42 protein-coding genes, 22 tRNA genes, 1 riboswitch and 1 other annotated feature are annotated in these 50,782 nt (G+C 40.1%); of the genes, 9 read left to right on the top strand and 55 right to left on the bottom strand.

The annotated features are described in order from the left end of the window. Nucleotides 1–145: 145 nt before the first annotated feature. The 15 genes from rplT to EKM61_RS02850 form a co-directional block, all read right to left on the bottom strand. Nucleotides 146–502, bottom strand: a complete 357-nt coding sequence (gene rplT, locus EKM61_RS02920) for a 50S ribosomal protein L20 (protein ID WP_068223655.1) — start codon at nt 500–502, stop codon at nt 146–148. Between the two features lie 85 nt (nt 503–587). Next, the gene (gene rpmI, locus EKM61_RS02915) at nt 588–788 is read right to left on the bottom strand and encodes a 50S ribosomal protein L35 (RefSeq protein ID WP_068223651.1); all 201 of its coding nucleotides are present in this window, start codon (nt 786–788) and stop codon (nt 588–590) included. Between the two features lie 41 nt (nt 789–829). Next, on the bottom strand, nt 830–1,330 hold the full coding sequence (gene infC, locus EKM61_RS02910) for a translation initiation factor IF-3 (protein ID WP_068226196.1): 501 nt from the start codon (nt 1,328–1,330) through the stop codon (nt 830–832). Nucleotides 1,331–1,533: 203 nt separating this feature from the next. Next, nucleotides 1,534–3,519 carry a threonine--tRNA ligase gene (gene thrS / locus EKM61_RS02905; protein ID WP_068223648.1) on the bottom strand — a complete coding sequence of 662 codons (1,986 nt, stop codon included), beginning with the start codon at nt 3,517–3,519 and terminating at the stop codon, nt 1,534–1,536. 312 nt (nt 3,520–3,831) lie between these two features. Beyond that, on the bottom strand, nt 3,832–4,767 hold the full coding sequence (gene dnaI, locus EKM61_RS02900) for a primosomal protein DnaI (protein WP_068376993.1): 936 nt from the start codon (nt 4,765–4,767) through the stop codon (nt 3,832–3,834). Nucleotides 4,768–4,769: 2 nt separating this feature from the next. After that, nucleotides 4,770–6,143, bottom strand: a complete 1,374-nt coding sequence (locus EKM61_RS02895) for a replication initiation and membrane attachment family protein (protein ID WP_068223643.1) — start codon at nt 6,141–6,143, stop codon at nt 4,770–4,772. Between the two features lie 10 nt (nt 6,144–6,153). Further along, nucleotides 6,154–6,654 carry a transcriptional regulator NrdR gene (nrdR, locus tag EKM61_RS02890; RefSeq protein WP_068223640.1) on the bottom strand — a complete coding sequence of 167 codons (501 nt, stop codon included), beginning with the start codon at nt 6,652–6,654 and terminating at the stop codon, nt 6,154–6,156. Nucleotides 6,655–7,004: 350 nt separating this feature from the next. Continuing rightward, on the bottom strand, nt 7,005–7,604 hold the full coding sequence (coaE, locus tag EKM61_RS02885) for a dephospho-CoA kinase (protein ID WP_068223637.1): 600 nt from the start codon (nt 7,602–7,604) through the stop codon (nt 7,005–7,007). Then, nucleotides 7,601–8,440, bottom strand: coding sequence for a DNA-formamidopyrimidine glycosylase (gene mutM / locus EKM61_RS02880; protein ID WP_068223634.1), 840 nt, complete (start codon nt 8,438–8,440; stop codon nt 7,601–7,603). The genes coaE and mutM overlap by 4 nt, the downstream gene beginning before the upstream one ends. A gap of 9 nt (nt 8,441–8,449) precedes the next feature. Then, nucleotides 8,450–11,122, bottom strand: coding sequence for a DNA polymerase I (gene polA, locus EKM61_RS02875; protein WP_068223631.1), 2,673 nt, complete (start codon nt 11,120–11,122; stop codon nt 8,450–8,452). A gap of 199 nt (nt 11,123–11,321) precedes the next feature. After that, nucleotides 11,322–12,029: a Bax inhibitor-1/YccA family protein gene (locus tag EKM61_RS02870; protein WP_068223628.1), complete on the bottom strand. Its 708-nt coding sequence runs from the start codon at nt 12,027–12,029 to the stop codon at nt 11,322–11,324. 227 nt (nt 12,030–12,256) lie between these two features. Beyond that, complete coding sequence (gene murC, locus EKM61_RS02865) at nt 12,257–13,588, bottom strand: UDP-N-acetylmuramate--L-alanine ligase (protein ID WP_068223626.1); 1,332 nt, start codon at nt 13,586–13,588, stop codon at nt 12,257–12,259. A gap of 109 nt (nt 13,589–13,697) precedes the next feature. After that, nucleotides 13,698–15,980, bottom strand: coding sequence for a DNA translocase FtsK (locus EKM61_RS02860; RefSeq protein WP_075168904.1), 2,283 nt, complete (start codon nt 15,978–15,980; stop codon nt 13,698–13,700). A 161-nt stretch (nt 15,981–16,141) separates the two neighbouring features. After that, complete coding sequence (ytpR, locus tag EKM61_RS02855) at nt 16,142–16,789, bottom strand: YtpR family tRNA-binding protein (protein WP_068223623.1); 648 nt, start codon at nt 16,787–16,789, stop codon at nt 16,142–16,144. 22 nt (nt 16,790–16,811) lie between these two features. Continuing rightward, nucleotides 16,812–17,267: a universal stress protein gene (locus tag EKM61_RS02850; RefSeq protein WP_068223619.1), complete on the bottom strand. Its 456-nt coding sequence runs from the start codon at nt 17,265–17,267 to the stop codon at nt 16,812–16,814. Nucleotides 17,268–17,550: 283 nt separating this feature from the next. On the opposite strand from EKM61_RS02850, the gene EKM61_RS02845 reads away from it, so the two are divergent. Beyond that, the gene (locus EKM61_RS02845) at nt 17,551–17,868 is read left to right on the top strand and encodes a hypothetical protein (protein ID WP_068223616.1); all 318 of its coding nucleotides are present in this window, start codon (nt 17,551–17,553) and stop codon (nt 17,866–17,868) included. Nucleotides 17,869–17,885: 17 nt separating this feature from the next. On the opposite strand, the gene trmB is transcribed toward EKM61_RS02845, so the two are convergent. The 4 genes from trmB to EKM61_RS02825 all read right to left on the bottom strand — a co-directional run bounded on the left by trmB (nt 17,886) and on the right by EKM61_RS02825 (nt 21,528). Next, entirely contained in the window at nt 17,886–18,536 is a 651-nt protein-coding gene (gene trmB / locus EKM61_RS02840) for a tRNA (guanosine(46)-N7)-methyltransferase TrmB (protein WP_068223612.1), read from the bottom strand. A gap of 194 nt (nt 18,537–18,730) precedes the next feature. After that, nucleotides 18,731–19,516, bottom strand: a complete 786-nt coding sequence (locus tag EKM61_RS02835; protein ID WP_068223608.1) for a phosphotransferase family protein — start codon at nt 19,514–19,516, stop codon at nt 18,731–18,733. A 69-nt stretch (nt 19,517–19,585) separates the two neighbouring features. Next, nucleotides 19,586–20,797, bottom strand: a complete 1,212-nt coding sequence (locus tag EKM61_RS02830) for an ABC transporter permease (RefSeq protein WP_082918490.1) — start codon at nt 20,795–20,797, stop codon at nt 19,586–19,588. Next, nucleotides 20,794–21,528 carry an ABC transporter ATP-binding protein gene (locus EKM61_RS02825; RefSeq protein WP_068223605.1) on the bottom strand — a complete coding sequence of 245 codons (735 nt, stop codon included), beginning with the start codon at nt 21,526–21,528 and terminating at the stop codon, nt 20,794–20,796. The genes EKM61_RS02830 and EKM61_RS02825 overlap by 4 nt, the downstream gene beginning before the upstream one ends. Nucleotides 21,529–21,639: 111 nt before the next feature. On the opposite strand from EKM61_RS02825, the gene EKM61_RS02820 reads away from it, so the two are divergent. From EKM61_RS02820 to EKM61_RS02800, 5 genes are all read left to right on the top strand, one after another. After that, nucleotides 21,640–22,077, top strand: a complete 438-nt coding sequence (locus EKM61_RS02820) for an HIT family protein (RefSeq protein ID WP_068223603.1) — start codon at nt 21,640–21,642, stop codon at nt 22,075–22,077. A 3-nt stretch (nt 22,078–22,080) separates the two neighbouring features. Then, on the top strand, nt 22,081–22,452 hold the full coding sequence (locus EKM61_RS02815; RefSeq protein ID WP_068223600.1) for a YtxH domain-containing protein: 372 nt from the start codon (nt 22,081–22,083) through the stop codon (nt 22,450–22,452). Between the two features lie 233 nt (nt 22,453–22,685). Continuing rightward, nucleotides 22,686–23,594, top strand: coding sequence for a peptidylprolyl isomerase PrsA (locus EKM61_RS02810; protein WP_068223597.1), 909 nt, complete (start codon nt 22,686–22,688; stop codon nt 23,592–23,594). A 212-nt stretch (nt 23,595–23,806) separates the two neighbouring features. Further along, the gene (locus tag EKM61_RS02805) at nt 23,807–24,505 is read left to right on the top strand and encodes an AzlC family ABC transporter permease (RefSeq protein WP_068223594.1); all 699 of its coding nucleotides are present in this window, start codon (nt 23,807–23,809) and stop codon (nt 24,503–24,505) included. After that, a complete protein-coding gene (locus EKM61_RS02800) occupies nt 24,502–24,828 on the top strand; it encodes an AzlD domain-containing protein (protein ID WP_068223590.1) in 327 nt (108 codons plus the stop codon). The genes EKM61_RS02805 and EKM61_RS02800 overlap by 4 nt, the downstream gene beginning before the upstream one ends. A gap of 426 nt (nt 24,829–25,254) precedes the next feature. Here the strand turns inward: EKM61_RS02800 and EKM61_RS02795 are convergent, their stop codons facing one another. The 5 genes from EKM61_RS02795 to EKM61_RS02775 all read right to left on the bottom strand — a co-directional run bounded on the left by EKM61_RS02795 (nt 25,255) and on the right by EKM61_RS02775 (nt 33,000). Then, on the bottom strand, nt 25,255–26,226 hold the full coding sequence (locus tag EKM61_RS02795; protein ID WP_068226194.1) for a 3'-5' exoribonuclease YhaM family protein: 972 nt from the start codon (nt 26,224–26,226) through the stop codon (nt 25,255–25,257). Between the two features lie 5 nt (nt 26,227–26,231). Next, the gene (locus tag EKM61_RS02790) at nt 26,232–28,910 is read right to left on the bottom strand and encodes an ATP-binding protein (RefSeq protein WP_068223586.1); all 2,679 of its coding nucleotides are present in this window, start codon (nt 28,908–28,910) and stop codon (nt 26,232–26,234) included. After that, the gene (locus EKM61_RS02785; protein WP_068223583.1) at nt 28,900–30,123 is read right to left on the bottom strand and encodes a metallophosphoesterase family protein; all 1,224 of its coding nucleotides are present in this window, start codon (nt 30,121–30,123) and stop codon (nt 28,900–28,902) included. The genes EKM61_RS02790 and EKM61_RS02785 overlap by 11 nt, the downstream gene beginning before the upstream one ends. Before the next feature lie 315 nt (nt 30,124–30,438). Further along, nucleotides 30,439–30,783, bottom strand: coding sequence for a YlbF family regulator (locus tag EKM61_RS02780; RefSeq protein WP_068223581.1), 345 nt, complete (start codon nt 30,781–30,783; stop codon nt 30,439–30,441). Between the two features lie 69 nt (nt 30,784–30,852). Further along, on the bottom strand, nt 30,853–33,000 hold the full coding sequence (locus EKM61_RS02775; protein ID WP_068223578.1) for a PBP1A family penicillin-binding protein: 2,148 nt from the start codon (nt 32,998–33,000) through the stop codon (nt 30,853–30,855). A 161-nt stretch (nt 33,001–33,161) separates the two neighbouring features. Between EKM61_RS02775 and EKM61_RS02770 the strand changes: the two genes are divergently transcribed. After that, nucleotides 33,162–34,076 (top strand): RluA family pseudouridine synthase, encoded by a 915-nt coding sequence (locus tag EKM61_RS02770; RefSeq protein ID WP_068223575.1) that lies wholly within the window; start codon nt 33,162–33,164, stop codon nt 34,074–34,076. 26 nt (nt 34,077–34,102) lie between these two features. On the opposite strand, the gene argR is transcribed toward EKM61_RS02770, so the two are convergent. From argR to EKM61_RS02740, 6 genes are all read right to left on the bottom strand, one after another. Then, the gene (argR, locus tag EKM61_RS02765) at nt 34,103–34,564 is read right to left on the bottom strand and encodes an arginine repressor (RefSeq protein ID WP_068223572.1); all 462 of its coding nucleotides are present in this window, start codon (nt 34,562–34,564) and stop codon (nt 34,103–34,105) included. 425 nt (nt 34,565–34,989) lie between these two features. Then, complete coding sequence (gene argS / locus EKM61_RS02760; RefSeq protein WP_068280851.1) at nt 34,990–36,684, bottom strand: arginine--tRNA ligase; 1,695 nt, start codon at nt 36,682–36,684, stop codon at nt 34,990–34,992. A gap of 256 nt (nt 36,685–36,940) precedes the next feature. After that, nucleotides 36,941–37,011, bottom strand: a tRNA-Gly gene (locus EKM61_RS02755). A gap of 105 nt (nt 37,012–37,116) precedes the next feature. Continuing rightward, entirely contained in the window at nt 37,117–38,052 is a 936-nt protein-coding gene (locus EKM61_RS02750) for an alpha/beta hydrolase (protein ID WP_318529167.1), read from the bottom strand. 150 nt (nt 38,053–38,202) lie between these two features. Beyond that, nucleotides 38,203–38,679 (bottom strand): TspO/MBR family protein, encoded by a 477-nt coding sequence (locus EKM61_RS02745; RefSeq protein ID WP_068223566.1) that lies wholly within the window; start codon nt 38,677–38,679, stop codon nt 38,203–38,205. Between the two features lie 291 nt (nt 38,680–38,970). Then, nucleotides 38,971–39,054 (bottom strand) — tRNA-Leu (locus tag EKM61_RS02740). 110 nt (nt 39,055–39,164) lie between these two features. On the opposite strand from EKM61_RS02740, the gene EKM61_RS02735 reads away from it, so the two are divergent. Then, a complete protein-coding gene (locus EKM61_RS02735; RefSeq protein ID WP_068223563.1) occupies nt 39,165–40,007 on the top strand; it encodes an NAD(P)H-hydrate dehydratase in 843 nt (280 codons plus the stop codon). Nucleotides 40,008–40,035: 28 nt separating this feature from the next. Here EKM61_RS02735 and EKM61_RS02730 read toward each other — a convergent pair whose 3' ends face one another. The 3 genes from EKM61_RS02730 to leuS all read right to left on the bottom strand — a co-directional run bounded on the left by EKM61_RS02730 (nt 40,036) and on the right by leuS (nt 45,023). Continuing rightward, nucleotides 40,036–40,767, bottom strand: coding sequence for a pseudouridine synthase (locus EKM61_RS02730; RefSeq protein ID WP_068223560.1), 732 nt, complete (start codon nt 40,765–40,767; stop codon nt 40,036–40,038). Beyond that, complete coding sequence (locus EKM61_RS02725; protein ID WP_068280854.1) at nt 40,767–42,446, bottom strand: putative polysaccharide biosynthesis protein; 1,680 nt, start codon at nt 42,444–42,446, stop codon at nt 40,767–40,769. Before EKM61_RS02725 ends, EKM61_RS02730 begins: the two co-directional genes overlap by 1 nt. Before the next feature lie 156 nt (nt 42,447–42,602). Continuing rightward, on the bottom strand, nt 42,603–45,023 hold the full coding sequence (gene leuS / locus EKM61_RS02720; protein WP_068223557.1) for a leucine--tRNA ligase: 2,421 nt from the start codon (nt 45,021–45,023) through the stop codon (nt 42,603–42,605). Between the two features lie 71 nt (nt 45,024–45,094). Further along, nucleotides 45,095–45,297, bottom strand: a binding site (T-box leader). A 112-nt stretch (nt 45,298–45,409) separates the two neighbouring features. Here leuS and EKM61_RS02715 point away from each other — a divergent pair. Continuing rightward, entirely contained in the window at nt 45,410–46,057 is a 648-nt protein-coding gene (locus tag EKM61_RS02715; protein WP_068280857.1) for a phosphatase PAP2 family protein, read from the top strand. A 1-nt stretch (nt 46,058) separates the two neighbouring features. Here the strand turns inward: EKM61_RS02715 and EKM61_RS02710 are convergent, their stop codons facing one another. The 22 genes from EKM61_RS02710 to EKM61_RS02605 all read right to left on the bottom strand — a co-directional run bounded on the left by EKM61_RS02710 (nt 46,059) and on the right by EKM61_RS02605 (nt 50,781). Then, on the bottom strand, nt 46,059–47,528 hold the full coding sequence (locus tag EKM61_RS02710; RefSeq protein WP_068223551.1) for an MDR family MFS transporter: 1,470 nt from the start codon (nt 47,526–47,528) through the stop codon (nt 46,059–46,061). 87 nt (nt 47,529–47,615) lie between these two features. Further along, the gene (metK, locus tag EKM61_RS02705; RefSeq protein ID WP_068223548.1) at nt 47,616–48,803 is read right to left on the bottom strand and encodes a methionine adenosyltransferase; all 1,188 of its coding nucleotides are present in this window, start codon (nt 48,801–48,803) and stop codon (nt 47,616–47,618) included. Beyond that, nucleotides 48,801–48,910, bottom strand: a riboswitch (SMK box riboswitch). It overlaps the preceding gene by 3 nt. Before the next feature lie 94 nt (nt 48,911–49,004). Beyond that, a tRNA-Asp gene (locus tag EKM61_RS02700) sits at nt 49,005–49,078 on the bottom strand. A 2-nt stretch (nt 49,079–49,080) separates the two neighbouring features. Beyond that, nucleotides 49,081–49,154, bottom strand: a tRNA-Met gene (locus EKM61_RS02695). 9 nt (nt 49,155–49,163) lie between these two features. After that, nucleotides 49,164–49,251, bottom strand: a tRNA-Ser gene (locus EKM61_RS02690). Between the two features lie 30 nt (nt 49,252–49,281). After that, nucleotides 49,282–49,353, bottom strand: a tRNA-Glu gene (locus EKM61_RS02685). Nucleotides 49,354–49,362: 9 nt separating this feature from the next. Beyond that, nucleotides 49,363–49,450 (bottom strand) — tRNA-Ser (locus EKM61_RS02680). 4 nt (nt 49,451–49,454) lie between these two features. Continuing rightward, a tRNA-Ile gene (locus EKM61_RS02675) sits at nt 49,455–49,528 on the bottom strand. Between the two features lie 28 nt (nt 49,529–49,556). After that, nucleotides 49,557–49,627: transfer RNA gene (locus EKM61_RS02670), tRNA-Gly, on the bottom strand. A 19-nt stretch (nt 49,628–49,646) separates the two neighbouring features. Continuing rightward, nucleotides 49,647–49,719, bottom strand: a tRNA-Phe gene (locus EKM61_RS02665). A gap of 4 nt (nt 49,720–49,723) precedes the next feature. Further along, nucleotides 49,724–49,797: transfer RNA gene (locus tag EKM61_RS02660), tRNA-Asp, on the bottom strand. A 2-nt stretch (nt 49,798–49,799) separates the two neighbouring features. After that, nucleotides 49,800–49,873, bottom strand: a tRNA-Met gene (locus EKM61_RS02655). A 35-nt stretch (nt 49,874–49,908) separates the two neighbouring features. Continuing rightward, a tRNA-Ile gene (locus EKM61_RS02650) sits at nt 49,909–49,982 on the bottom strand. 15 nt (nt 49,983–49,997) lie between these two features. Then, nucleotides 49,998–50,071, bottom strand: a tRNA-Met gene (locus tag EKM61_RS02645). Between the two features lie 12 nt (nt 50,072–50,083). Continuing rightward, nucleotides 50,084–50,157: transfer RNA gene (locus EKM61_RS02640), tRNA-Pro, on the bottom strand. 5 nt (nt 50,158–50,162) lie between these two features. Next, nucleotides 50,163–50,236: transfer RNA gene (locus EKM61_RS02635), tRNA-Arg, on the bottom strand. A 14-nt stretch (nt 50,237–50,250) separates the two neighbouring features. Then, nucleotides 50,251–50,336, bottom strand: a tRNA-Leu gene (locus tag EKM61_RS02630). 22 nt (nt 50,337–50,358) lie between these two features. Continuing rightward, nucleotides 50,359–50,430 (bottom strand) — tRNA-Gly (locus EKM61_RS02625). Nucleotides 50,431–50,444: 14 nt separating this feature from the next. Further along, nucleotides 50,445–50,517 (bottom strand) — tRNA-Thr (locus tag EKM61_RS02620). A gap of 21 nt (nt 50,518–50,538) precedes the next feature. Beyond that, a tRNA-Leu gene (locus EKM61_RS02615) sits at nt 50,539–50,620 on the bottom strand. Nucleotides 50,621–50,632: 12 nt separating this feature from the next. Beyond that, nucleotides 50,633–50,705: transfer RNA gene (locus EKM61_RS02610), tRNA-Lys, on the bottom strand. Nucleotides 50,706–50,708: 3 nt separating this feature from the next. Further along, nucleotides 50,709–50,781 (bottom strand) — tRNA-Val (locus EKM61_RS02605). Nucleotide 50,782: the final 1 nt, after the last annotated feature.

Here is a 50,782-nt window from a genome sequence, read left to right as displayed (position 1 = left end):
GAGTAAACAAAAAGCACATTCACCGAAGTGAATGTGCCGTTCAAAATCTCCACCAATACGATTTGACAGAGACCCAATAAACTTTTGTTCCGAACCTTTTATAGATTATAAACTTTTATAGATTATAAATGGATGATGATATTAATTATGCTAAAGCCTTTTTAGCTTGGTCAGTTAAAGCAGTAAATGCTTTAGCATCACTAATAGCAAGGTCAGCTAACATTTTACGATTGATATCAATTCCAGCAAGTTTCAAACCATGCATTAATTTGCTGTAACTAATTTCGTTGATCCGTGCTGCAGCGTTGATCCGTGCAATCCATAATTTACGGAAATCACGTTTAACCTGACGACGATCACGAAATGCATAATGATATGAATTCATTACTTGGTCATTAGCAGATTTGAATAATAGATGCTTGGCACCGCGATAACCTTTGGCTAATTTTAAAACTTTTTTACGACGTTTACGCGTCACTGTTCCACCTTTAACACGTGGCATAGAAAATTCCTCCTTGATTACACCTCAGACTGAACTCAATTCAGGTTCCAAGGTCGCATAAAATTAAGATTTAAACGATAAAATGCTATTTCATTTGTGAAAGCATTTGTCGAATTCGCTTCATATCGCTAGCTGAAACCATTGATGGCTTTGCTAAGAAACGACGTTGCTTTTTGGTTTTACCATGGAAACGGTGACTCGTGTATGCGTGATGACGTAAAAGACCACCGTTACCGGTCTTCTTAAAACGTTTTGCTGATGCACGATGTGTTTTTTGTTTTGGCATAATTAAAATCTTCCCTTTCTATAAAGCTAATTTTAGTAGCTTTACTTTTCTGCATTTGGTTGGAGCATCATCGACATACTCCGACCGTCCATTTTAGGATGTGCAATAACAGTTGAGATATCTGCCGTTTCCTTCGCTAAACGCGATAGAACATCACGACCGATTTCTTTATGTGTAATCGCACGACCACGAAAACGAATTGACGCTTTAACCTTATCGCCTTTAGATAAGAATTTCCGCGCGTTCTTCAACTTAGTGTCGAAATCGTTTTGGTCGATTGTTGGACTCAATCTAACTTCTTTGACGCTGACGATTTTCTGTTTCTTACGGGCGTCGCGTTGCTTTTTCTGCAACTCAAAACGGTATTTCCCGTAATCCATAATCCGCGCAACTGGTGGCTTTGCGTTAGCAGCAACAACGACAACATCAAGATTTGCTTGTTCAGCAATTTTTAATGCGTCTTGTTTACTTTTAACTCCTAATTGATCACCATTTTCCGCAATTAAGCGGACTTCGCGAGCACGAATCCCATCATTGACCATCATGTCTTTTGCTATGGTTATTCACCTCCGTAAGAATTCGAGAAAAATGCAGAAAAAAACGAGCTTTGCTAAAAATAGCAAAACCCGCCACAAGTTATTCAAACTTGATCCGTACGTTATTCTGCCCAGAGACTGTACTGTCAACTTAGGCGAGAAGCGGGTTGCTTCTGCTTTTAATTCTCAACTTTTAAAGTTTAGCGTGTTTAATTCTTTTTGTCAAGTTGTTTAGTACTATCATTCTGATAAGACTTTCCAGTCCGACTATAGTTACCCACTTCGGCAACCATTGCGTCGATAAACATATTAGTATCTTGGGCAACGGTCTTTTCTTCACCGTAATGGCGAACAGAAACAGTTGCATCCTCAATCTCTTGATCACCAATAACTAATGAATAAGGAATCTTTTGAGTTTGGGCTTCACGAATCTTGTAGCCCATCTTCTCGTTACGTTCGTCAACCTCAACACGTAGGCCGGCCTTAATCATCCGATCACGTACTTGATAAGCATATCCGGCGTGTAAATCATTCTTAACTGGAATAATAACCGCCTGAACTGGTGCCAACCAAGTTGGAAAGGCACCCTTATACATCTCCGTTAGGTAAGCAACGAAACGTTCCATCGTTGAAACGAGGCCACGATGAATCATAACTGGACGGTGTTCTTCACCATCATTGCCAACGTAAGATAAATCAAAACGTTCTGGCAACATAAAGTCTAATTGAATCGTTGACAATGTTTCCTCATTACCAAGAGCAGTCTTAGTTTGAACATCTAGCTTAGGACCATAAAATGCCGCTTCACCTTCAGCTTCAACGTAGTTCAAACCAAGTTCGTCCATAGCACCTTTCAACATCTTTTGAGCACGATTCCACATGGCATCGTCATCAAAATACTTTGCAGTGTTCTTAGGATCACGGTAACTTAGACGGAATGAGTAGTCATGGATATCGAAATCATCGTACACTTCAATCATTAAATTCAAAATCTTTTTAAATTCATCCTGAATTTGATCTAACGCAACAAATGTATGACCATCATTTAAAGTCATTTCACGAACTCGCTGTAAGCCGGATAAAGCGCCGGATTTTTCGTAACGATGCATCATGCCAAGTTCAGCAATCCGAATTGGCAATTCCCGGTAAGATCGAATATGATGCTTATAAATTTGGATATGACTTGGACAGTTCATCGGGCGTAACTCAAGCTGTTCACCATCACCCATGTCCATTGGTGGGAACATATCTTCACGATAATGATCCCAGTGACCTGATGTCTTGTAGGCATCTAAATTCATTAAAACGGGTGTGTAAACGTGCTGGTAACCGTGGGAGATTTCTTTGTCAATAATGTAACGCTCAATGGTCCGACGAATAGTAGCACCTTTAGGCATCCAGTATGGCAAGCCTGCACCAACTTTCGGGTCAACAAAGAACAAATCTAACTTATTACCAATAACACGGTGATCACGATCATGGGCCTCTTGGCGACGTTGATCATCAGCTTCCATTTCTTTCTCACTGAAGAAGGCCGTTCCGTAGACACGCTGTAACATATTGTTACTGGACTTACCTTGCCAATAAGCACCGGCGACAGACAAAAGCTTCGATACCTTCAAAACCTTCGTATCTGGTAAAACACCTTGTTCACCAAAATCAACGAAATCATCTAAATGATACAAAACAACTTCGTCACTATCCAAGTTGTTAAGTAAAGTCGTTTTATACTGATCATCCTTGAACTGTGCTAAAGCAGCAGCCTTAGTAACTGTTTTACGCGTAATTTTACCATCCTGTTCAACCAATTTGCGCATTTCTTGATTGATTGCCTCAAGATCATCCTCTGATACCGGTTTTTTATTATTATCTGTATCATAATAGAAGCCGTGCTCCGTTACGGCGTGTTCACCGAATCGCATTTCTGGATACAAATGCTTTAAAGCAGCACCTAACGTTAAACTAGCAGTATTCCAAAGAACTTGTAGTGCAGCGGGATCATTTTTGGTAATAATCTCAATTGCCCCATCATGCTTTAAAGGTGCAGTCAAATCAACTAGTGCACCATCCAATTTACCCGCAATTGCCTTTTTACCAAGACTAACGCTGATCGACTTAGCCACATCGGCCACACTAGCCGTCTCTTCAAATGCCTTTTTAGCACCATCAGGGAACGTTAACGTAATTTCTGCCATATCTAAATTCCTCCTTAAAATAAATAAAAAAAGTCCCTGAAGCAATAGTTGCTTCAGGGACGTATAAACGTGGTTCCACCCAAAATTTAAAACTTCAAAATGAAGTTTCCTTATTAGCGCTATTAACGGTTGCGTACCGGCTCAACTTTGCATTGAGCATCTCAAAAAGCGGTCAATAACGCTTTTACTTATGCACTTCTCAGCACCAGTGCACTCTCTTTAAGTAAATTCTCGTTAAAGTTGTCTTTCTTCGTTGATACTTTTATTGAACCACACTCGATTTGTTAATTCAAGTCTACCTTGAAAATTAATCTAATTATTTTTCGGCTTCAAGCGACGATTCTGGCCTAACAATTCAACTTCCTGACTCAAGAAACGAACACGTTCCATAATTCGTTTTGCCTTCAGGGGCTCATTTTCACCCCGTTGACTAACTGTTAGATGTTCTTTTTCTAACGCCTGCATTGAAAAATTAGAGGAGAAAAAAGTCGTTAACTCTTCTTGCATTCGAAATTGAAGAATAACACCTAAAACGTCATCCCGAATCCAACTAGACATTGAATCGGCGCCGATATCATCTAACATCAAAATTGGTGCTTTTTTAATGACATCAATTTTTTCCATTAAATTATTCTGCCCAATTGCGTTCTTCATTTCTACTGCAAACGTTGGGAAATGTAGTAGCGTTGTCTGAAAACCATTGACCGCCAATTCATGGGCAATTGCTCCCAGTAAATACGTTTTACCTACACCAAAACTACCATACAGGTAAAGTCCTTGGTGAAATTTTTTTGGTTCTTTGATGTAATCAGTAACAAAGGTAACGCCATCCTGAAGTGCCCCAGTACGATTTTCTGGATAGAACTGATCCAAACGTGCCGCCTGAATATTCTTAGGCATATTAATTGAGTGTACCCGTGAACGTAAGGCGTTATCCTTTTGTTCTGCAACCAATTCTGCCGTTGGAACATAAGTAACGTCAATGAAGTGGTGATTTAAGAAAAGTTTTGGCTCGTAGCCAGGGGCCAAAGAAGCTTTATCAGACAAAAATTTATGCTTCTCAGTTACAAACTCATAGAGCTTGGCCGCCGAACGATCAATTGTTGCCTGATCGATGGCCTTCTGATTAGCCGTAATGAATTGCTGAACGTCAGTATCCTTCATAACTCGTGTCATTAGTTCATCATAATGCTGATTAAGGTTTCGACGATTCATTAAAATGCGCAAATTTTTTCCCATATCTTCCATTACTACTCACCACCCTTTCGTAACGTTTTCAGTGCCTTTAGACTCTTTTGCAGGGCCAGTTCTTGTTCATTAGAGACAGCTTCCTTAGGCGCCTTAAAGCCTTCCTGGGCCCACTCAGGTAGTGTCTCTTGGCGAGTTGTCCCCCGCGTTCTTTTCTTAGTTACTTTCTTAGGCTTGTAGAATTCTTTAACCTCACTCATTGCGGCCTCAGGCGTTGTTACATGGTGCTGCAGCCAGCCATTGGCAACGCTATCCAAATAACTTTGATTTAACGTCGGCATTTTACGGACATTGATCATATAATGAATCAAAATATTAATGACCGAGTTAGGAAACACTTGCCGCTTAACTAAACGCTCCAGCACCCGTTCCTCACTACTGGCAACATAACCACCCTGTTGCTGTTTTAGTTGTTGTAGAAATTCGACTGGCGAATACTGACGACTAACCGCAATTAATTTTTGATCAGAGGCACTAAAACCGGCCTTCTTTAATTCTTGGCTGGATAAATTTTTCCGTGTCACGGCCGTTTTTTCGGTTGTCAAATTTGATTGTCCCCGAAACTGGCGGGCAATCAATTGCCGGAACGCCTTAACATCCAATTGATTGGTTGCCACATTGACACTTTCACCAATATATTGTGCCATTTCTAATTCACTAATTCCGTAGAGCTGGTGCATCGTTAAAATTAATTGGTGATTTTCGTCTACTTGTTTATCGTCAACAAAACTTGATTTTAGCTGTTGCTTAAAAAATGACCAATCAAAACTTTGCTCAGCTTCTGAAGTAACGCTGGGACGGTTAGCCACCTTTACTTGAAATTCAGATTTGGTTTCTGCAATTGTGGCCGGTGGACTATCCAATAAGGCGGAGTTCACGTGAAAAACTTCGAGGAAATTTTTTGTTATTTCCGTTAAATCCTTTTTGCTGACCACACGTAACCGAAACTTATCTTTTAGAACGTTAAATCGTTCTTCACCAACTGCTTCATAAAGCAATAAGCTCAATAAATCGTCTTTAAAAAAAGCATTTGGTGCCTGAGGGGCGTAAAGTTCATAAACGAAATAACGCCCTTCTGGGACTGTTCGCGTATAAGTTTTTAGTAGACCCAATGCCTCCAAACGTAGGCGGCTATCATAAAAATCCGGTAAATCAATATTTAACAGTGCCAATAAAGTTGTATGTGGTTTTTGATCAGATAACAGCGGGTTCGGTACAATTTCCGTCCAAAGCGTTAAAAATAAACTAAACGCAGTAACTCCCATTAATGGCTGGTATAAATAAGTCAGAATTTGCCGATCAAAGTCCGATAAATAATTTGCCTTAGTCACTAGAAAGCCGTCTCTAGGACTTAAATTAGAAAAGGCATTTTGCAACCATCACACCTCACTTTTTGGGTTGATCCGTTGATTTCTTATCATTAGTTTGTTTTTTATCTTTTTCTACCATATCGTTTAATTCTTTTAGAAAAACATTCATATCCTTAAATTGCCGGTAGACACTAGCAAAACGAATATAAGCAATTTCGTCAACATCTGCTAGTAAGCCCATGACGTATTCACCAATTGCCTGTGAGGCGACTTCATTTTCACCCAATGAACGCACCTTATTTTCAACTTCATCAACAATCTGCGTCATTTGTTCCATGGTCACAGGCCGTTTTTCAGCAGAACGAATTAACCCACGCAAAATCTTCTCACGATTAAACTCTTCCCGCGTACCATTCTTTTTAATAACCAATAACGGTGTTTGTTCTACGCGTTCAAACGTTGTAAAACGGAAACCACAATTTTCACATTCCCGGCGGCGGCGAATAACCCGGCCTTCATCTGTTGGCCGTGAATCAACAACTCGCGAACCATTGTGATGGCAACGAGGACATTGCATAATTAACACCTCTCATCTTTAGTGTTCTTTACCTGAAATAGTATACCATTAATCCATTGGTGCAAGTCCAACAATCAAATAAGGTCAGGAAAAATTCCTCACCTTATTGATTGAAAAGCCAGTTAGATTCTACACCATAATTGAAAAGCATTATTGGCCAGATTGATTAGGCAAGGATATAACCCGAGCGACAGTACTTGTGCCAATATTTTTAGGCCAAATTAGCTAGCTAAATACTAGAAAAGGTTTTAAATCACGCAATAGCCGACCATTTTCATCATACTTTCAGCCAAGTAACTTTATTAAAAGATATTGTCGCTTAAGCGAAACCTCGCTAATTTGGTAACACATTAAACAAAATGATTCTGTTTTAAAAAATCTAACATTTGCTGTTTTGTTTGTGCAACCGTACCACTATTGTCAATCACGACGTCCGCTAAGGCACGCTTTTTTGCCAATGGCCACTGCGTATTAATTCGCGCCAATGCGGCAGTATAGGTTAACTGATCACGCCTCATTAGCCGTTGCAATTGCAATTCTTTCGGAATCTCAACTAATAAAGTCACATCGGTCAACTTATCATAACCAGTTTCAAACATTAACGGAACATCTAAAACAATTAATGACGCTTTCTTTTCTTTTAATAATTGTAAACGTTTAGTGATGGTTTCCCGAATCAAGGGCGCCGTAATCTTCGTTAGTTTTGCTAATTCCTTCGATTGGCCAAAAACTATCCGCCCAAGATATTGCCGGTTTAAATGACCGTCCGCCTTTAACACAGCTTCAGAAAAAGTGGCAATAATTTGTTGCAGCCCAATCGTACCTGGTTCAACAACTTCCCGCGCAATGATATCGGCATCAACTACTGGAAAACCAAATTCATTTAAATAACGACTCACAGTCGATTTGCCACTGGCAATTCCGCCAGTAAGGCCCAAAATCACGGTCATTTTGTTGGTACGTTTAACACTTGACAGTGAGGACAGAAATGCGTTCCGCGTTGGGCCAATCGCGTCTTTTCAATCGTGCCACCACAACGTTCGCAGGCCTCACCTTCGCGTCCGTAAACGTGTAATGATAACTGAAAACCACCAGTGGCTCCGTAGGCATCCGTATAACTACGAATTGTTGTTCCCTTAGCCTTAATTGCCTGTTTCATTTCAGCAATAATATTATCGTGTAATAACTTCACCTGTTGATCTGTCAACGTATTGGCCGGCTGTAGCGGATTAATACCGCTTAACCAAAGTACCTCATCGGCGTAAATATTACCTAGGCCAGCAACTACTTGTTGATCTAGTAGCGTTGGTTTAATCGCTTTTTTATGTCGTTTAAGCCCTTTAGTAAAGTCCGCAATTTTAAACGTCTGTGCAGTTGGCTCGGCTCCTAGCTTATTCAAACCTGGTAAAGTCATTTCCTGCCCCGTTTTAATGAGGGTCATTCGCCCAAACTTGCGGACGTCTAAATAGCGGAGCGCAGTCCCATCAGTAAAATTAAAAATAACGTGCGTATGTTTCGTGACCGGATCATCCTGCTTATTTAACCGGTACTTACCTTCCATCCGCAAATGAGAAACCATCGTCATCTGCTCACTCAAGCGAAATAATAAATACTTGCCCCGACGATCAATTTCGATAAAAGTTAATCCCTGTAGGGTTTGTCTAAACTGTTCAGTATCGCCGTTAACAATCTTCGGCCATAAAACCTGAACCTGATCAATTGTCTTATTCAAAATTAGTTCGCGCAACCCTTGCCGAACTGTCTCAACTTCTGGTAATTCTGGCATTTTGTCACCTTAATCCTTTACGTTATACCAAGTTGGCCCGCTACCAAAACCAACCTTCATGGGAACCTCTAAATCGACTGCAGAGTCCATCACTTGTGGAACTAATTTTCTTAGAACTGGAATTTCATCATCCGGTGCTTCAAAAATTAATTCATCGTGTACTTGCAATAACATCGTTGCCTTTAATTTGTGCTCCTCAAGTGCCTTATGCATATTCAACATGGCAACTTTGATAATATCGGCCGCACTACCTTGGATTGGCGTATTCATCGCGGTCCGTTCGGCAAAAGAACGCAAATTAAAGTTTTTGGCGTTAATGTCGGGTAAATAACGGCGCCGATGAAAGAGGGTTTCAACGTAACCATGGTCTTTAGCCGACTGAACAATGTCAGTCATATATTTCTGAACATTAGGGTATTCACGGAAATAATTATCAATGTAGTTCTTTGCCTGGAGACGTGTAATCCCAATGTTTTGCGATAATCCGTAATCACTAATACCATAGACAATACCAAAATTAACGGCCTTCGCTTCACGCCGCATATTTGGCGTCACATCGGCAGGTGAATCCAAATTAAAAATTCGCATGGCCGTACTAGCATGAATATCCATTCCTTCTTTAAAGGCCGCCTGCAGATTTTTATCGTGGGAAATATGGGCCAAAACACGTAACTCAATTTGCGAATAGTCAGCCGCAAAAATTTGCCACCCTTTTTCCCGTGGGACAAAAGCCTGGCGAATTTGCCGGCCATCTTCATCACGCACTGGAATATTCTGTAAATTAGGGTCAATCGACGACAAACGCCCTGTTTGCGTTAACGTTTGTAAATAAGTCGTGTGAATTTTACCATCCTCGGGATGAATGACCTTCAGTAAGCCGGTAATGTAGGTTGACTGAATTTTAGTCAAACCACGATAATCTAAAACATCACTGGCAATTGGTGCAATACCCTTTAATTTTTCAAGGACGCCAACTGCAGTTGAGTAACCAGTTTTAGTCTTTTTTATTACTGGTAAATTCATTTTTTCAAACAAGATGGCCCCTAATTGTTTGGAAGAATTAATGTTAAACTCTTCTTCTGCTTCCGCATAAATCTTTTCCTGAATTTGTTGAATGCGTTCCTTAAAGGACCCCCGCATATCGTTTAAACGATCCTTATCGATTTTAATTCCAGCAATTTCCATTTGTGCCAATACTAGCGCTAATGGTATTTCTAATTCATTAAATAAACCGATCTGATCATTAGCTTCTAATTCATGGCTTAATTTAGGCTGTAATTGTTCAATTGCCCGCGCCTTACGCGCCAGATGTTCCGCAAATTCAGTTTCATTTTCTGGTAAAGCCTTCTTAGATCCCTTGCCATAAACTTCTTCATCCGTAGCAACATCACTGTATTGATGTAACTGGGCAATTTTACCTAGGTCATTACTGTTATCATTCGTATTTAACAAATATGAAGCCAATAGTAAATCAAAAGTTGTCCCGTTTAGCCGAATTCCAAGCCGATTTAGGCCAACAAATGTCCGTTTCAAATCAAAAACTAATTTTGCTTGTTGATTATCGGCAAAAAAAGCAACGAAATCAGGTTGCTGTAATAATTTGATATCTCGTCCAAAATACCAATGATCCTCTTGGCCAATTACAAATCCCGCAAAATCAGAAGTGTGGTAATTACTGGCTAACATTTCTAAATAGAACACAACCGGCCCGGAAAATTTAGCCAAAACCTGCTTGATATTTTCATTCGTTAATTGTTCAAATTTTATCGTCGTTTTAGCGGCTACTTCAGTTGGTGCCACGGCCGAATCAAGCTTACTTAAAAACGAATTAAAGTCCATTTCTTTGTAAAATTCAATCAATTTATCAAGGTCACGTTCTTGTCGCTTGAGTTCGGTGACTGAAACCTTAATTGGCGCGGCAGTATTAATTGTTGCCAGTTTTTTACTTAAAAAGGCATTAGAACGATCTTCTTGTAAATGCTCCTTCATTTTACTGGCCTTCAGATCATCAAGGTGCTCATAAACACCCTCGACACTGTCGTATTCCTTTAATAATTTAATCGCCGTTTTTTCACCGACCTTGCGGACACCAGGATAGTTATCTGAAGTATCACCGGCAAGACCCTTCATATCGATAATTTGCTTAGGCTGTAAACCATATTTTTCCATAACATGTTCCGGCGTGTAGGCCTCCGTCTGATTAACGCCTTTAACTGTAACGTTAACCGTCACCTCTGCGGTTGCTAATTGTGTCAAATCCCGATCGCCAGTGACTATATCAACCTGAAATCCAGCTTGACTTGCCTCTTTAGCTAACGTACCAATAATATCGTCGGCTTCATAATTCGCTAACTCATATGATTTAATACCATATGCGGTTAATAGCTGGCGTAAATACGGTAGTTGTTCAGATAATTCTGAGGGTGTCTTGGCACGCTGGCTCTTATATTCAGCAAACTCCTTAGTTCTAAAAGTTGTTTTACCTGCATCAAAGGCCACTAAAACGTGAGTGGGTTTAAATTCTTTTAAAACGACGTCTAGCATCGTATTAAAAGCGTAGATTGCGTTGGTATGTAAGCCGTCATGATTAATAAACGTATTAACCTGAGAATGGAGCGCGAAAAAGGCCCGAAAAGCGACACTATTTCCGTCTATCAATAATAAATGCTTGTCAGTCGCCATTATCATTCTCCTTTTTTAAATAACACACCTAATTTTACCAAATGTTCAGTTAAAAAACGCTTTGAACATAAAAAAGCGGAATAAAGGTTGTTCGTTTCAGAATTTAGTTCAAACAACTAATTACTTTCTAAATTAATTAGTCGTTTGCTAACCTCCTGAACCGATCTTTTATCCCGCATTAATCTTTTTAAACTTTATTTTAACGATTGCTTGATCCGCCAAAACCAAAAATTCGAAGGAAGAACAAGAATAGATTAATAAAGTCCATGTAAAGCTGTAAAGCACCCATGACCGCTAAGCCATTAGTATTAATCTCGGTGCCGTGCTGCTGGTAGATAAGCTTTAAACGTTGGCTATCCCACGCCGTTAAACCAATAAAGATAATAACGCCAATGAAGGAAAAAACGTAGTCGATCATTGGATTGCGTAGGAACATATTAACGACCATTGCAACAATCAAACCAATTAATGCAGCAAAACTCATTTGACCAATGCCATTTAAATTACGTTTAGTTAATGAACCATACAAGCTCATACCGGCAAAGGTTCCCGCAGCAGCAACAAAAGCAGTCGTAATGTTACCAGTAGTGTACATTGACAAAATTAAAGCCAAGGTTAACCCATTAATCACAGCGTATAGCATGAATAGCATAAATGACATTAAGCCACCACGACTCACTCTAAAACTTGTCCCCATAACTAAACCAACTTCAGCAATCATTAAAATCCACCAAATAGCAGGGTGTGCACTCACAAAACCAAAAAATTGGGTCCGGTAAGTAGTTAAAGTCAAAAATGAAACTAAAGCAGAAACAATAACACCTAGTGTCATATAGCCGTAGACCTTAGTTAAGAATCGACCCAGACCAGTATCGTTAACTAAAATTCTTCTTGGTTCTTCTTGCATTAATTCAACACTCCATTTCTTCTTGGAATTCCTTATATTAGGTAGTGTTCCCAGCAGCACAGATAGAAACTTTAAGCACTCATTTTTAAAGCCGCATCATTACAATTCCTATATTTGATCAACTAATAGTTGGTTTTTTGGTAACACCGTTAACCCATTCTACCAAATTTAGCAAAGAACACAACTGAATTGTAACCGCTAAAAAGTAAAACACAATAATCACTACGCTAATTATTTTTTAAGCTACTGTTACTAAGGAGTTCTTCGTAAACTTTTTCATATTTTTGAACGTCGCCGGCACCCATAAAGACAACCACGGCATCATGATAATCAAGTAACGGTGACATATTGTCTTGCTTCAAGACAGTACCACCCTTAGAAATCTTAGCACCTAAATCAGCACTAGAAATTTTACCTGCTTTTTCACGGGCCGATCCAAAAATATCGGTTAAATAAACAACATCTGCTAGATTTAAACTCTTAGCAAAATCATCTAAATAAGCAATTGTACGTGAAAAAGTATGTGGCTGAAAAACAGCAATAATTTCCTTGTCGGGATATTTTTGCCGCGCCGCATCAAGGGTTGCCTTAATTTCAGAAGGATGATGAGCATAATCGTCAATAATTGTCATATCGGCCATTTTACGTTCGGAAAAACGCCGTTTAACGCCCTTAAAACTAAGTAGTTCCCGCGCAACTTCATCCCCGGATATTTTTTCCATATAAGCAACGGCAATGACGGCCAAACTATTTAAAATATTATGCTCGCCAAATAATGAAATCTTGTAATGGCCTAGATTCTGCCCCGCATGCAAAACATCGAATTCAGAACCTTTAACGGTTCGTAAAATATTTTTGGCCTGAAAATCATCCCGCTCACTGGTCCCGTAGTAATAGATGGGAACCTTCGTTTTTAATTCTCGTAGTTTAGGGTCGTCCCCCCAAGCAAAAATTCCCTTTTTAACCTGGTTAGCCTCAGTTTGAAAGGCATTAAAAACGTCATCAATACCAGTGTAGTAATCTGGGTGATCAAAATCAATATTAGTCATAATCATATAATCAGGTGCCTGAGCCAAAAAATGACGACGGTATTCGTCAGCTTCAAACGCAAAAAATTGCGAGTTCTTAATTCCCTTACCGGAGCCATCACCAATTAAATAGCTAGTTGGCGCGATGCCGCTTAAAACGTGGGCTAATAAACCAGTTGTACTGGTCTTACCGTGGGCACCTGCCACACCAATACTCGTGTGTCCTTGAATGATTCGGCCAAGTAATTCTGGATAATGAATAATTGGCAACCCTAATTTTTTTGCTGCCTGAATTTCGGGATGGGTATCTTCAAAGGCATTGCCAGCAACGATGGTTAAGCCAGCGTGAATATTTTTAGCATCAAAGGGGTAGATCTTAATGTCCGCCTTCTCTAAATCACGTTGTGTAAACGTATACTGCGTAATATCGGAGCCCTCCACCTGGTAGCCTTCATCGTGTAAAACCATCGCAAGTGAGCTCATGCCGGAACCTTTAATCCCCACAAAATAATAAACTGTGTTGTTATCCACTGTTAAGTGTCCTCTTTTCTTCTCTCAGTAAGTTAATTTTAGCATAACCTGGCTCCCTTTTAGGAGTGTTAACTAAAACTATTTTTAATTAATCTTGTTCAAATACACCCTAATTTGAATCGCTATTATCTTGTTGAGCCAGATCCTCAGGCGTCAAATAAACATCCCTTGGCTTAGAGCCACTGGCCGGTGAAATAAATTTACTGGACTCAAGATCGTCAATTAAACTGGCCGCGCGATTATACCCAATTTTAAATTCACGTTGCAGTTTCGAAGTTGAAACGTGCTGTTCATTCGCAATATAGGTTAAAACTTGGGGATAAAGTTCATCCTGGTTTTCTTTTTCTTCCGCCTTTTCCAGTAATCCGTCTGGCTCAAATAAATAATGTGGTGCCAGTTGTTTCTTTACAAATGCGACAATTGGGTCAATTTCAGGCTCAGCGTAAGTTCCTTGAATGCGGATTGGCTGACTCTGACCATTTCCAAGGTAAAGCATGTCACCACGACCAAGTAACCGTTCGGCCCCACCTTGATCAATAATGGTTCGTGAATCAATCTGACTGGAAACCATAAAGGCAATTCGAGTTGGAATGTTATTCTTAATTGTTCCAGTAATAATATCCACACTGGGCCGCTGTGTCGCCACAATTAAGTGGATTCCTGCCGCCCGGGCCTTTTGCGTAATCCTAACAATATAGTCTTGAACCTCAGTTGAGGCCACCATCATTAAATCAGCCAATTCATCAATAATGATAACAATATAAGGTAACTTAAGTCCATAATCGCCATGAGCTTCGGCCTTTTGATTAAATTGCTCTAAATTACGAACCCCAGCTGCCGCCAGCTTTTGATAACGATTTTCCATCTCTTCCACTGCCCACTTCAATGAGGCAGAAGCGGCCTTCGGATCAGAAATCACCGGCGATAATAGATGTGGTAAACCATTATATGGTGCAAGCTCAACGGCCTTCGGATCAATTAGTAATAATTTAACTTCACTTGGCTTAGCCTTAAACAAAATCGAAAGTAATAGGCTGTTAATAAAGACGCTCTTACCTGAACCAGTCGCGCCAGCAATTAATCCATGGGGCATTTTAGCGATATTAGTGACCATTGGTTGACCAAATAAATCCACGCCTAAGGCAATTGTTAGCGGCGAGCGACTAGCCTTAAATTTTTCAGTTGCCACAACTTCTGATAACATCACCGGCCGCGACTTCAAGTTGGGGATTTCAATTCCAACTGTGGATTTACCAGGAATTGGTGCTTCAATTCGAATATCCTTTGCCGCCAAGGCCAATTTTAAATCGTCACTTAAATTAGTGATTTTACTAACTTTTACTCCCCGCGCCAGTGAGATCTCAAACTGAGTAACGGCCGGACCAATACTCCAACGTGCCACCGTTGCCTTAACGTTAAAAGCATTTAAGGTTTCATTTAAAACAACGCGCTGATTTTCTACCCAAGCACTCATTTCGCTTGTATTTGTTTTAACTGGTTTAGGCAATAAATCTAATGGCGGTAACTGATAATGTTGATCGTCCAAGGAAACTTGTTTTTTTATTTTTAAACCGGCGGTACTTTGCGGCATTTTTTCATCACGTGAAGTAACGGTCGCCTCTTCTGCCACTGGTGCTGAAGACTCGTGCACAATAGACTTTACCGTTATATTGGGTGTTGCAGCCGCAGTGGACGCCACCGCTATTGGTTCAACAGCGGCCGTGGCCACCGTTTTCGTTGATGTTTTTATTACCTCTGGCAACACTTTTGTTTGCACCTTTTCAGTCTGTGCTGGACTTTCTTGGCGCTGCAATCGATAGGCCTTAATCGCGGCCAGAACTTTTCGCCAGGATGCAACCGGCTCATCAATTTTTGTTACCTTCTTAGCCGGTTGTTGTGATTGTGAGGCCGCTGTTGAAGCATTTGTAACAACCGCCACCTTTTTATTGTCTTCAACACTTGCAGATTTTATTTCATTTGTTATTGGCGGTTGGGCCGCTTGACTGGTCGTTGGCGGAATAGCTGCCTTAGTCGGTTCCACATCAGTCCTAGACTCACTTTGCTCATCAGTTGCCAACGTAAATGAAGTTGCTACCGCAGCCGTTGAAGCAGCCACTGAATCGGTTCCTGTTTCTGCAAAAAATAAACTGACACCCAAAGCTGTTTCCAATTCAGTAGCCAACTTGTCCAAACGCTGATCCTCGGCCTGACGAACCTGATGAGGTGCTTGGGGTACGTAGGTTGGCCTAAATCGGTGCGCCGTAACTTTAGGCTTATTAGGTACCGTTACCCGAGGCTGCGCAATTTTTTGTGTGGCCATCTTCTGTGGCACACGCTGCTTTTGTTTTCTAGCTTGCCAGCGAAGAAAAACTGGGCCATCGTAATGATTCATTTTTGACTTCCTCCATTTACAGCTTCTAACAACTAACTATAACGTAAATTGGTTAAACTTTCATATTATTCCCAAAATTTAACAAAGATTTTGTCAACTAAAAAGGCCCCTTTAATCAGGACCTAAAGTCGCTCATTAAACGGACACTTGTTTACTAAGAATTAATCATTTTGTTCCGCCACAATTGCAGCTCCTTTATTAAAATCAAAGGGCGCTCCAGTAGGTGCATCAGTTGGTAGAACTAAAATTCCCCGCTTTTTAGGCGCGTTGGGTAACCCTAATTCACGAGCGGCGCTGATCATGCCATCACTTTTAACTCCCCGTAATTCACCTGGCCAAATAATCTGACCATTAGGCATCATCGCACCAACCTTGGCAACCACAACTTTCTGCCCCTGAGCAACATTGGGTGCACCACAAACAATTTGTAGAGTCGTTCCAGAATCGACCTCAACCATTGCAATATGCAAATGATCCGAATCAGGATGTTCTACCAATGTTTTAACGTGCCCAATGACAAATTTCGGAGTTAGATCACTGACCAGTTCAGGCTCAAACCCGGCGGCCTGTAATGCATCATTTAACCGAGCAACCTGATCTGCTGATAATAATACCTGACCATTTGCCTTCAATTCAGGTAGAGTTTGACTAATTTTTAAAAAATTATAACCAAGGGTCACATCACTTGTCCGATCTTTAATTCTAACAATATTATCCTTTTTCTGGCTATCTTGATGTTCTGTATCTGCGTGCAAAATAGCAATTAGGACATTCTTAAATGAAACAGAATTTAAACTAGTAATTAACAATATCTTTTCCTCCGGTTTGTGCTTACTTTGAACGAACAATCAGAACATCACAAGGCGCATCCCGCGTGATTGCTGCAGAAACTGAACCCATCATAAAGCGTTCAACGGCATTTAATCCTGATTGACCTACTATGATCAAATCAATGTGGTATTGCTTAGGCAGTTGCCGTGACATTAATTGTCGTGGTGAGCCAAAGGCAAGTACAGTTTGTACTTCCTTTATACCAACTTTTTTAGCCTTTTCGAGGTAACCTTGAAGCATCCGCTTTTGGTCAGCAACGTCAGTTACGGCTATTTCAACACCTGTGCTAGCAAAATCGGCCGTCGTGTAGGCCTGATTTTCAACAACATACGCAATTATGAGCTTTGCCTTATTGCGTTCGGCCGTTTCAACGGCCTTTTCAAAGGCCTTTTTTGCCTGTTCACTACCATCAATTCCAACTAAAATTGTTTGGTACTCTTGTACTTTTTCTACCAAATCATCAGATCCTTCGGCTTACGATCATTTTCATTAATTGACTACGCTAACTTCATTCTACTGCCTCAAAACCGATTTGCAACCAAGTAACTTTTAATTACTCGATTAACTGCTTATACTGAAGCTAGACCGTGTTTGGAAAAGCAGCTTCCTACGGTCGGGACAAAAATCCCTACTCTTATTGTTTCCGAACATCACCCTAGAACATGCGCTAAAAGTCTGGACGATTTTCCAAACACACCACTCCCCAAGTAGTTATTTTAAATGCAAAGAAGGTTAGCGAATGCATAAAACTAAACGTTCCATTATAAGCGGCACTTTATTTGGTATTGCTAGTGGTATTTTTCTGCACAAAATGGCTCACCAAATCTATCAAAGACAACCTAACCAAATCCTTAATCGGGTTAAGGCTGCTTTTCTAACAACGGGTAACATCGAAGGTTCGTGGATTGAAACGAAAAAATTAACTTCAAAAAAGTACCCACTGACAACAACCGTTTATTACGGTGGGATTACCCGCTATGAACACCAACAGTTAATTCAGTACGAGTTTATTGCCGATGCAAAAACAGGTAGTGTCCTCGACTTATTTCGCCTTTAACTATTGGCTAGCACGTACTATTTGGCACCGGCAAATTGAATTTTGGCCAAATAAATTGGGTGCCCCATCTGACTAAAACGTTGTTCGTATTCGGTTTCAATGTTATCCGTTATTTCGGGGCTGTTATGCAAGTCGAGTGATAGCTGTTCAAATTGAGCGCCATAGGCATTAAAACTCATTAGTGAAAATTCAAACAGTCCCCGATTATCGGTTTTAAAAGTCACTTTTCCCTCAGGTTGCAAGACCTGTTCATACATTGCTAAAAAAATTTTATGTGTCAACCGTCGTTTGGCGTGACGTTTTTTTGGCCACGGATCCGAAAAATTAAGGTAAAGGTTTGCTACCTCATCGGTGGCAAAATAATCCGTTAAATTTTCGCCATTAGCTTGAATTAGGTATAAATTGGGTAGTTTTTCAAGTAATTGTTTTTCCAAAATCATTATCGCAACGGAAGGCTGTAATTCTATTCCGATAAAATTCTGTTTAGGGTAAGCCTTTGCCATTTCAATAATAAAACGGCCCTTACCAGAACCAATCTCAACATTTAGTGGCTGTGTTTCAGCAAATTTAGTTTGCCATTTTCCTTTAAAATCTGCCGGAATGGTCGTGATAGACTGCGGATTATCCGCAATTTCACCCACGGCCCGCGGTTTATTTCTTAAGCGCATCGCTGTTACCTCTTTCTTTTAAATATCACCTGAAAAAGTGAGATTAAAACAAAAGTTAGTCAAATTCTAACAATAACTATAATTAGCCTGTTTACAGGTATTAGTTACCAGTTAGGATTCTTCATTTAGTGCCTTTTAAAAAAGCACTAAAACTTTTGTTCTAGTCTCACTTTTTTTGAGCAATAGTTCTATCTTTATTTTTTATTTATAAATAGTGTTTGTAATTGTATAATTGCCTGATTCATTTCATGATACCGTTGCTGCTGATAAAATTGCTTAACAATTAACAGTAAGTTTAAATAGCCATACCATTCAATTCGTTGAACAATTGCTTCCGTTGGCTTCAAGCCGTACGCTAAGAGCCAATCATCCCAATTAGCCCGTGGAACGTACTGGCACAAAATTGTACTTAAATCAAATGCTGCATCAGCAAACATGGCGTCATCCCAATCAACAATGTATAACCGCTTTTCATCAGATAACAACCAATTCTTATGATTTAAATCCCCATGGCAGACTTCCAATTGATTTTGTTTAACAATTGGCTTGTTCTGGATCAAATACCGTAGCACCTGTTTCAATAACGGATGTTGTCGTAGATCCGAGGATAAATTTAAATAATATTGTTGTAAGAAGTGATCAGATGATACCGTTTGACCGCCAACCTGACGTAACATTTTTTTTAACAAACCTGAATGGTGCACTTTATTAAGTAACTTGGCAACCATTGGTGATTGCATTTCACGATTAGTTAACGTCCGGCCATTCAGCCATTCTTGTGCCGTCAAAACATCGCCACTAGAAATTCGTTTTGTCCAAATTAGGCGTGGCGTGATACCTTCCATTGATAAGGCCGCTAAAAATGGTGATGTATTACGCTTCAAAAAAATCTTCTCTTGCGCACGTGTTCCCACAAAAGCCGCTCCTGTATTACCGCCTACAGGTCGTACCTGCCAGCCGGCATCCAAATCAAAGTCCATCGCCACACCCTCTTTCGTTAGCTAAGTTTATTTTACCGGCCAAAATCAGGTCCGTCAAGATAATCTGGCCTAAGCAGCAATTTTTTGTTTCAAATAGTGTTGTACAAACCAAAAATCAATGGCAACTATCACTAACGTTGCTACTAGCCAAGTAGTAATTGTTGGTAAACTGATTAATAAAACTAAACTAAAAATTACCGATTCAATAACCAAGAGAATCGCGATCAATTGTTTAAATGCCCTTAACCGAATTTTATTTGCGATTGGATAAAGATGTGTAAAAACAATTTCTTCGTAAGTTGTATAAAACGGCACAATTTGGGCCCCCGTTAAATAAATGAATAAGGCCGCAATCAATAATGCTAACCACCACGTTTTTATAAAGAATAAAACAATCGCACCTAACACGGTTAAACGAATAAATAGACCGCTATACTCTGTTCCTCGTAAAAATCCCCGCCAGTAAAGGTACTCGTAAGTATTCTCGTGTTGAGTTCGAATAAAGTGTAATAAGACATCCAGGTAACGCCGGCGCCGCACCTTACCCCGTAGTTGCGGAACATCAGTAAATAAATTAAATATCCGGTACATTTGAAGCATTCGGGATGATTCTGTCGTTAGACAAACCGACCACTGTAAAATATGACCAACTAAAAAACGCTTGGCCGAAAACCGAACTAAAAACACTAAGACAAGGGCCAAAATGACTCCCAAAATTGGGCTGATCCATAAGGAAACCGCAAAGATAATAGCCGCTAAACCATAGAAAATAATGGCACGTTTTCTACTTGTGCGCCCATCACGCTCATAAAGTTCAATTAGCTGTAGCCAAAGTTGACTATCTTTTAATCCAATTAAACTTAAATACAGCCAAAGGCCACTGATTACCGGCAAATTTGCCCCAACCTGTAAAAATGGTAACAAAAAACCAACGATTACCAAACTAAGTAAAACAGGTAAAATCAAACTATAGCGCCGGGCACGAATTAAATACTCACTAAAACTTGTTTCCTTTGGTAAAAGGAACACGGTATCTGCATTTTCAACCAAGGTGGCCAGATGCCCCAAGCTAAGGGTCACTAAAAGAATAACTAAGATTGCTCCTTTAGCCCACCAGAGTGGCGCCGTAATCGTTTTTAAACTATTTGAATAGGCATAAGCCAGACCACCTAATAGGATGAAAACTGCAATCATAAAAAATTCGTTAAAAACTAGGCGTAGATACTTTAACATTTCTTTTTGATGATTCTGTAAACGTTGTTGCCATAATTTTGCCATCATGAGTTTGCCACATCCGTCATTTTAAAGTAGATATCGTCAAGATTGCCAGTTGGTAAATTATATTGTGTTTGTAGTTCAACCAGGCTTCCTTGTCCAGTAATTTTACCTTGATTAAGTAAAATAAACTGATCAGCGGCTTGTTGTGCCGTTGCCAGAACGTGGGTTGACATTAAAACCGCCGCCCCCCGAACCTTCTCGGCCGCAATTACTTGTAATAAATCTCGAACGGCAAGTGGATCTAGACCAGTAAAAGGCTCATCAATAATATACAAGCTAGCTTGCGTTATAAATGCACAAACAATCATGACCTTCTGCTGCATTCCTTTTGAAAAATTGGCCGGAAACCAGTCAAGCCGCTTACTTAAACGAAATTTATCCAATAATTGGTTGGCTCGTTGCCACGCTTCATCATGATTGAGATCATAGGCCATAATTGTTAAATCAATATGTTCCCGCAAGGTTAGTTCTTGATACAGAATTGGTGTTTCGGGAACGTACGCCAACGCCTGCCGGTACGCCTCGGGTTTTTCCGCTAGACTAAGGCCATTTAAACGAATCTCACCCTTCTGCGGTGTTAATAGACCAATAATATGTTTAATTGTCGTTGATTTTCCAGCACCATTTAGACCAATTAGACCAACAATGGTTGCTTCAGGTACTGTGAAGTTCAAATCCTTAATAACTGGAACTCGTGAATAGCCACCAGTTAGGTTTGTTATTTCTAATCCCAAAATCGTCATTCCTTCCCGTGAAATCGTGGTTTTATTGTACTATAGGCCTTAATTTCATTTTACGCTACTTTATGATAGCATGAACTTAAAAGTGAAAGAAGGTCATTATTGATGGACTATGATAAAGATTGTATTTTCTGTAAAATTGTACATAATGAAATCCCAAGTACAGTCGTGTATGAAGACGATGTGGTCAAGGCTTTCCTTGATATTACCCAGGCAACACCGGGACATACCTTACTTGTTCCTAAAAAACACGTTGCCGATATTTTTGACTATGATGAAGCAACGGCAAAGGCAATCTTTAGTCGTATTCCGAAGCTTGCTCGCGCAATTCGTGATTCTAATCCCAACATTAAAGGGATGAACATTGTTAATAATAACGGAAAGGTTGCTTATCAATCGGTTTTTCATTCGCATTTTCACTTAATTCCGCGTTACTCAGAAAATGATGATTTTTCAATGCATTTTGGCGATAATTCCAAGGCTTATTCACCGGCCAGGCTACAACAAGTCGCAGCAAGTATTAAAGCAAATTTGGAGGGCTAAACTATGAAAAAGATTACTAGTGGTTTATTAGCTGGCGCCATCGTGGGTGGTATCACCGGCCTGTTCACAGCAAAACGTAGTGGCCGCCAAACACAACAATTGGTTAAGGATTATTTGGATGGTATTTCCGAAGACGTTTTAGAATTAAATGACAGTCTCGCTCGCTTACGGAAGGCAGCAGCTATCCTAACAAAGGAAAGTTCACAAAATACTAGTCAAACAATGCAAGAACTACAACAATTATTTAGTGATTTTAATTTTCAAACGGAACCACGAATTAAAAAAGTTAAGGATGCCAGCGAAAAAATTCAACGTGATTTAAATTCAGATGGTAGCTTTAATTCAGCAACGACCGATGACGCAGATGACATGTAAACATGATTTTTCACATTATCACCACTAAAAAGTTTTGTGCTATCTATCACTACGGAAAGAAATAGTTAATTTTTATTTTTGGTGGCAATAAAAATTCTTCTGGATCTTATTTTTTTCACCATTATCTTCTTGAAGTTTTTATGAAGAATGCTAACTAGATTTCATTTCGGCCTTAACGTATGTTATATTTAGAATCGTGAGTTTCAGAAAAATATGAAAAGGATGTGCTTTACATGCGTAAAAAATGGCTATTATCCATTATGGGTATCTTTTTAGCCTTCACGTTAGCTGGTTGCGGTAGCAAAACCGTTGCCACAACCTCTGGTGGTAATATTTCGCAACAGGACTACTATAATGAAATGAAGAAATCATCAAGTGGTAAACAAACGCTGCAACAAATGATTTTAGATAAAGTTATGGAGAAACAATATGGTTCTAAAGTTTCTAAAGATAAGGTAGACAAACAATATAATTCGTACAAGAAACAATATGGTTCTTCCTTTAGTTCTGTCCTTTCACAAAATGACATGACTAAGGCCAGCTTCAAGAAGAATTTACGTTCTAACCTACTCTTAGAAGAAGCAGTTAAAGATAACGTTAAAATTACCAACGCTGATTTGAAGAAACAGTGGAAGACTTACCAACCAAAAGTTACAGTTCAACACATTCTTGTAGCTAAGAAATCTACGGCAACAGATGTTATTAATGAATTAAATAAAGATAATTCTGAAAAGAACTTCAAGGCTTTAGCTAAGAAGTATTCAACTGATACCGATACTAAGAATGATGCCGGTAAGTTACCTGCTTTTGATTCAACTGATACTAGTCTTGATTCTAGCTTTAAGACGGCAGCCTTCAAACTTAAAACGAACGAATACACTAAGACACCAGTTAAATCACAATATGGTTACCATGTCATTCGGATGATCAATCACCCGGCCAAGGGCACGATGAAAGAACATGAAGCAACCTTAAAGGCTCAGATTTACAGCAAAGATATGTCTAACAACACCGTTCTTAAGAACGTTATTTCTAAGGTCTTAAAGAAGGGCAATGTTCAAATCAAGGATAATGATTTGAAAGACGTCTTATCTGGCTATGTTGGTAAGAGTAGCACCACAACCTCTTCAACAAGCAACTAACCAGAACTAACTTATTAGTTCTAAAATAGGACAACAGTGATCTGAATTCAGATCCTGTTGCCCTATTTTTTTAACGCCATTAAGGTGCTTTAACTAATTTACCTAAACATGCTGGGCTTTATTAAAAAGTTCTTTAACTAAATTATCATTTGTTTTAAACTAATAATTAACGCTATTATCATTAATTATTAATTTAAGAAGGTGTATTTTTTATGAATTCTGAATTATCGGTTAAAAGTGGCTTGCACGACGTTATCCCAACAACATTTGGTTATATTGGTGTTGGACTTGCTTTCGGGATTGTCAGTCGAACAAGCCACCTAAGTTTACTAGCAATTTTATTAATGTCATTAGTTGTCTACGCTGGCTCGGCTCAATTTGTTATTACAAGCATGCTGCTGGCTGGTAGTCCAATTAGTGCAATTATTTTTTCCACCTTTTTAGTTAATGCCCGCATGATTTTAATGAGCACAACCATTGCGCAATACTTCCGACGTTATTCCAGTCTGGCAAACATTGGTGTCGGAAGTCTTTTAACTGATGAAACTTTTGCCTTAGGAATGAACAAATTAAATTACACCGACCACCAGTTAAACCTTCGCTGGTTTAATACAACTAACATTGTTGCTTACCTTGTTTGGGCAGCGGCCTCTATTACTGGCGCCTTAATTGGTAATTTAGTTACTGATCCTAAAAAACTAGGCTTGGATTTTGCTTTAGTAGCAATGTTTATTGGGCTACTCTATTTACAACTAATTAGTGATCGTTCAAAAAAATTATTAACGCAATTGACCGTTGTTATATTTGTTGTCGTTGCCCTCTATATTTTACTTATTTTCATGTCAGCCAACGCCGCTTTACTCGTTGCAACACTGTTGGGCTGCATATTTGGGGTGGTGATTGAACGGTGACTCGCTATATCTTTTGGACAATTATCGGTTGCGGTATCGTGACAGTCCTATCACGAACTTTTCCTTTCCTTCTAGTTAAAAATTTTTCACTGCCTAAATGGTTAATCCATTTTTTATCCTTTGTTCCAATTGCCATTATGACGGCACTCTTTGTTGAAAATTTATTGATACCCCATCAAGGACGACTACCAGGTATTGATTTAGAAAATCTTTTGGCCTCACTGCCAGCAATTTTAACGGCAATTATTACTAAAAGTTTGCTGGCAATTGTCGTCGTTGGTATTATCGCAATGGCCTTAATCCGTTTTTTTGCGCTAGCCTAGTAAGTCTAGGGGAGTGTGACAAAAGTCGGTTTGGGGTTCACTGCGTAACGTAAGCTGATCCAATAACCGTACTATGGTTATTGAATTAACTGTAGTTAGGCACGTAAATTCAGACTTTTGGCGCACGTTCTAGAGCAATGTTCGTAAACAGTAAGAGGCTAGGACTTTTTGTCCCAGCCTCTAATTAAATAGAGGAGTGCACCCAGACTTTTGCTGCACATTCTAGAATAATGATCGGAAACAATAAGCGGCTAGGACTTTTGTCCCAGCCGCCTATTGTTATTTTTCTGAACTGCACCTTCTAGATAAAACGTGCGCTAAAAGGCTGCCTTTCAGACATATTTTGGCCGGACTAGTCAGAAAATACTTGCGAAAATAATTTTCAAGCAACCATGGCTCGACTAGGCACACTTTCATTCAGGTACATTAATCCGTTTTGGGATCAATCACTTTCATCTCTGGTCGGTAAAAGTGCCGGCCATCCATTCCAAAAATTCGTTCTGAAAAATTACCAGGTTCTGTGTGCTCAAGTGTTCCCTGAAGCATCATTATCGAGGCATCTAGATCATCAATGTGGTGCAGCACTTCGGCCTCTAATATTTCTGGTTCAACTGGTGAACCATATTCTTTACGGCCATGATGCGCCAAAATGACGTGTCGTAAAAGCAGCAATTCTTCACTACTAGGATCGATTTTAAGTGCCGTACAAGCCCGAACAATTTCTTCATCAATCAGAACAATGTGTCCAAGTAAATTGCCGGCCAATGTATAAGTTGTTGCCATTGCACCAGATAGTTCAATCGTTTTACCCATATCATGTAAAATAATTCCCGCGTACAGTAACGGTTGTTTAATAAATGAATACTCAGCACAAATTGCCTGTGCCAAATGTAACATGGTGACCGTATGAAACGCTAAACCGCCTTCAAAAGCATGGTGGTTGGTCTTAGCGGCCGGATAATCAAAGAATTCCGTTTGGTGCCGTTGTAAAATCCAGCGAACAATCCGATTCCAATTCGGATTCGTAATTGCAAAAACTGCCTGGTTAATTTCTTGTTCTAAATCTGACTTACTCAAAGGTGCTTTCGGTAAAAAATCAGTTGCAGTTTGATGATCCGCCTCTTGTGCCAATCGTAATTTAAACAGTTTAATTTGTGGTTTTCCTTGATACAACTCGCGCTTACCAGTTAAATAGACTACCTTACCCGCCTGAAAACTAGTAATATCGGTTTCACTGGCATCCCAAAATTTGGCCGTTATTTGTCCAGAACTATCTTCAAACGTAAAGGCAATGAATTTCTTCCCGTTTTTAGCCAAACGAACTTCTGCACCCTTAACCACAACGAATAGAGCAACATTTTCGTTATTTTGGTAATCAAAAAGCTTTTTTTCAGCCACTAAAATCATCCTTTCCTTTTTAACTGAATTATTTCTTCTGGTGCAAACGAATTAAGGTCAGCTTCATTGGCCGTAAAATAAATAATTTGATTGTGCTGACTAATTTGCTTTAATAATTTTAAAATTGCTTGACGCCGTGGTGGATCAAAATTAATAAAGCCATCATCAATAATAAATGGCATTTTAGCAACATCACTGATTTCTTGCGCAAAGGCCAACTTAAAAGCAACGTATAATTGCTCTGCTGTGCCTTGTGATAATTCTCCAACCGCAAAAATTGTCGCCTGCTTACTTTCCCTAACTGTTATTAGATCCGGCGCCACACTTATTTTATCATAACGATCATTCGTTAAAATAGCAAAGTACCGGGTCGCTAGCCGCAATAATTGTGGAAATCTTTGCGTCGAGGCCGCCGTTAAAGTTGCCGTAATCCATTCACTTGCTAGCCGTTTAGCTAACCACTGTTGTGTTAGTTCGCTAATTTGTGCTTCCTGTTGAGCCACTTGTTGTAAAAGATCTTGATAAGTACCGTCACTCACTAATTGCTGCATCGTTGCTTGCAGCTTAACCAATTGTTGTTGCAGTACCATTAGCTGTTGCTGCAGCCGCTTTTCTTGGTCACTAACACTTACCAATGCCGTTTCTAGCTGGTTTTGGGTTGAATAATCCTTAAAATCAGCTACAAGGTCACCTAATTGATTAGCTAAATAATTAAATTGTTGCTGTTGCTCACTCTGCAACTGTTGTCGTTCAACTGACTTTTGTAATTCGTGATCGCTTACTAAATGATGTTGCGTTAGAAAATCAGATTGCTTTTCTTGCCAGTCCTTGATTTGCCGTTGTAAGCGTGTTGCTTGTTCCTGATAATAAGTATATTGCTGGTCCCGGTTACCCAGCTCGCTGGCCTTACGTTGCATTTCTTGATAAAAATCAATAATTTGCCTGACGGCTTTTTTAGGTTCCTTTTTATTAATTGGTAGCCATTCCTGCGCAAAAGAGAATTCATCCAACCAAGCGCTAATTTGCTGTTGTTGCTGGGTCAATTGCTCCGTTATTTTATGCGTTGTTACCTCTAGTTGTTGTAGCCGGCTTAAATCATGCTGGCGATTTAAAATTAAATTGGTCGTCAAAGTCTGATAGTGGTAACGTGCTTTTAAATTATCCCAAATTTGTTGTAATCCGGCCTGTCGCTGCCGTAATTGAGTTAATTTGGTCGTTATAACTTGTAATTGCTCTTTTTGCGCATCAAGTCGGGCCAAAGTTTGCTGCCACTCAGTGTTAGCCTTACTTGCGGTGTTCCGCTGGGTTTGCTGTTGGTAAATGAACCAGCCACTGGCCGCCAAACCAAATAAGCTTATTAATTTGAAACCACCAGGTAATAAAAGACCAATGATAGTTACCACTAAACTTATTCCTAATGTAGCCGGCCAGCGGTTAGTTTCTGGTGTTTTTTGCTCTAATTTGGAAACTTCTTGTTCTAACTGATCATTATGTTCAACCATTTGCTGTCGTAATTGTTCCTGCTCAATTAATTGTTGTCTTAAGGTTGTTTGTTCGGCAAAGTTATTTTGAGCCACTGCCAGATCAGCTTTACTTAAAGGTTCAACAGCTATCTGAATTCCTAATTCCGATTCTAATTCTTGTTGTTCCAATTGTGTAGCCTGTTGATTATTAGTTAGTAACTCTTGGCCGACTAATAACTGCTCAATCTGATCCTTTTGCGTCAGTAATTGGCCAAAGCGCTCATTATTTGCAATATAAAATTGAAATGCTGGGGTTAAAGCTTGACTCTTGGTGCGCTCGGCAATTTTTTGACTGACCTGTTGAAGATCTGTCGTTGTTAACGCCAATTGATGCTTATATTCCGAATATTGCGCCAAATCTTGATCAGTTAACCAAGTTGATTGATTCACACTTACTTGCTTCAATTGCAAGTAGGTTTGGTAATCCGGCCAGCTCTTCACCAGACGTTCAAGGCGACCTTTTTCTTGACTTAACTGGGCTTCATCTGTTGTTAATTTGGCCAATTGTTGCTCTTTTTCTTGTTTTTCCTGTACTAGTTGCATGTACTTAGGAAAGGCTCCCCGGGCTTGATTTACCTTCCTTTGTAGTTCTGTCAATTGCTTTAATGCAACATTTAATGGCCAAATTCGCCCTTTTTGGCGATAAAGTTTGGCCGCCTCACGCTGGTAAGTGGCAGCCTGCTGTAACCATTTATCGCTGCCAACTGCCCCCACCGCTAACAAATGTTGATTTAAGTCGGCCTTAGATAAATGAAAGATTTGATTCAAGGATCGTTCGTCAAAATGAAAAACCGCCTGAAATAATTGTGGTGTAATTGGTGCCAGTAATTGAGCCAGAAATTGTTCACCATAAACTTTTCCATCTTCATCAGTCACCGTTACGACACCGCCGGCTTTACCGCCCACCCGCTTAATCACAAAATGCTGCTTACTTGTTGCAATGGTTACTGTCCCACCATAACTATGACCAGCCTTGGGTAAATATTGCTGGTAAGGTTGCTTCTTGGTTGCAAACCCAAATAACACACCAGTGATAAATGAACTTAGCGTCGACTTTCCTGCCTCATTTAATCCATAAATCAATTGAATGTTCGCCTGAAAATCAAAAGTACGATCATGCCATTTACCGAAGCCAAAAATTGTTGCCTGTTCAATCTTCATCGCTAGCAACTCCGTTCTGATTAATTTCATCTAGCAAAGTTAGCACGTCATTTTTAAGCTCCGCCTGAAAATCAGCTTGCTTGATCAATGTATCTAGAAATGGATACTGCAGCAACGATCCAGCAAGTTCTTGCAGACTTTCTTCATTAAAGATCAGATCGGCCGCCTTTTGCCAATACTGCGTGTCTAAAGATTGAAAATTTGGGATCACATTGTTAACCAGTTTTAGTTCATAAATATAACGAAGATAAGGTTGCGCCGGGGACTGCTGTTGCAAATATTCAAGAAGTTCACCCGCCTGAATCCGTTTTAGTAACGCCGGACTTAATTGATTACTGTCGCTTAATTGAATGCTTAATAACAAATGATGCGCTTGCGGTAACTTGGCCACTTGTTCTTCAATTAGATTAATAATTGTGTTTAGACGCACCACTTGTTTAACAGAAACCACTATTTGGCGCCATTCAATAACTTCTACCGGATGAAATTCAAGATTTAATTGCCGATCAGCGGAAGTTGTAACCAGATAATAGCCCTTCTCACCTGATTCCTTTTTATGCCGCCCCTGAATGTTACCAGAATAGACAATCGGCGGATCCTGCTTTAAAACTTGCCGCTTGTGGATGTGACCCAAGGCCCAATAATCATAATTTTTACTCAATAACTCACTAAGATTAAATGGTGCATAAACGGCATGTTCTGAAGCAACACTGCTTTCAGAACCATGTAGTAGGCCAATTTGATAATCAACCTGACCTTTAACTGGGAATAACGAGGTCATATCTTTAGTAACCCAGCGATTTGTGTAACTAAAGCCACTCAGGGCCACTTTTTCGCCAGCAGCCGTTATTAAAGTAAACGTAGCTCCTTCACCAGGAAAAACATGCACATTAGCTGGAAAATCCAACTTAACACTATCTGAGGCTAAAAAATCGTGATTACCGTAACTCAAATAAACGGGAATCTTTTCGACCTGCAGCCGTTTAAATTGATTAACCAAAAAGGCCTGAACTTGAATACTTTGCGTCGTCTGGTCGTATAAGTCACCAACTAAACAAATAAAATCCACCTGAAACCTAATGGCATCATCAACTAGCCTTTTAAAAGCAACAAATGGTGAATCATGAATAACTTGCCAAAGTTGATCAGAAGCCGTTTTTAGGCCTTGAAAAGGACTATCTAGATGTAAATCCGCTGCGTGAATAAATTTCATATTATAACTATCAAAGCACTGCTTTAATAGATTAACCTCTTTTCTAAATAATCAGACTAAAGTTAAGCTAAATCCTACTCTAGCATAGGGAACGTACATTCGCAATTCCTGATTTTATAATTAAACAAAAGCGGAAATGGGCCAAAAGTTGGTTTTGGCGCACGTTCTAGCATAATGATCGGAAACAATAAGAGGCCAGGACTTTTGTCCCGGCCTCCGCTTGCTATTTCTGAACGTTACTCTAGAACGTGCGCCAAATGTCAGTTTCACTAATTAATCAGGAAAATACTAGTAAAAATATCTCCCCAGCATGAACTAGTTTGCGTAAAGTTCCTGAACTGGCTTAGTAATAATGCCATTTAAGTCTTCCATGATTTGGCTCAAACCTTTTTCTTTTTCCATTAAGGTCTGAATTTCTTTAAATTTACCAACTTTATCCGCAAGCTTTTTAGCCTCATCAATTTCTGAATCCTCTAAATTTTCACCTTGCATTTGTTTTTGCTGTAACTTCATATTTATTTGTTGAAAATTCTTAAAAAGATCATAAGCCTTCTGATTCTTTTTTAATTCAGTGTAAGCTGACTCCAAAGCCAAAAATTCATCAGTTTTACGTAGTTCGCCCTCAAGTTGGTTTGCAATATCATAAACTTTAACTGCCATAATGCATCTCCTTAATTAATCTGTATTTTTAATTATATCATGAACTGAAAGCAGTTTCTATAAGGACTCTTAATTGAACAATCCCTTAACTGTATCAACCCAACTATTGGCCTTATCCTTAGCCGAATCAAGATTGTTTTTGGCCTGATTGACACCATCCTGAACCTTGTTCCACCAAGTTGAATTAGAATTGCTCGACTTCTCGTCCGAAGCCATTTGCTGGGCATCCTGAACCTTAAAGGCCGTTTGTGGTGTGTTCGGTAAAATATTCGTCATTTCTGACTTCCAAACTGGCGCAACACCTTCCTCGCTGATTCCCTGCAAGAAGTGACTACTGTCGGTATTATCAAAACCAATCCACGTGGCAACAACAATGTTAGGGGTATAACCGACCACCCACTGATCCTTCGTTCCAAAACCATATGAATTAGGCACCTCAGTACTCCCCGTCTTACCGGCCACTTGATAGCCCGCCGGTTTAGCACTTTGGCCCGTACCGTGATCAAAGACACCCATCAACATGCTTGTCATTTGGTTAGCCACTTTAGTCGACATGACCTGCTTAGTTTTAACGTCTGTATTGTCCACCACAACGTTGCCACTGGCATCAACAATTTTTGTAATAAAATGAGAACTAGCCCGCTTACCGTTGTTTGCAAAGGCAGTATACGCACTCGCCATTTGGTACGGCGAGACACCTACTTTTAGGCCACCTAGCGCTAAGGCCAAATTCTGATCACTCTTTGGTAAATTAATACCAAAGTTCTCAACGGAATCAACACCTTTTTGCACACCAATTTGGTCAAGTAACCAAACTGCAGGCGCATTTAAACTTTGTGCAAGCGCCGTATACATTGGAATTTTGCCAGAATAATTATTACCGTAATCGGTTGGCGTGTAGTGATTAGAGCCATAAGACAGCTTTTTGTCAGTTAAAGAAGAATCATAATGGTAACCATTTTCTAAGGCCGGCGTATAAACGGCTAACGGCTTCATCGTGGACCCTGGCTGCCGTTTAATTTGCGTTGCTCGATTATAGCCGCGGAAAACGTGTTCGCCCCGACCACCAACTACCGCGTTAACCCCACCAGTCCGGGGATCAATCGCCACGGAACCGCCTTGAACCTTAGTTCCATCACTAGCGTTGGCCGGGAATATCGAATCATCCTTAAAGGATTGTTCCATCTTACTTTGATAGGTTTGGTTCAACGCCGTATAAATCTTGTAACCCTTATTCATAATATCTTCTTCAGAAATACCGTACTTGTTAATTGCTTCGTCCACTACTGCATCGAAATAGTAGGGATACTTATAGCCATCTGCTTGCTCATACCGATCCTGTAAGTTCAACGGCTCCTGTTTAGCAGTTTTAACTTGACCGGCCGTTAACTTTTTATTTGTCTCCATTAGGCCCAAAATCAGGTTACGCCGGTCGATATTATTTTGCGGATGATCAATTGGATTATAAAAGCTTGGGCTGCGCAACATTGCCGCGATACTGGCAGCTTGCGCCGAATCAATATTTTGCGCCGTTTGGCCAAAATACTTTTCGGAAGCATCGTGGACACCCCAAACACCATTTCCAAAATAGGCATTGTTCAAGTACATCGTTAGGATATCTTTTTTTGTATAAACCTTGTTAATTTCAATTGCTAAAAAAAGTTCCTCTGCCTTTCGACTAAAGGTTTGTTTCTGCGTTAACAAGGCGTTTTTAGCAAGCTGTTGGGTTAAAGTGCTCCCGCCACCCATAATTGCACCGTGGTGAATCACATAACTAATCGCCGCACGAGCCATCCCTTTAATACTAAAACCAGGATTCGTCCAAAAAGAACGATCCTCCGTTGAAATAACAGCATTTTGAATTTGTGGCGAAATTTTATCGTAACTGACGTAAGTTCCTTTTTGGGAGTATAATGAACCCGCCTTTTGATTATTTTGATCATAAATTGTTGTTGTCGCCTGTAAATTGGCCTTCAGATTACCAACATCAGCCGTTTTTGCTAAATAGGTCAGGTAGGCACTGACGACAAAAAATAAGATTAAGAACATCAGCAATAACCAACGCCAAATCTGAAATCGGTGCCAGAAATGTTTTAACCAGTGCCAAAACGCGTGCCAGTAAGGACCCAATATCCTTCCTAGTTGGTGAATAATTGGCCCGATTGCTTGCTTAACAGCTCGAAAAGCACGCTTAATTGTATTCCAAAAATTAGTCATAGCATAACTCCATTATTGATCCATGTTTTAATTGCTCCATTATTGTAGCATACTTAATTGTTTACTTTTATCGGCAGAAAAAAAGTTAAAAAAGGATTAACAAATTAAATTTCCATTCTGACGACAATTCAGTACAATAATACTTATAAGGGAGTGATCATTTGCAAGCTTGGCACTATCATCTTAAGCGGCGACTAACTGCCACCGAATTACCACTGCGCGATTTATTACGCCGGGAATGGCTCATTCCAAAATCGGTTTACCACCAACTTCGGGTGAAACAACACGTTACCGTTAATGGCGTTTACCAAAGTGTCAATACATTAATTCATCCAGGTGATCTCATCGAGCTTACTTTTGAAACTAATGATTTCAGAACACCCTTACCAAACTACCATGCAGGTCAAGCCGCACAAACTGCCGTCTTGTACGAAACTAGTGATATTTTGGCCGTTAATAAGCCAATCGGACAAAAGACGCACCCTAACCAGCCTTGGGAAAATAATAGTCTGTTTAACGATGTTGCTAGTTACCTTGAACCACAACATTGCCTGCCCTACATTGTTCATCGTCTAGATATGGAAACTAGTGGCGTTTTGCTTGTTGCCAAGAATCCTGTTGTCCTCCCAATCCTAAATCGACTAATTAAGACTAAACGAATCAAGCGCCATTACATTGCTTGGATTCACGGTCAACTTAACCTACAACAAGGCACCATTGACGCACCAATTGGCCGTGACCCATTTGATAAGCGAAAACGCAAAGTTGCCGGAACAAACGCGGTTACCGCAATTACGCACTATAAGGTCCTTAAACAGGCCTCTGATCGAACGTTAGTTGGTATTGAGTTAGAAACTGGTCGCACACACCAAATTCGGGTTCATTTTGCTTCTATTGGTCATCCTTTGGTGGGCGATCCGCTCTATGATCCGCAAGGTAATCAATACGTGCGTTTATTTCTTCACGCTGATCGTTTGCACTTATTGACACCCTTTTCTTACGAACCAATTCTCATCAAAGCCCCTTTACCGGCCGTTTTTAACCAAAAAGTTCTTTTAAAAAAACTACCTAAATGACTAAATTAGTCCACTTTAGGTAGTTTTTAATTTATTTGTTGCATTTTATCACGAAAATAATCGTTAATTTCTTGCGCCGCGGTTTCTGAGGGACTAATAACAAGGATTGTATCATGTCCGGCAATCGTTCCGGCAACGTCGTCTAGCTTCATATCATCAATAATTGCTGCCAGTAAATTACCGTTACTTGGCGCAGTTCTGATGACATTAACAAATTCAATTCGAGTAATCGAAAGTGCCACCTGAGCCAAAGTATCAGCCAGCCGTTCTTCTTCACTCTTCTCACCATTGTGGTAAATCGTATAGCGGATAGTGCCGTTGGCGTCTCGTTCCTTAACAATTTGCATTTCGCGAATGTCACGCGAAATAGTCGCCTGCGTTGCCGGAATTCCCTCTTCTTTTAAAAGTGCCAACAATGATTCTTGGGTAGCAACACTGTGTTGTTTAATGATCTGTTCAATCCGTGCTTGTCGAACTGATTTTTTCATCATTATCACCTCATTACCTAGATGTTACTATTTAGTATAACAAATTAAAACCATTTTTTCTTATAAATATGAGGTTTTACTTATAAAAATCCGCCTAAATCTAGGAAATGTTTGACGATCGTAACTACTATTCCACAATTGAGGTTGGTTAACTAAGTACGCTAATAATCCTAACGCTCCATACGTTGTCCATTCAACTAAGACACAATCGCTCAGTTGAAACATAGCAAGCACAGGAGACCGTTTTTCCAAACACAAACTGGCGCGTATTCCGACATACACTTTCATTTAATGTATATTTTGCCCATTTTATAATAAAGTTGGATTGATTTTTACCATCTGTAATTTATAAAAATTAAAGGTATGGTCAAAAAAACACCTAAAATACTAACAATTTTTTGCTAGTTGTTTTAGGTGCTTTTAACTTACATTTCTTTGGGTGCATTGACCCCAAGTAACGATAGGCTTTGAACAAGTACTTGACTGACACTCGCAACCAGAGCTAAACGAGCTGGCTTTTCGGCATCATCAACTAACACTTTCGTATTGGCATAATATTTATTAAATGTCTTTGCTAAATGCAACGCGTATTTGGCAATGACGGATGGTTCGTATTCTTTACTGGCCCTAACAACCATCTGCGGAAAGTTGCCTAATGCCTTTAAAACTTCCCAGGCCGATGCATCTGTAATTGTATAATCGGCCGCCGCATCAAGTTCAGTTGCCCCAGCCTTACGTAAAATACTTTGTGCTCGTGCGTTGGTATATTGGACGTAAGGCCCAGTTTCACCTTCAAAACGAACGACTTCTTCAAGGTTGAAATCAAAATTATTCAAACGATCATTTTTCAAATCGTGGAAAATAACTGCTCCAATTCCAACATCTTTGGCAACGGCCTCTTTATTTGGTAAATCTGGATTCTTTTTATCAATTTCTTGCCGTGCTAAATCAACAGCGTCATTGAGCACTTTTTCTAATAAAATAACTCGTCCCTGACGTGTCGATAATTTTTTACCATCTTGCGTAATTAGACCAAACGGTACGTGGTGAATTTGGTCTGACCAAGCAAAGCCCATTTCTTTCAAAACAGCTTTTAACTGCTTAAAATGATCCCGTTGTTCATTACCAACAACGTAGACCGACTGAACAAAGTCATAAGTTCGTTTACGGTAAATGGCGGCCGCCAAATCACGCGTGATGTACAATGTCGCACCATCACTCTTTTTAATCAAGGCTGGATTTAAATCATAGGCTGATAAATCAACAATTTCAGCCCCTTGGCTTTCTTTCAACAAATTTTTGTCCTCTAGCAATTGAACGACTTCCGCCATTTTATCGTTGTAAAAAGCCTCGCCATTATAAGAATCAAAAGTAATTCCTAGCATGTCATAAATTTTCATGAATGATTTCAGAGAAACTTCACGGAACCACGACCACAGTTTTGTCGCCTCGTCGTCCCCGGCTTCTAGTTTGCGGAACCACTCTCTGGCCTCATCATCTAATTCAGGATTTTCCTGGTCTTCTTGGTGAAAACGAACGTAATATTTCAATAAATTGGTAATTGGGTCGGCCTTAACTGCCTCTTCACTACCCCATTTTTTATAACCAACGATTAATTTACCAAATTGTGTGCCCCAATCACCCAAATGATTAATTTTAATTGGATTATAACCGACCTTGCGTAAAATATTAGCAATGGCGTTCCCAATTACCGTTGAACGTAAATGGCCCATGGAAATTGGTTTAGCAATGTTAGGACTAGACATATCAATCGGAACGTTGCCCTTTTTGCCTAAATCGGCATCCCCATAGTGATCGGCGGTTGTTAAAATCTCGTGTAACAAATCATGACTGAATTGTGGTTTATCCAAAAAGAAATTAATGTAGGGACCGGCCGCCTGAATTTTCTCAAACTGACTAGCATCAATCTTCTCAACTAGTTCTTTAGCGATTAATTGTGGTGCCTTACGGTAAGTTTTGGCCAATGTGAAAACTGGAAAAGCGTAATCTCCCAAATTAGATGTCTTCGGGACTTCAATTAATTTTTGAATCGTAGCTTCATCTAATGTATCGCCTAGCACCGGCAGTAATGCTTTTACAACTGCTGCTTGATCATTCATAAAGTAGTTCCTCCTTAAAATTTTGCCTAAAAAAAGCCCTCAAAAATTGTAAGAGACGAGTTAAAACCCGCGGTACCACTCTTTTTGATAGGCTATCCACTTTCATATTCAGTTTAATTTTCAAAAGCACGACCTTACGTTAACCATCATCTAGCTCCCACCAAATCTAGACTCGCTGTTCATAATTTTGCGTAATTATTCTTTCTCAACAAATTAATAAAAAACGATCAAAGCAACCTAATCGTTTACTTATTCAAGCGGGTGACGAGAATCGAACTCGCGACGCAAGCTTGGGAAGCTTGAATTTTACCACTAAACTACACCCGCATTGCCACTACAATACTAACTATAAATAACAACTCTATTATTATAGCAAGCTTTTAATTGAATGGCAAATACACTCGTCGAAATGACTTAAATTTCTTAATCCAATCAATTTAAATTTTGGGCAAAGAACTGGCCAACTTTTTGCCGGTATTGTTTTGGATAATCACTCAGCGATTCAGCGTGGTGAGCACCGTTTGTGATCCATAATTTTTTCTTTCCTTTAGTGGCTGCATAATTTTTATAAACCATCCGCGTTGGGACAAAAGTATCGGCACTGCCATGAATAAAGAACGTTGGTAAGTGATTATGGTGTAAGGCCGTTAATGAACTGGCCTGCAAAAAATTATAGTGCGCGCGAATCATCGTGACGACACTGGCAGAATACAGTAACGGAAATTTAGGCAAATGGTACAAGCTCTTCAGTTCATAACTTAATTCGGCACTAACACTTTCGTAGCCACAGTCTTCAACAATTGCCTTAACTTGATGTGGTAAGTGCTGGCCACTTAACATCATCACCGTTGCACCGCCCATGCTAACACCAAACAATCCAATTTCACTAGTTTGACCATTATGGTGAATTACCTGCTTCGTCCACTTCAAATAATCCAATCGATCCGGCCAACCAAAACCAATGTAATTTCCCTGGCTGGCACCAGCACCACGATCATCGGGCGCCAAAACATTGTAGCCAAGCCGGTGGAATAAATGGATGTAGGCCGCCATATCTTCTTTGTTATCCATATAACCATGAGCCACAACAATCGTCTTTTCTGTTGTCTTAGCAGCCGGCACGTAATCGGCAACTAAACGTAAATCGTCCGTCGCTGACTGCTCGTGCCAACGTTGCTTAGGAACTTTAGCAAGCCAGCTCTTATTACGGGCAGTTATCAGTTTACTTTTGGCCGTTGGGTGAGACAAAACTTTCGGAGTAGGTTCAAAAGCAAAATGATAAAGGTACAAACTAGCGCCAGTAATTACTAATAAAATGACAACTAATACACCGATCAACCAGTAAACTAGCTTTTTTCTTAAACGCAAAATTTTCAGTCCTTTGTTAATGGCATTAATTAATTTCCTTATTATTTCACTTTTTTCTGAAAACTTCAAATCGTATTTTTGGCCATAAAAAATAACCAATAAGGCAATTTATTTGCCCGACTAGTTATTTCATACAGAACTAGCTAAACTTTAATTTAAGATTGCCACTCCCACCGTTAAATAGGTCGCAAACAAAAGCCAAATTAAGTAAGGCCAAATCAAATAGGTTAAACTGTTTTTAACCTTTTTGGTTTCAAAAAGAAGTTCTAACAGCACTACCAGCATAATTAAAATAACAATAAAACCAAGCCAATGTGCAGAAAAGTGGAAAAAGATAAAACACCAAAGGAAATTCAGTATTATTTGTGTAATAAAAAGAAGCCGCAGGTGACTCCCGTGGTCATGATCTAGCTCATAAAATGCATAATAACTGTACACACCTAAAAGTAGATATAGAAGTGGCCAAACAATCCCAAATACGATTCCAGGAGGTGCTAATGGTGGTTTACTTAACTGAGCATAAATACCTGCTATATTACCCGCTAATAAACTAGATAAACCACCAATAATTTCCATAATAACGATGGCCAGCACTAAATAAGGCCAATTAATTTGTTTTAAACGCATTAAGCATTTCCCCTTTCTTACTTTTAGATTAGCAAGAATCAAACCGAGAATATACTTATACACTTTTAAAACGTAACCGCACTTTTGATTCCAGATTGTAACACTTAGAAAAATTAAATTAGCGGACGCTGCAATTAATAAAATTGGAAAAGATTGTCATTAATACAGATATGCAAAAAAGTTTTACATTGATTCGATTTTCAAAAAATAAGGGTAAAAAATAAAGCAGCTATAAACGCTTTTTAACGACGTTTATAACTACTTTATTTATTTTTTAAAGCTTTATAATTATGCCGCTGGCAGGGATCGAACCTGTACTCACCGAAGTGAACAGCACCCTGAATGCTGCGCGTCTGCCAGTTCCGCCACAGCGGCAAATTAACTACTAAAATAGTTTAGCATTATTAAAAGGGTTAGGTCAAGCGCTTTTTGCCGCCACTTGGTATAATAACTATAAGTAGACACTAACTAAAGGTGGTTAAAAAATGCAAAAAATTACAGAGACAATCGTAAAACAGACAATTAGCAGGCGAAAAGCACAGAGTCATAAAGGAACTTATGGCCGGGTTATGACGATCGGTGGTAACCGCCAATTTGGTGGCGCAATTATTTTAAGTACTAGTGCCGCAGTTTATGCTGGAAGTGGCCTCGTCACCTGCGTCACCGATCCGATAAATTTTGCCAGCCTCCACGCCCGTTTACCAGAGGCAATGGTAATTAGTAATCAGGATGCCACTAGCATCAAACAATTATTACCAACAATGGATGTGGTCGTTATTGGACCAGGACTAGGTGAAAACTATCAGGCCTTAAAATTACTCGAATTAACTTTTTCCACCATTCAAAAACAACAAACCCTAATTATTGATGGATCAGCCATTTCATTAATCGCCAGCCACCACCTTAAATTACCGGATACACATTTAATTTTCACTCCCCACCAAATGGAATGGCAGCGCCTATCTGGTCTTCCGATTAAAGAACAAACACCGAGAAATAATCGTCAGGTCCAAGAGAAATTAGCCGGAACCGTCATCGTTAAGTCACATCGAACCGAGGTTTATCTAGCCACTAGTAAAAATAATTGGCGTAACACAGCCGGTACTGCCGCAATGGCCACAGGTGGCATGGGGGACACCTTAACCGGTATTATTGCGGGCTTCGTTGCCCAGTTTGCCGATTCTAATCAGGCCGTTTTAGCGGCGGTTTACACCCACAGCAAAATTGCTGATTATTTAGCAAAAAAGCAATACGTTGTTTTACCTTCACAAATTATTACTCACTTACCTGAATACATGGCCAAGATGGCTCAATCTGAAAATGATTAATTAAAAAAATAGCGGCAAAGCGTTAAATCTAAACGCCTTTACTGCTATTTTTTAATGCCGTAAGTTCCATTGTTGTCAATGGTCGGTACTGACCCACTGGCAAGCCTTCCGGTAAGGTCAGCGGCCCCATAGCTAATCGCCGCAATTTTAACACAGGCTTTTCAATACTTTGAAATAGCCGTTTAACTTCATGAAATTGACCTTCCAGCACCTGTACTTGAATGACCGACTGCTTTTTGGTTAAATCAAGTCCCATTATTTGCAACTTAGCAGGTTTAAATTTCGTCCCATGTTGGGTTATCACGCCTTCAGCAAATCGGGCAACATCAGCAGCAGTCACCAGGCCGTCAATTTGCGCCTGATAAAGTTTAGTTACTTGTTTTTTGGGACTTAACAATTGGTGTGCTAATTGGCCATCGTTGGTTAGCAATAGTAGCCCTGTTGTATCTTTATCAAGTCGACCAACTGGAAATAAATCAGCGCGAAAATCAGCCGTACTTAATAGTGCCATAACTGTTTTGGTTCGTGAATCTTTAGTCGCTGATAAAACACCGGCCGGCTTATTCAATAAATAATAGCTGAGCGGTGCATAATTAATGACTTCACCATCCAAAGCAATACTGTCCTGACCTGGTTCAACCTGCTGTTTAGCCAGTTTGACGCTTTGACCATTAACGGTTAACCTTCCTTGCTTAAGCCACTGATGAGCCTCTTTACGGCTGCCCATCGCAGTAACTGTTATAAAACGATCAATTCGCATTACTTAATCCTCAATCGTCGGCGCAAACCGGCAACTCTTTCGCCAAGAATTTCGTCGGCCAAACGTGAACGTAACATACAATAGCCGTAAACTACTGCGCCAAGCCCGGCGACAATTATGAGCACAAGCATACTTTGCAATCGACTTGCGGGATTTAAGAAGGTAAAGAGCCCTTTCTCGATTATCACACAAACTCCGTACATCAGTATGGCAGAAAATAAAATACCTGCCAAACGTCGAACGATCTCATTGAAATTTAAATCAAACCTTTGATGCAACGAGCGCATCATTAAAAAGCTAGTTACACCAAGACCAATAGCAGTTGCCATTAATGGCCCAAAAACCTTTAATAGCGCAATCATTGGGTACTGGACAATCAGCTTTACAATTAGTCCAATAACGAAATAAAGAATTGCCTTCTTATTTTGGTATAGCCCTTGCATCATCGCAGCTAAGACAGTGAATAGTCCTAAAATAATTGCTACGTAAGATGAGAATTCTAAAATTAAAGTGCCCGTAAAATTATAACTATAGAAAATGGTGTATAGTGGTTTGGCAACTGCCGCCATCCCAATTGCTGCAGGAATCATTATGAAGAAGAAAAGTTCAAGCATGCTATCAATTTGTTCCCGCAGCGATTTGCGATCACCCTTCGTAAATGCCTCTGATAAGAGTGGAATCGAGGTGACTGCCATTGATGAAGCCAACGAAACAGTAATCATAATTAATTTATTCGAACTAAACGCAAATAATTGGTAATAATTATAGAAATCAGCCTTTGTCCCACTCATGAACCGACCAATCCACTGAATGAACGTGTACTGATCAACCAATTGAAAAATAGTTATCCCGGCGTCCAAAATAATGAATGGAATTGCCTGCCGAACCATTTCCGTCAACATATCGCGCGTTGAAATATCTAAAACGGCCGCACTATTGCGGCTTAATTCATTCCAACCACTACGTTTACGTAAAAAGTACCACCCTAAAACTAGCAGACTTGCAATTGCGCCAATAAAGGCCGCAAAAGTTGATTGGGTAACCGCCGAAACATAATTTCCGTGAAGCACCCGCATAATCCAAAAGGTCATCGCCAACATATAAATAATTCGGGCCACTTGCTCGATAAACTGAGAAATTGCCGACGGCGCCATATCCTGATACCCTTGAAAGAAACCTCTAACGAGACTCATAACCGGAATGATAAGCAACGGCCACGCCAATGAACGAATAACGGGAATCGCATCTGGATTTCCCGTAGAAAGCCAAGGTGCCACAAAATACAACAGTGCCGCCGAAACAATCCCCATGATAACCATTAAGTAGATCCCACTACGAAACAGCTTTCGCCCGGTTGAATATTCGTTCATGGCATTATAGTGTGCCACTTGCTTTGCTACCGCCCCTGGAATACCAGCTGTTGAAATAACTAAAAATAAACTGTAGATATTATAGCCAATCGCAAAAAGTGCGTTGGCCTGGCCACTTTCAGCACCAAACATGGCCACCCAAGGAATAATGTAAAGTGCGCCCAGAATTCGTGAGGTAATACTGCCAGCAGTCATCCAAGCTGATCCCCGTAACATTTTTTCTTGTGCGGTTGGCTCACTTTTAATGTTTTGTTCTGGTTCAATCTTTTTATTCACGGACGGTTCATTTTGCAACCGTGACTTAGACATGGCATTCGTTCCTTCCTGAAAACATTCTTTTACATTCTAATTGAAATGGCACAACCTTTCAATTAGAATTAAGAAATTTAATTTTTAGTTAAAATAAAACGGAGCACTGGTAGTTTAATTAACAACCACCAATTGCTCCGTTTTATAGTAAATTGTTTAATTAGCAACAATGTTGACTAATTTTTGAGGAACTACGATTACCTTGCGAACAGTCTTACCTTCAATGGCTTTTTGAACCTTATCTTCAGCCAAAGCAAGCTTCTGCAGATCGTCCTTGCTGGTGTCCTTGCTAATCATTACTTTTGCCTTCAACTTACCGTTAACCTGAACAACAATTTCAATTGTGTCTTCAACCAATTGATCCTTGTCGTAAGTTGGCCAGGCCGCATAGGTAATGGATTCATCATGGCCCAATTTCTGCCAAAGTTCTTCCATCATATGTGGCGCAACTGGGTAAAGCATTTTGATAAAGCCTTCAATGTATTCTACGGGTAAAATATCAACCTTGTAGGCCTCATTGATGAAAACCATTAATTGCGAAATTGCGGTGTTGAAATGAAGGTGTTCATAATCTTCCGTTACCTTTTTAACCGTCTGATTATAAATTTTTGTCAATCCATCATCATGGACAGTGGTAACCCGATCACGTAATTCATCTTCATCGTCAATCAATAACCGCCAAACACGATCTAAGAATTTTTTAGCACCATTAAGCCCATCATCACTCCACGCAATTGAGGCGTCCAACGGTCCCATAAACATTTCGTATAACCGTAATGTATCAGCACCATATTCAGCAACAATATCATCTGGATTAATCACGTTACCTTTAGACTTAGACATTTTTTCGTGATTATCGCCCAAAATCATTCCTTGATTATATAATTTTTGGAATGGTTCTGGTGTTGGTACAACGCCAATATCATACAAGAATTTATGCCAGAAACGGGCGTAAAGTAAATGTAAGACGGCGTGCTCGGCACCACCAACGTACAAATCAACTGGTAGCCATTTCTTTAATTTATCATAATCGGCTATTTTTTCCTTGTTATGCGGATCAATGTAACGTAAGAAATACCATGAACTACCGGCCCATTGTGGCATCGTATTTGTTTCGCGCTTACCTTTCCGACCATTCTCATCAACAACGTTCACCCACTCAGATACATTGGCCAATGGGCTTTCAGTACTACCAGATGGTTTAACGTCATCGGTTTTTGGCAAAATCAATGGTAATTGATCTTCGGGAACTAAGGTTGTTTCCCCATCTTCCCAATGAATAATAGGAATTGGTTCACCCCAGTAGCGTTGCCGAGAGAAGATCCAGTCACGTAACCGATAGTTAACTTTTCGCTTACCGACACCTTTTTCTTCTAGCCAATCTAACGCACGACTGATTGCCTCTTTTTTATTTAGGCCATTTAAGAATCCAGAATTAATGTGTTCTCCATCATCCGTGTAAGCGGCCTTTGTAACATCACCACCCGCAATAACAGGCTTAATTGGTAAAGCAAACTTTTTGGCAAACTCAAAATCACGATCATCATGCGCCGGAACGGCCATAATTGCGCCGGTCCCATAAGATGCCAAGACATAATCTGCAATCCAGATTGGTACTTGTTCACCATTTATTGGGTTAATCGCGTAACTACCTGTGAACGCGCCAGTTTTCTCTTTAGCCAAATCAGTTCGTTCGAGATCACTCTTAGTTGAGATCTGTTTCTTATACGCCTCCACTGCTGCCTTTTGTTCAGCAGTTGTTAAGGCGGCAACTAGTTCATGTTCTGGTGCTAGTACCATATAAGTTGCACCAAACAGTGTATCTGGACGGGTTGTGAAGACCTCGATCGATTTATCTTCCTGACCAGCAACTTTAAAATTAACACTGGCCCCTTCGGAACGGCCAATCCAATTCCGTTGCATTTCTTTAATGCTTTCTGGCCAATCAAGTAAATCCAGGTCCTTTAATAAACGGTCTGCATAGGCCGTGATTCTTAACATCCACTGCCGCATTGGTACCCGATAAACGGGGAAGCCCCCACGTTCAGTCTTGCCATCAACAACTTCTTCGTTAGAAACAACGGTGCCACCCAATAAATCAGGCGCCCAGTTTACTAACACTTCAGATTCATAGGCCAGTCCTTTTTTGTACATTTGTTCAAAAATCCACTGGGTCCATTTATAGTAGTTTGGATCGGTGGTATTTACTTCCCGACCCCAATCATAGGAAAAGCCCAACGAATTAATTTGTTTACGGAAAGTTTCAATGTTTTTTTTAGTAAAACTAGCTGGACTATGCCCGGTATTCAAAGCGTACTGTTCAGCCGGTAAACCAAAAGCATCCCAACCCATTGGGTGTAAAACGTTGTATCCTTGCATCCGTTTCATCCGCGCAATAATATCCGTTGCTGTATAGCCCTCTGGATGGCCAACGTGTAGTCCCTTACCAGAAGGATAAGGAAACATATCTAATGCATAGAAGTTCTCTTTTTTAGGATCCTCTGTCGTTTTAAATGTATTATTATGTAGCCAATAATGATTCCATTTACGTTCAACAACCTTATGATTGTAACTCATAAATTAACTTCCTTTCTAACGTCAATAAAAAATTGCTGTGCTAAAGAAAAACGCCCCACAGGAAATATATCCTGTAGGACGATATGACCGCGATGCCACCTACATTTCGTATTAAATACGACACTTGACGTCTTAACGCGACCGCACGTTTTAATCTACTTAAATTCGACTAAACACTCTAAGGTGAGTTCAAAAAATCACTTTACGAATTCACATCAACCATTCGTTTTCTGTTAAAAGTAACTTTACTACTAATCCTTTTCACAGTTTCTTATTATTTATTTCATCATACCAAAAAGAATTTTTGTTTTCAAGCCGGACTTTCCTAAACATGCTAAACTAAAATAAGTTAATTTAGCCTAATAACTGAAAAGGATTGATTTAATTTGCAATTAACAAACCAACAACGAAAACAGCTTGCAGTCACTGCAGGGATTAGCTACTTCATTTTTTTCCTAATATTGCTTAGCCTAGAAATAAACGCTAACTGGTTACAACAATTTGACCAAACTACTAACGCCTTTATCACCCAATTTCGACAACCAAGTCTCAATCACTTGGTTATCATCATTACTGAATTTGGTAATCCAGCAAGCACCACACTTATTGCACTTATTTTAATTCTTCTATTAGCAGCAACACAACAAAATAAACTGGCCTTCCTAGTTTTCATAAATGTTGGTTTTATCGCTGGACTAATTAACCATATTATTAAGGAGCTTGTTCAAAGACCGCGGCCAACTGCCGTCAGTCATTTAGTTAGTGCTGGTGGTTTCAGTTTTCCAAGTGGCCACGCAACTACAAGTGTATTGTTATACGGCACTTTTTTTATACTCAGCTATTGTTTAATCAAAAATGCTACCCAACGCAGGCACTTAACCTATCTTTGGGTAGCATTACCATTACTAATCGGTCTCAGCCGAATTTACGTCGGTGTTCATAATACGAGTGATGTTATTGCCGGCTGGTCTTTTGGCCTCGCAAACCTTTGTTTAACCTGGCTATTATTTAGCTATTTGGACCACGTTAAATAAACTATCGTTCCACCACTTTTTTGCGTTTTCCAAATAAATTCACGATAATCGCCAGAATCATTAAAATAACGGAAGTCATGTAGATGACGTGTAGACCACTATATAGTATTTCCCGTAAAGTTGGCAACAATTTTGCCGGTAAACTAGTAGCTGTTTGTGGATTAACTAAACGATTCATCATATCACTAGTAATCCCACTGTGTTTGTATTTTGCAACTCCAGAGGCCAGATGGAGGTTCAAAATAATTCCGTAAACCGAAACCATCAAGGTTTGGCCTAGCGTCCGACATAGGGTATTAAATGATGTTGCCACACCAATTTGATCTTTAGAAACCGAGTTTTGTGAAACGACAGTCGTTGTTGTGATAGTGACACCAAAACCAAGTCCCAAAAAGGCCGCAACGATTAAGAAAGTCGAAAACGATGTTGTTTCTGGTAAAACGGCCAAAACAAAGCTACCACAGGCCAATAAGGCCAGACTCCAAAAAAGAATAAAACGCGGGGTGTATTTAGCAAGCAACCCCCCAGTGATAAATGATGCAACAACCCACATCAGTGAACTTGGAGTCACAACAAAACCACCCATGGAGGCCGGCAACCCTAAAATTCCCTGCATCCACATTGGCATATAGACTTCAAACCCCATTAAAAAGCCACTAACCAATGCGGCCACTATATTTTGAACGTTAAAGGTTTGATTTTTAAATAACGCCAATGAAATAATCGGATCCGTAGCAGTTTTTTCGGTTTTGATAAAAAGTAAAAAACAGATAATAGCAATAACAAACATTAAGACTAAAACTAATGAAAACCCGTGTTCTAAAACTTGGAAACCGTACATAACACAGAGTAAGGTTAACATTAGAAATAAACTTCCCCGGTAGTCAATCGGTGCCTTAATTACTTCTCGCTTAGGTTCATTCAGGTAATGTGAGATCATCCAAATCGTAATTAGGCCAATCGGTACGTTAATAAAGAAAATCCAGTGCCAGCTTAATTGTTCAACAATGAAACCTCCAAGTAAAGGGGCAACGACTGAGGCAATGCCCCAAGCCGAACTATTAAAGCCCAAAATCTTGGCTCGCTTCTCTATTGGGTAGATATCAGCAATTATTGTAAATGATAATGGCAAGATTGCTCCGGCGCCCATTCCCTGTAGTGCCCGAAAAATAATTAAAGTCATCATATTTTGCGCAAAACCACATAGAGCCGAACCAATAATAAATAAAAGAAGTCCAACAATAAATACTGACTTTCGACCAACTCGATCGGCCAGTTTTCCATAAATCGGTGTTAGCATTGCGTTAGTTAATAAATAAATTGAAAAAATCCAATTCATTAAATTCATTCCGTGTAAGTCACCAACAATTGTTGGCATTGCCGTTGAAACTATTGTACCTTCAATGGCTGACATAAAAGTTGCAATAAAAATAGCAACTGTTACTAAAGTGACGTTTGTTTCTTTCTTCATTTTGCCCTCCTTCATTCACTAAATCATATAAAAAGACCCCTATCAGGAAATTGAAAAATCCCTGGTAAGGGTCGCCTCTTGTAATCGTTAATCTAATGCATTATGTAATGCATCAACCTTGTCTAAGTGTTCCCAAGGTAGATCAACATCTGTACGCCCAAAATGACCGTAAGCAGCCGTCTGCTTATAAATCGGTCGTTGTAAATCTAACATCTTAATAATACCAGCTGGCCGAAGATCAAAAATCGTTCGAACAACCTTAACTAACTCACTTTCAGGAACTGTATTGGTCCCTTGAGTATCAATTGCAACGGATACTGGCTGAGCAACACCAATTGCATAAGCAAGTTGAACTTCACAACGTTTGGCATAGCCAGCAGCAACAATGTTCTTTGCAATATAACGTGCCGCGTAACTGGCCGAGCGATCAACCTTAGTGGCATCCTTACCGGAAAAAGCACCGCCACCATGTTTAGCATAACCACCATAAGTATCAACAATAATCTTACGTCCAGTTAAGCCAGCATCTCCTTGTGGTCCACCAATGACAAAACGACCAGTTGGATTAACAAAATATTTGGTTTTTTCATCAAGCAAACTAGCTGGAATTACTGTTTTAATTACTTGGTCAATCATGTCCTTACGAATTTGTGCTAATGATACATCGGGATCATGTTGGGTACTGATCACTACTGTATCAACTCGTGCTGGTTGTCCATTATCATCGTATTCAACGGTAACTTGAGCCTTGGCGTCAGGACGCAAATATTTAATTGTGCCATCTTTGCGTAATTTTGCAACTTGGCGCATCAATCGGTGTGCCAAAGAAATTGGTAATGGCATTAATTCCGGGGTTTCATCAATTGCAAAACCAAACATCATGCCCTGATCACCGGCACCAATTTTATCTAATGGGTCCTCGTCTGAATTACGTGCTTCCAAGGAATCATCGACCCCCTGGGCAATATCAGGTGATTGTTCATCCAAAGCCACTAAAACAGCGCAGTTATCACCATCAAAACCATACTTACCATGTGTATAACCAATACCTTTAATTGTTTCACGCACCGTTTTTTGGATATCAACGTACGCACTTGTTGAAATTTCACCGACCACAAGGACTAACCCTGTCGTAACGGTAGTCTCGCAGGCAACCCGTGCTTTTGGATCCTGTGCTAACATGGCATCCAAAATAGCATCACTAATCTGATCAGCTATTTTATCTGGATGCCCTTCAGATACTGATTCTGAAGTAAATAAGTGTCTTTCACGCACTTTATATTCCCCCTATACATTTAATCCAATTAATTGGATAGTTAACTCGGTTACAAGGCATATCCACATAAATCGTGAATCCTCTCGGGAATCTGCTTATAAACCAAGAACTAGTCTATCATAATAATTGGCCATTTAAAAGTTGAATTCCCACTAAATGATAATAAAAAAAAGACAACATTAAAATGTTGTCTTACATTACGGTCCCAACGGGACTCGGACCCGTGATCTCCTGCGTGACAGGCAGGCGTCATAACCAACTAGACCATGGAACCAATTGCGGGAGCAGGGTTTGAACCTGCGACCTTCGGGTTATGAGCCCGACGAGCTACCAGACTGCTCCATCCCGCGATAATATAAAGGAGGATGAGAGATTCGAACTCTCGCGTGCTATTACACACCTGACGGTTTTCAAGACCGTTCCCTTCAGCCACTTGGGTAATCCTCCAAGACTAAAAATTAACTATATGATGTACCATGACCCGTACGGGATTTGAACCCATGTTACCGCCGTGAAAGGGCGGTGTCTTAACCACTTGACCAACGGGCCATCAAAAAACGGAGAAGGAGAGATTCGAACTCTCGCGCGGTATAACCCGCCTACACCCTTAGCAGGGGCGCCTCTTCAGCCACTTGAGTACTTCCCCAAAATGGGCCTAAATGGACTTGAACCATCGACCTCACGCTTATCAGGCGTGCGCTCTAACCAGCTGAGCTATAGGCCCATATAATGAATAGTTAATTATCAGACAAAGCGGGTGACGAGAATCGGACTCGCGACAACAGCTTGGAAGGCTGTGGTTTTACCACTAAACTACACCCGCATAATTATTAACTATAAGATGGCGCGGGACAGAATCGAACTGCCGACACATGGAGCTTCAATCCATTGCTCTACCGACTGAGCTACCGAGCCATTACGGTCCCAACGGGACTCGAACCCGTGATCTCCTGCGTGACAGGCAGGCGTCATAACCAACTAGACCATGGAACCAATTGCGGGAGCAGGGTTTGAACCTGCGACCTTCGGGTTATGAGCCCGACGAGCTACCAGACTGCTCCATCCCGCGATAATATAAAATGGTTTTACAACATCCACCATAGATGGACCTTGTAGGACTCGAACCTACGACCGGACGGTTATGAGCCGTCTGCTCTAACCAACTGAGCTAAAGGTCCAAGCACTAAAACCTATCGCGGCAAAGGGAATCGAACCCCCGACCTCCCGGGTATGAACCGGACGCTCTAACCTGCTGAGCTACACCGCGATAAACTATCAATCGGGAAAACAGGATTCGAACCTGCGACCCCTTGGTCCCAAACCAAGTGCTCTACCAAGCTGAGCTATTTCCCGAAAAATGCACCCAGTAGGAGTCGAACCTACAACCTTCTGATTCGTAGTCAGACACTCTATCCAATTGCGCTATGGGTGCAAATATTTATTTAATGCCGAGGACCGGAATCGAACCGGTACGGTGATTACTCACCGCAGGATTTTAAGTCCTGTGCGTCTGCCAGTTCCGCCACCCCGGCAAGGTTGAAAAACTCGGAACTAAGCGGAAGACGGGATTCGAACCCGCGACCCCCACCATGGCAAGGTGATGTTCTACCACTGAACTACTTCCGCATAACAATAAAAAATGCCGACTAGACGATTCGAACGCCCGACCCTCTGATTACAAATCAGATGCTCTACCAACTGAGCTAAGTCGGCATACTACTTACTTCATACAACTGCGGGTGAAGGGACTCGAACCCCCACGCCTCGCGGCGCTAGATCCTAAATCTAGTGCGTCTGCCAATTCCGCCACACCCGCAAAAACTGGCAATGAGCCGTAACAGGTTCGAACTGTTGACCCTCTGATTAAAAGTCAGATGCTCTACCGACTGAGCTAACGGCTCAAATGGAGATTACAGGGTTCGAACCTGTGACCCCCTGCTTGTAAGGCAGGTGCTCTCCCAGCTGAGCTAAACCTCCA

This window comes from Loigolactobacillus backii, assembly GCF_003946275.1.
Classification (GTDB): domain Bacteria; phylum Bacillota; class Bacilli; order Lactobacillales; family Lactobacillaceae; genus Loigolactobacillus; species Loigolactobacillus backii.
Note: the sequence above shows the minus strand (reverse complement) of the source record. Positions and strands in the feature narration are given on the sequence as shown.

Coding starts and splice junctions, on each gene's coding strand:
- rplT (WP_068223655.1), bottom strand. CDS start 502: ATGCCACGTGTTAAAGGTGGAACAGTGACGCGTAAACGTCGTAAAAAA.
- rpmI (WP_068223651.1), bottom strand. CDS start 788: ATGCCAAAACAAAAAACACATCGTGCATCAGCAAAACGTTTTAAGAAG.
- infC (WP_068226196.1), bottom strand. CDS start 1,330: ATGGTCAATGATGGGATTCGTGCTCGCGAAGTCCGCTTAATTGCGGAA.
- thrS (WP_068223648.1), bottom strand. CDS start 3,519: ATGGCAGAAATTACGTTAACGTTCCCTGATGGTGCTAAAAAGGCATTT.
- dnaI (WP_068376993.1), bottom strand. CDS start 4,767: ATGGAAGATATGGGAAAAAATTTGCGCATTTTAATGAATCGTCGAAAC.
- nrdR (WP_068223640.1), bottom strand. CDS start 6,654: ATGCAATGTCCTCGTTGCCATCACAATGGTTCGCGAGTTGTTGATTCA.
- coaE (WP_068223637.1), bottom strand. CDS start 7,604: ATGACCGTGATTTTGGGCCTTACTGGCGGAATTGCCAGTGGCAAATCG.
- mutM (WP_068223634.1), bottom strand. CDS start 8,440: ATGCCAGAATTACCAGAAGTTGAGACAGTTCGGCAAGGGTTGCGCGAA.
- polA (WP_068223631.1), bottom strand. CDS start 11,122: ATGGCGACTGACAAGCATTTATTATTGATAGACGGAAATAGTGTCGCT.
- EKM61_RS02870 (WP_068223628.1), bottom strand. CDS start 12,029: ATGCAAGAAGAACCAAGAAGAATTTTAGTTAACGATACTGGTCTGGGT.
- EKM61_RS02860 (WP_075168904.1), bottom strand. CDS start 15,980: ATGAATCATTACGATGGCCCAGTTTTTCTTCGCTGGCAAGCTAGAAAA.
- EKM61_RS02845 (WP_068223616.1), top strand. CDS start 17,551: ATGCATAAAACTAAACGTTCCATTATAAGCGGCACTTTATTTGGTATT.
- trmB (WP_068223612.1), bottom strand. CDS start 18,536: ATGCGCTTAAGAAATAAACCGCGGGCCGTGGGTGAAATTGCGGATAAT.
- EKM61_RS02835 (WP_068223608.1), bottom strand. CDS start 19,516: ATGGACTTTGATTTGGATGCCGGCTGGCAGGTACGACCTGTAGGCGGT.
- EKM61_RS02830 (WP_082918490.1), bottom strand. CDS start 20,797: ATGATGGCAAAATTATGGCAACAACGTTTACAGAATCATCAAAAAGAA.
- EKM61_RS02820 (WP_068223603.1), top strand. CDS start 21,640: ATGGACTATGATAAAGATTGTATTTTCTGTAAAATTGTACATAATGAA.
- EKM61_RS02815 (WP_068223600.1), top strand. CDS start 22,081: ATGAAAAAGATTACTAGTGGTTTATTAGCTGGCGCCATCGTGGGTGGT.
- EKM61_RS02810 (WP_068223597.1), top strand. CDS start 22,686: ATGCGTAAAAAATGGCTATTATCCATTATGGGTATCTTTTTAGCCTTC.
- EKM61_RS02805 (WP_068223594.1), top strand. CDS start 23,807: ATGAATTCTGAATTATCGGTTAAAAGTGGCTTGCACGACGTTATCCCA.
- EKM61_RS02790 (WP_068223586.1), bottom strand. CDS start 28,910: ATGAAGATTGAACAGGCAACAATTTTTGGCTTCGGTAAATGGCATGAT.
- EKM61_RS02785 (WP_068223583.1), bottom strand. CDS start 30,123: ATGAAATTTATTCACGCAGCGGATTTACATCTAGATAGTCCTTTTCAA.
- EKM61_RS02780 (WP_068223581.1), bottom strand. CDS start 30,783: ATGGCAGTTAAAGTTTATGATATTGCAAACCAACTTGAGGGCGAACTA.
- EKM61_RS02775 (WP_068223578.1), bottom strand. CDS start 33,000: ATGACTAATTTTTGGAATACAATTAAGCGTGCTTTTCGAGCTGTTAAG.
- argR (WP_068223572.1), bottom strand. CDS start 34,564: ATGAAAAAATCAGTTCGACAAGCACGGATTGAACAGATCATTAAACAA.
- argS (WP_068280851.1), bottom strand. CDS start 36,684: ATGAATGATCAAGCAGCAGTTGTAAAAGCATTACTGCCGGTGCTAGGC.
- EKM61_RS02745 (WP_068223566.1), bottom strand. CDS start 38,679: ATGCGTTTAAAACAAATTAATTGGCCTTATTTAGTGCTGGCCATCGTT.
- EKM61_RS02735 (WP_068223563.1), top strand. CDS start 39,165: ATGCAAAAAATTACAGAGACAATCGTAAAACAGACAATTAGCAGGCGA.
- EKM61_RS02730 (WP_068223560.1), bottom strand. CDS start 40,767: ATGCGAATTGATCGTTTTATAACAGTTACTGCGATGGGCAGCCGTAAA.
- EKM61_RS02725 (WP_068280854.1), bottom strand. CDS start 42,446: ATGTCTAAGTCACGGTTGCAAAATGAACCGTCCGTGAATAAAAAGATT.
- leuS (WP_068223557.1), bottom strand. CDS start 45,023: ATGAGTTACAATCATAAGGTTGTTGAACGTAAATGGAATCATTATTGG.
- EKM61_RS02710 (WP_068223551.1), bottom strand. CDS start 47,528: ATGAAGAAAGAAACAAACGTCACTTTAGTAACAGTTGCTATTTTTATT.